The organism is Acinetobacter sp. YH12023, from assembly GCF_013420135.1.
Lineage (GTDB): Bacteria > Pseudomonadota > Gammaproteobacteria > Pseudomonadales > Moraxellaceae > Acinetobacter > Acinetobacter amyesii.
This window is the reverse complement of the sequence record NZ_VOYU01000016.1, coordinates 1-43324: the sequence shown is the minus strand read 5'-3', so window position 1 is coordinate 43324 and position 43324 is coordinate 1. Positions and strand designations below refer to the sequence as shown.

Annotated in this window: 45 protein-coding genes and 1 pseudogene; 30 read left to right on the top strand and 16 right to left on the bottom strand. The window is 37.4% G+C overall.

Features of this window, described 5'->3' with window-relative positions:
* Positions 1–11: 11 nt before the first annotated feature.
* The 8 genes from FTT92_RS15075 to FTT92_RS15040 all read left to right on the top strand — a co-directional run bounded on the left by FTT92_RS15075 (position 12) and on the right by FTT92_RS15040 (position 4797).
* Positions 12–365, top strand: a complete 354-nt coding sequence (locus FTT92_RS15075) for a carboxypeptidase regulatory-like domain-containing protein (protein ID WP_180172515.1) — start codon at positions 12–14, stop codon at positions 363–365.
* On the top strand, positions 362–748 hold the full coding sequence (locus FTT92_RS15070; protein ID WP_180172514.1) for a hypothetical protein: 387 nt from the start codon (positions 362–364) through the stop codon (positions 746–748). The genes FTT92_RS15075 and FTT92_RS15070 overlap by 4 nt, the downstream gene beginning before the upstream one ends.
* Positions 749–764: 16 nt before the next feature.
* Positions 765–2852 carry a hypothetical protein gene (locus FTT92_RS15065; RefSeq protein WP_180172513.1) on the top strand — a complete coding sequence of 696 codons (2088 nt, stop codon included), beginning with the start codon at positions 765–767 and terminating at the stop codon, positions 2850–2852.
* Positions 2845–3078: a hypothetical protein gene (locus tag FTT92_RS15060; RefSeq protein ID WP_180172512.1), complete on the top strand. Its 234-nt coding sequence runs from the start codon at positions 2845–2847 to the stop codon at positions 3076–3078. The genes FTT92_RS15065 and FTT92_RS15060 overlap by 8 nt, the downstream gene beginning before the upstream one ends.
* Before the next feature lie 59 nt (positions 3079–3137).
* Positions 3138–3524: a hypothetical protein gene (locus tag FTT92_RS15055; protein ID WP_078190808.1), complete on the top strand. Its 387-nt coding sequence runs from the start codon at positions 3138–3140 to the stop codon at positions 3522–3524.
* Between the two features lie 88 nt (positions 3525–3612).
* On the top strand, positions 3613–3789 hold the full coding sequence (locus FTT92_RS15050) for a hypothetical protein (protein ID WP_171263627.1): 177 nt from the start codon (positions 3613–3615) through the stop codon (positions 3787–3789).
* A gap of 202 nt (positions 3790–3991) precedes the next feature.
* A complete protein-coding gene (locus tag FTT92_RS15045) occupies positions 3992–4132 on the top strand; it encodes a hypothetical protein (protein ID WP_180115682.1) in 141 nt (46 codons plus the stop codon).
* Positions 4133–4212: 80 nt separating this feature from the next.
* Positions 4213–4797, top strand: a complete 585-nt coding sequence (locus tag FTT92_RS15040) for an N-acetylmuramidase family protein (RefSeq protein ID WP_180172511.1) — start codon at positions 4213–4215, stop codon at positions 4795–4797.
* Positions 4798–5084: 287 nt separating this feature from the next.
* Here FTT92_RS15040 and FTT92_RS15035 read toward each other — a convergent pair whose 3' ends face one another.
* Positions 5085–5318 carry a DUF2171 domain-containing protein gene (locus FTT92_RS15035; protein ID WP_180172510.1) on the bottom strand — a complete coding sequence of 78 codons (234 nt, stop codon included), beginning with the start codon at positions 5316–5318 and terminating at the stop codon, positions 5085–5087.
* 329 nt (positions 5319–5647) lie between these two features.
* Here FTT92_RS15035 and FTT92_RS15030 point away from each other — a divergent pair, with 329 nt between their 5' ends.
* The gene (locus FTT92_RS15030; RefSeq protein WP_180172509.1) at positions 5648–5845 is read left to right on the top strand and encodes a hypothetical protein; all 198 of its coding nucleotides are present in this window, start codon (positions 5648–5650) and stop codon (positions 5843–5845) included.
* Positions 5846–5908: 63 nt separating this feature from the next.
* Here the strand turns inward: FTT92_RS15030 and FTT92_RS15025 are convergent, their stop codons facing one another.
* Complete coding sequence (locus FTT92_RS15025; RefSeq protein WP_180009667.1) at positions 5909–6394, bottom strand: hypothetical protein; 486 nt, start codon at positions 6392–6394, stop codon at positions 5909–5911.
* On the bottom strand, positions 6363–7010 hold the full coding sequence (locus FTT92_RS15020) for a hypothetical protein (RefSeq protein WP_180009666.1): 648 nt from the start codon (positions 7008–7010) through the stop codon (positions 6363–6365). Before FTT92_RS15020 ends, FTT92_RS15025 begins: the two co-directional genes overlap by 32 nt.
* A gap of 356 nt (positions 7011–7366) precedes the next feature.
* Here FTT92_RS15020 and FTT92_RS15015 point away from each other — a divergent pair, with 356 nt between their 5' ends.
* Positions 7367–8026, top strand: a complete 660-nt coding sequence (locus FTT92_RS15015; protein WP_180172508.1) for a hypothetical protein — start codon at positions 7367–7369, stop codon at positions 8024–8026.
* 63 nt (positions 8027–8089) lie between these two features.
* Here the strand turns inward: FTT92_RS15015 and FTT92_RS15010 are convergent, their stop codons facing one another.
* The 3 genes from FTT92_RS15010 to FTT92_RS15000 all read right to left on the bottom strand — a co-directional run bounded on the left by FTT92_RS15010 (position 8090) and on the right by FTT92_RS15000 (position 10278).
* Complete coding sequence (locus tag FTT92_RS15010; RefSeq protein ID WP_180172507.1) at positions 8090–9025, bottom strand: hypothetical protein; 936 nt, start codon at positions 9023–9025, stop codon at positions 8090–8092.
* Between the two features lie 2 nt (positions 9026–9027).
* A complete protein-coding gene (locus tag FTT92_RS15005) occupies positions 9028–9705 on the bottom strand; it encodes a hypothetical protein (protein WP_180172506.1) in 678 nt (225 codons plus the stop codon).
* A 123-nt stretch (positions 9706–9828) separates the two neighbouring features.
* Positions 9829–10278, bottom strand: a complete 450-nt coding sequence (locus FTT92_RS15000) for an Arc family DNA-binding protein (RefSeq protein WP_180172505.1) — start codon at positions 10276–10278, stop codon at positions 9829–9831.
* 170 nt (positions 10279–10448) lie between these two features.
* Here FTT92_RS15000 and FTT92_RS14995 point away from each other — a divergent pair, with 170 nt between their 5' ends.
* Complete coding sequence (locus FTT92_RS14995; RefSeq protein ID WP_180172504.1) at positions 10449–11246, top strand: BRO family protein; 798 nt, start codon at positions 10449–10451, stop codon at positions 11244–11246.
* A 227-nt stretch (positions 11247–11473) separates the two neighbouring features.
* A complete protein-coding gene (locus FTT92_RS14990) occupies positions 11474–12634 on the top strand; it encodes an MFS transporter (protein WP_180172503.1) in 1161 nt (386 codons plus the stop codon).
* Positions 12635–12658: 24 nt separating this feature from the next.
* Here the strand turns inward: FTT92_RS14990 and FTT92_RS14985 are convergent, their stop codons facing one another.
* On the bottom strand, positions 12659–14041 hold the full coding sequence (locus FTT92_RS14985) for a sensor domain-containing diguanylate cyclase (protein WP_257231754.1): 1383 nt from the start codon (positions 14039–14041) through the stop codon (positions 12659–12661).
* 299 nt (positions 14042–14340) lie between these two features.
* On the opposite strand from FTT92_RS14985, the gene FTT92_RS14980 reads away from it, so the two are divergent.
* On the top strand, positions 14341–14823 hold the full coding sequence (locus tag FTT92_RS14980; protein WP_180172501.1) for a hypothetical protein: 483 nt from the start codon (positions 14341–14343) through the stop codon (positions 14821–14823).
* Between the two features lie 71 nt (positions 14824–14894).
* Here FTT92_RS14980 and accC read toward each other — a convergent pair whose 3' ends face one another.
* The 3 genes from accC to aroQ are packed head-to-tail and all read right to left on the bottom strand — an operon-like array spanning position 14895 to position 17161.
* Positions 14895–16256 carry an acetyl-CoA carboxylase biotin carboxylase subunit gene (gene accC / locus FTT92_RS14975; RefSeq protein WP_180005521.1) on the bottom strand — a complete coding sequence of 454 codons (1362 nt, stop codon included), beginning with the start codon at positions 16254–16256 and terminating at the stop codon, positions 14895–14897.
* 17 nt (positions 16257–16273) lie between these two features.
* Positions 16274–16690 (bottom strand): acetyl-CoA carboxylase biotin carboxyl carrier protein, encoded by a 417-nt coding sequence (accB, locus tag FTT92_RS14970; RefSeq protein WP_078190790.1) that lies wholly within the window; start codon positions 16688–16690, stop codon positions 16274–16276.
* A 15-nt stretch (positions 16691–16705) separates the two neighbouring features.
* The gene (gene aroQ / locus FTT92_RS14965; RefSeq protein ID WP_078190789.1) at positions 16706–17161 is read right to left on the bottom strand and encodes a type II 3-dehydroquinate dehydratase; all 456 of its coding nucleotides are present in this window, start codon (positions 17159–17161) and stop codon (positions 16706–16708) included.
* 1119 nt (positions 17162–18280) lie between these two features.
* On the opposite strand from aroQ, the gene FTT92_RS14960 reads away from it, so the two are divergent.
* The 7 genes and pseudogenes from FTT92_RS14960 to FTT92_RS14930 all read left to right on the top strand — a co-directional run bounded on the left by FTT92_RS14960 (position 18281) and on the right by FTT92_RS14930 (position 22885).
* The gene (locus FTT92_RS14960) at positions 18281–18649 is read left to right on the top strand and encodes a hypothetical protein (RefSeq protein ID WP_180172500.1); all 369 of its coding nucleotides are present in this window, start codon (positions 18281–18283) and stop codon (positions 18647–18649) included.
* Between the two features lie 3 nt (positions 18650–18652).
* Positions 18653–19045 carry a hypothetical protein gene (locus FTT92_RS14955; RefSeq protein WP_233944151.1) on the top strand — a complete coding sequence of 131 codons (393 nt, stop codon included), beginning with the start codon at positions 18653–18655 and terminating at the stop codon, positions 19043–19045.
* Positions 19046–19627: 582 nt separating this feature from the next.
* A complete protein-coding gene (locus FTT92_RS14950) occupies positions 19628–19888 on the top strand; it encodes a hypothetical protein (RefSeq protein WP_180023738.1) in 261 nt (86 codons plus the stop codon).
* A gap of 3 nt (positions 19889–19891) precedes the next feature.
* Positions 19892–20647 (top strand): zeta toxin, encoded by a 756-nt coding sequence (locus tag FTT92_RS14945; protein ID WP_180172499.1) that lies wholly within the window; start codon positions 19892–19894, stop codon positions 20645–20647.
* A 43-nt stretch (positions 20648–20690) separates the two neighbouring features.
* Complete coding sequence (locus FTT92_RS14940) at positions 20691–20936, top strand: hypothetical protein (protein ID WP_180170817.1); 246 nt, start codon at positions 20691–20693, stop codon at positions 20934–20936.
* Between the two features lie 327 nt (positions 20937–21263).
* Positions 21264–21946 (top strand): annotated as a pseudogene (locus FTT92_RS14935) (MBL fold metallo-hydrolase); the annotation flags it as partial.
* Between the two features lie 177 nt (positions 21947–22123).
* Positions 22124–22885, top strand: a complete 762-nt coding sequence (locus FTT92_RS14930) for an alpha/beta fold hydrolase (protein ID WP_180172498.1) — start codon at positions 22124–22126, stop codon at positions 22883–22885.
* Between the two features lie 43 nt (positions 22886–22928).
* Here FTT92_RS14930 and FTT92_RS14925 read toward each other — a convergent pair whose 3' ends face one another.
* The 6 genes from FTT92_RS14925 to tssH are packed head-to-tail and all read right to left on the bottom strand — an operon-like array spanning position 22929 to position 30571.
* Positions 22929–23885: a M15 family metallopeptidase gene (locus FTT92_RS14925; protein WP_078193371.1), complete on the bottom strand. Its 957-nt coding sequence runs from the start codon at positions 23883–23885 to the stop codon at positions 22929–22931.
* On the bottom strand, positions 23882–24553 hold the full coding sequence (locus tag FTT92_RS14920) for a hypothetical protein (protein ID WP_180172497.1): 672 nt from the start codon (positions 24551–24553) through the stop codon (positions 23882–23884). Before FTT92_RS14920 ends, FTT92_RS14925 begins: the two co-directional genes overlap by 4 nt.
* 12 nt (positions 24554–24565) lie before the next feature.
* Complete coding sequence (gene icmH / locus FTT92_RS14915) at positions 24566–25369, bottom strand: type IVB secretion system protein IcmH/DotU (RefSeq protein WP_078190778.1); 804 nt, start codon at positions 25367–25369, stop codon at positions 24566–24568.
* Positions 25370–25378: 9 nt separating this feature from the next.
* Positions 25379–26743: a type VI secretion system baseplate subunit TssK gene (gene tssK, locus FTT92_RS14910; protein WP_111885478.1), complete on the bottom strand. Its 1365-nt coding sequence runs from the start codon at positions 26741–26743 to the stop codon at positions 25379–25381.
* A 5-nt stretch (positions 26744–26748) separates the two neighbouring features.
* Positions 26749–27879, bottom strand: coding sequence for a type VI secretion system protein TssA (gene tssA / locus FTT92_RS14905; protein WP_180172496.1), 1131 nt, complete (start codon positions 27877–27879; stop codon positions 26749–26751).
* A 19-nt stretch (positions 27880–27898) separates the two neighbouring features.
* The gene (gene tssH / locus FTT92_RS14900) at positions 27899–30571 is read right to left on the bottom strand and encodes a type VI secretion system ATPase TssH (RefSeq protein ID WP_180172495.1); all 2673 of its coding nucleotides are present in this window, start codon (positions 30569–30571) and stop codon (positions 27899–27901) included.
* A gap of 373 nt (positions 30572–30944) precedes the next feature.
* Here tssH and FTT92_RS14895 point away from each other — a divergent pair, with 373 nt between their 5' ends.
* The 10 genes from FTT92_RS14895 to tagF form a co-directional block, all read left to right on the top strand.
* A complete protein-coding gene (locus tag FTT92_RS14895; protein ID WP_180172494.1) occupies positions 30945–31640 on the top strand; it encodes a hypothetical protein in 696 nt (231 codons plus the stop codon).
* 15 nt (positions 31641–31655) lie between these two features.
* Positions 31656–32159, top strand: coding sequence for a type VI secretion system contractile sheath small subunit (tssB, locus tag FTT92_RS14890; protein ID WP_078193364.1), 504 nt, complete (start codon positions 31656–31658; stop codon positions 32157–32159).
* Positions 32152–33636 carry a type VI secretion system contractile sheath large subunit gene (gene tssC / locus FTT92_RS14885; RefSeq protein ID WP_180172493.1) on the top strand — a complete coding sequence of 495 codons (1485 nt, stop codon included), beginning with the start codon at positions 32152–32154 and terminating at the stop codon, positions 33634–33636. Before tssB ends, tssC begins: the two co-directional genes overlap by 8 nt.
* 47 nt (positions 33637–33683) lie before the next feature.
* Positions 33684–34187 (top strand): type VI secretion system tube protein Hcp, encoded by a 504-nt coding sequence (locus FTT92_RS14880; RefSeq protein WP_078190771.1) that lies wholly within the window; start codon positions 33684–33686, stop codon positions 34185–34187.
* Positions 34188–34257: 70 nt separating this feature from the next.
* Positions 34258–34734 (top strand): type VI secretion system baseplate subunit TssE, encoded by a 477-nt coding sequence (tssE, locus tag FTT92_RS14875; protein WP_078190770.1) that lies wholly within the window; start codon positions 34258–34260, stop codon positions 34732–34734.
* A 15-nt stretch (positions 34735–34749) separates the two neighbouring features.
* Positions 34750–36558 carry a type VI secretion system baseplate subunit TssF gene (gene tssF, locus FTT92_RS14870; RefSeq protein WP_180172492.1) on the top strand — a complete coding sequence of 603 codons (1809 nt, stop codon included), beginning with the start codon at positions 34750–34752 and terminating at the stop codon, positions 36556–36558.
* Positions 36522–37514 (top strand): type VI secretion system baseplate subunit TssG, encoded by a 993-nt coding sequence (tssG, locus tag FTT92_RS14865; protein WP_078193361.1) that lies wholly within the window; start codon positions 36522–36524, stop codon positions 37512–37514. Before tssF ends, tssG begins: the two co-directional genes overlap by 37 nt.
* A 2-nt stretch (positions 37515–37516) precedes the next feature.
* Positions 37517–38962, top strand: coding sequence for a hypothetical protein (locus tag FTT92_RS14860; protein WP_180172491.1), 1446 nt, complete (start codon positions 37517–37519; stop codon positions 38960–38962).
* 28 nt (positions 38963–38990) lie between these two features.
* The gene (gene tssM / locus FTT92_RS14855) at positions 38991–42821 is read left to right on the top strand and encodes a type VI secretion system membrane subunit TssM (protein WP_180172490.1); all 3831 of its coding nucleotides are present in this window, start codon (positions 38991–38993) and stop codon (positions 42819–42821) included.
* A gap of 57 nt (positions 42822–42878) precedes the next feature.
* A partial coding sequence (tagF, locus tag FTT92_RS14850; RefSeq protein WP_180172489.1) for a type VI secretion system-associated protein TagF occupies positions 42879–43324 on the top strand: 446 nt, incomplete at its 3' end.

The window sequence follows — 43324 nt, the reverse complement described above, 5'->3', positions numbered from 1 at the left end:
GGAGGTAAGAATTGCTTAAGATTTTTAGAACTTTTTTTGGCGGTTATATTCCAAACCATCAAAAACTCAATAGCATGAACTACAGTATTCTAAAGCTGCAACGCCCTATTATTACAGTAGTAAATCCAAATCAAGGTTTAGGTCAAATCAAAGGTACAACAAAAAAAGTAGGGGCTAATTACTCAACTGTCACTGTTTGTGTATTTAAGCGATCCACAAGGGAATTGCTTTGGGAAACCAAATCAAAAACAGATGGTACATATGCTTTTAGAAATATAGCAGTCGGGCTCGAGTGTTTTGTTGTGGCTTTTGATCCTAACAATCAATACAACGCTGTTATTCAAGATAAGGTGATAGCAAAATGAGTAAAACATCAGTCAATGCTCGGCTTAGTATGATCCAGGCTTTTGCAAATTTTATGGATAGTGGTAGCCAGAGTGCTACCGTTATTTTTTATGAAGGTGTGCAGCCTGCAAATACATCAGTTGCAGCTGATTCAAACAATGCCTTAGTGACATTGGTTTTTCCTAAACCCTGCATTAAAGAAACCACGCCAACTTATGTTGAATTACACCCAACTGATATAGGATCAGTTATTAAGACTGGCACTGCAACTTGGGCGCGTATTTATAATGGTGCGGGTGAAGTGGCTGCGGATCTTGCAGTGGGTATTGACATATCGTTAGCTAATACAAATTTAGTGCTTGGCGGCACACTGTCCATCACTTCGATAAAACTCAGACCTTAATGAAAAAGGTGCTCATGTGGATTTTAAAAATAAGCTCGGCACCATTGATGCACACAATCTAAACTTAAACTTTAAATCTGATAACACTGACAGTCACAATATCATCCTGAATTTTGAGCACTTGGCCGATGGCTCAACCAATCTTAATTTTGGTGATGATGTTTCAGCTGAGGTTGATGCGGTATTAGATACTGATTTTGGCTTTGAAGTCACCGCAGTCTATGCGGATAGTGGTGCCAATACTGCATTCATAGACACAGTGCTTGATACTGAATTCGGTTTTGATGCTATTGCGGTATTTAGTGAAAATACTGATGTTGTTGGGCAGATTGATACAGCCTTAGATACTGGTTTTGACTTCGAAATAGATGCATTCTTTGTTGAAAATCTATGCACGGTCGATGCAATTCTTGACACTAATTTCATATTTGAAATCGAAGCATTATTCGATATTAATCATATTTTAGGAGTATCGTTAAGCCTGTGCTCTCAGTTTGAAAAAACAATAGCGTGTCTTTCTGTTATACCAATACCTTGGTCAAAACCAGTTTTAAGAGTCTCAAATGAGACTCTTTTTTATGAACAGAGTTTAGTTCTCTCCAACCAAGTGAGTGTTGAGTTTGAACAGGCCGGATCGCTGAATCGTGTTGTTAGGTCGCTGCATGAGCAAGCAACTGGTCTGAGCTCTGATGCTTACATGGTTTGGGAGGAGGGTGACAAGCGCTTTATTCATCAACGCTATGTACATCAAGACACGATCAAGCTACGTCACAATCGTGAATCAAAATGGCAAGAAATGATTCGCAGACGTAAGCAATTCACCTATTCACATGAAGTCGCAAAGCAATTTGAAAGGTGCTTTTCATTTGAATGGGACATAGGCCTAGAGATAGTCACCAAGTCTGAATTGCCTTGGGATAAAGCCAAATCCATTCATTATCGCAAGCATCCAGTTAAACCTTGGCCAAAGCCTGTATTACCTGAATACGTAGGTGATGGGAACCTTAACTTCATCTGTCTTTGTCATGACGTTGATCCTCACAATGTTGTTTTAAATTTTGGTGCGGATGACTGTATTCCTGCACTACCGAATAAAAACTGGTGGTATATCGTGAATAATTTAAGTGCAGAACGCTTAGATAATGGTGAACCGATTAAAGTCATTAACGGCACTTATAATTGTAGCCGTAGTACGTGGTGCTGGTCATATTCAATTACCGTGGCACATACGGAGAAAGAAAAACTACAGCCAATTGATGATCAGCCGGTAATTTTAAAGTTGATGATCAATAGCTTTGAACATCATGTTCTACTTGAGACTGAAACGGAAACTATTAAGTTTGCAAATAAGTCATATACCTATGATGGTCGAAGTATCACAGCACTCAATGCAGCGGATTACGCAGCTAAACGATCATTCATTCAAGACAATGAGCGAACGTCTGTACAGCTCGTCCAAGCAGAAATTGATCGAGCTCAATCCGGTACTGAATTGGACTGGAAGCTGATTGATGATGTTGGTTGGATCATTGCAACTGAGAGTTTGAGCTATGCGGAACTTGCGCCAATGGACGCAATCAAACAAGTGGTCGAAGCTGGTGGTGGTTTCATCTATAGCCAAAAATCAGGCAATACGCTTTCAATTTTACCGCGCTATAAAAAAGGCTATTGGGATGCGATGACTGTGGATGACTACGATATCTTGATTCCACAGAGCGTCGTGATTCAACAGACGATCGAACAAAACAAGGATTACATCGCCGACTACAATGCGATTAATGTTGTGAACAGTCGAAGTGGCAACAGTTTGACTGTGAAACAGCGCGATACTGCAGGTGATATTCCTCTTGAAGCTGTGACAGGACCAATGTTTGACGTGGTATCAGGGGCAAGCTTTGGCAAGATGGAACTGATCAATGCCAATATTCAAGAATTTCACACCTTGTCAGGTTTACCGGTCTCTCAAGAAATTGGTGAGATGTTGCCAGGTAAAACCGTGGCATTCCACGGACAGTGGTGGGGCGTTGTTGATTCTGTAAGTGGTTCATTTAGTCATGGCAAAGTGATTGAATCCATCAAAGTGGAGCGCATTCATCGTGAGTAATCCTTTATTTGAACTTCGCAAACTGCTGAATCCAACTCATTCAGAATTAATTGGAATAATTACTTCTGCAAGTCATCCTGAGTATCGTGTTCAAGTGGATGGAGGATCAGGACCAGTGCTTTGTACAAGCGGGACGGCCTACAACATAGGGCAACGTGTATTCATTTCAAATCAACAAATTTTACGACCAGCACCAAGTGGTCAACACAGTCAGATAGAAGTCTGAATCATTTAAACAATGGCACCGAAAGGTGCTTTTTTATGCCTAAAAATTAGGGGAATTTAATGGAGCCTGTCTCTACAAGTGGTTTCGCAGCTTTTTTAAAATTTTACGGTGCTGCAGTTGCCGTCACACTGGCCATCTGTTTGGTTGCAACGGTTGTCATTATGATGCGTTTACCGCGCTCACCACAGGAATGGGCTGTAGGCTTAATTTGCACTGTGGTTTCTAGTCTTACTGGAGGCGCATTTATTATTGTGAAATGGGGCTTACATGAATGGGTAACTGATATATGGGGAATGATCGCCCTAGGCGGTTTCTTCTTTATCTGTGGTTTACCCGGGTGGGCTATTGTGCGTTGGACTTTTAATTTTATTAACAAGCAAGAAGGTAAGACGATTATTGAAGTTGTGAAAGAGCTGAAAGATGCGAGAAATGATCTTAGAAAATAATCAAAAAATTTAAAAAGTAAAAAGCCCGTGATTCGCAGTCATGGGCTTTTTTGTTTCACACAAATTGATAAGAAATAAGTGAGAACCTATGAACAAGTTTACCAAAGGTAAATTTAAAATTCATCCAAAAGAGGGCATGGAAATGGAAGGTTATTTGTCAGGCTGGTTGCGATTTTGTGTTGGGGTGGCAATCCTTTTAATTGCAGCAAGTCCATTTATCTATTCGTTGTCATATTTTTTTAATGTACTAGGTGTTGGGCGATGATGAATATTTTTAAAAAGAGATGGCAGGTGGTGATCTGGATCATTAACTTTTTCAAATAATACCGACCGAATATATGGTCGGGTTTTTTATTGTCTGTGCGCCATAAGGCGCTTTTTTTCTACCCAAAGAAAACCCCGATGAGGCAAACATCGGGGTTTTGTTTTTCCCCAATCCACAGAGCGAGGAAAGAGGAAAAGGATGTATGCCTGAAAGTATAACAGTGATTATTAAATTTGTAGAGGCAATCATGGATAAATATGGTTTCTGGAAAGTAACACTCATCATCATATTAATGATACTGGCATGGAAATCCCCTGAATTGGTATCAGCAATCAAAGCTTAAGCCGATCCAATACAAGGTCGGTTTTTTTATTGTCAGTGTATGCGCCATAAGGCGCTATTTTTATGCCTAAGGAAAGTGAAATGAGTAAAAAATTAACAACAGCACAAATTGAAAACCAAGCAAAGTTGCTAGGGGTAGAAACTGCAGCATTACGGGCTGTGATAGAAGTTGAATGTAAAGGATCAGGCTTTAATGCCGACAATACACCAGTGATTCTATTTGAACGTCATGTGATGCGGCAGCGCTTGATTGCCAATGGTCAAGCAAAGACAGTGGATCTTATGATGGTTAAGCGTCCGGATCTATGCAGTAAAAGTACAGGTGGCTATGGTTTGTATTCAGCCCAACATGGTCGCTTAAATGCTGCTGCGCAATATCATCGGGCTTCAGCCTTAGAGTCGGCGAGTTGGGGAATTGGGCAGGTCATGGGCTATCACTGGAAGGCTTTAGGATATTCATCTCTACAAGCATTTATAAATGCGATGTATAAAGATGAAGCCTCGCAACTTGATGCTATGTGTCGATACATTCAAGTGAATGGCCTGGTAAATGCATTAAAAAATAAAGATTGGAAAGCCTTTGCGCGTGGCTATAACGGTATTGCATATGCCAACAATAGTTATGACGTGAAGTTAGCTAACGCGTATAAAAAAGCCCTCAATTGAGGGCTTTACTATTATTAATTGAATGAATCATTTTCATAAATTTACACAGTAACTTCCGTGCTTTGTTAGTGTAGAGCTTTAACACATATATAGGCCTAAGTATGAAAGCGTTAGCAATTATAAGCGTGGTACTAGTAATGGGGCTGGTAGGTTGCCAGCAAAAAGACAGTAATGAAAATGAAGAGACGACAACACCTCATACATTAGATAAAGACTAAAATGCTCCAATGATTATTACAGCAGATATAAAAAACCCTCACTAAGAGGGTTTTTTTAGGATTGGGGTTTTAAGCTTCAACCCAAGTATCTTTAACTTCTTGAGAGTCTTTAGTCAGTACAATTTTCTTGTCTGTAATTTCACCAACCCATGAAACTGGAATTAAGTGGTGGTGGCCGTCACCATGTTTAGTCAGTTTAATTTGATCTGAACCTTGCAAGTGGTCTACTTCACCAACTTTAGTCCCACATGAAGCAATTACATCCGCATGGCTCTTAATATTTTCAACATTAACAGTAGTCATTAGAATATTTTCCTATTTCAATGTGAGTGAGCATTCAGCCTATCGTAAATAGACGCTGATATCAGGGTTTGAAATAGAAGGGATACAAAGGGCTTTATGTTCTTACGTACTTGGCCAGATAAATTACATTGTATTATTTAGAAATAAGTTTTGATTTGAGCGTTTTACGACCTATTCATAGTGTTTTTGGATACTTTTTATCTCTTGGAAATACGAAAACTTGCAAAAATTTTCTTAATTTGCAATCCTTTCGGCCAAGGGTGTCTAGTTAAATTAAGGCAGGTATTTGTTGTAGTCGGGCCGCTATAACGCGGATAACGAGTGCCTGTATGTTTAATTTAAAGATTTTTAACAAAGTCTCTACGGAAGTATTGACTATAAAAAATGATCTCCAGCTTAATTCAGAGCTGCAACTTATTAATAAATATAAATCTTCTGATTCTGATATGTATAAACAAGCGATTGTTTTAATATTAAAAGATCGTGGATATTCAAATTTAGAAATTGGCCAATTATTAGCAAGATAAATTTATTTTTAATCAGCCTTGGAAAAAGAGTGCCATATGGCACTCTTTTGATTTAAGTATAAATTAACCTTTATTGCATTTTGGATCTTGACCTAATGCACGAAGTTTATCCTGCTCTAAACGTTTTTTTAATACATTTTGATTGGCATTGTCTGTCAGAAGACTGCCACGTATTGTATAGATTGTAAGCTTAGAAGAAGTTGAATCTATCGGCGTAATTGTAGTCTTAAAAATATAAGTCCCATATGGCGGTCTGCCATAAAAAGTCCCGATATTATTTTCACGATCTAGGTTAGCTTCAACTTTCAAATAATCATTATAAGTCCTGTATTCCACGCATTTTCCATATGCCTGCTTTAAGTTTGCATAAGATTGTACATAGTCCAAAGGAACTTCTACTGAACCACCACCATTGATTGATTTTGTTACCAATTCAGTTTCTGAGGTTGGTAGCATCATTCGTACACAGCCTTGGAGCAATAACAGTGAAGTTAGTAGCCCTAAGCCAGTAGCTGTTTTAATAAACTTTGACTTTTTTAAGGTTTGCATGTTCAACACCCTCAACAATACGTTTTGTAATAACAATAGATTCTGGCTCAGTCGCTTTAAATCGAGAATCAACTTCATATTCAGCAATGAAAACTAGAGGTTTAGTATTTGGGTTACGATCTACGCCAATAACATAATCTTTATTTTCTTCTAAAGTCACGTTTTTGATTTCAGTAAAGTAACTATGATTTCCAATACCACTCACGAAAACAATATCGTGTTGACCAACAGGTAGTTTGAGTTTCACCTGCGAATGATCAAATCTTGTTTGTGTGGTTGATGGGCTGAGTAGTGAGTTTTCTACAAATTTCACACGTTGCTGGTCAAAAGTGTAAACCGTGTAAGGGTACGCACTTAAAGAACCTGATCCTTGGAAAAACTCATAAGGAATTGTTTTGATCGTGGCATATTTTTGGCCCGAGCTCACGAGTTGGTTGGCATAAGCTTCTCGCTTTTCTGAAATAGGTGCATTTGCAGCAGTATTTAGGTAGCGTGCTTCCTTTGGAATATGTAGCGGTAACATAGAAACAGACTTTTTATTATCAGCAGTTTCTACAACTTGACACCCAGTTAATAGACCAAATAAGCCTAAAAGTAAAAGTGGTTTAATATGCATTATTGATCCAAATTTAATCATAATTTTTGGTAAGCATAATTTACTTAAAATATATTTCGACTGAAATACATTAGGGAATAATTAAATCTAATGGATTAAATTATAATCAATATAATTGTCCAATTTTATCTTTTCTTCTTCGGGCATTTCTTCCCATTTCCGCCCGGCAGGCAATCACAGGCCTGGCCATCTCCGTCGCGGTCTAAACATTTCCAGCCGGTTTGCTCAATCAATCTAGTTAGAATGTTGTAAAAAGCCCAGTTTGGTTGACAAATCCTAGTTTGAGTCTTAAAAGTTGGTTGACAAAACTTTAAAATAGTCCTAAATCAAACATTTATTTAATAAATAACATAGTCATGGAAATATTATTAAAAATTTGTGGGGTATTGGCTGTTCTCGTTGTGCCAATTATATTGGCATTTTTGAATAATAGATTAGCTCACCTAAAGCACTCCAAAGAAAGTAAGGTTGAAGCGTTAAAGCTGGCAGATGAATTTGAATCCTCAGAATTAGAAAAGCGTTCAACTTTGTATAAGGATAGGCTAGCTAAGTCTCTTTTTAACAATGAAGCTCTTACATATAGTGAGGCTAAATTCTTTACCAAGTATGAAAATGCAGATTTGTGGGTAGGTGAATACGTAAAAGTAAGGAATAGGTTGAAACGTGAAAGAGATGAAGACGGGACTTTAATAGAGTTTAAAACTAGGGCTAAATGGTACACGATTGTGCTAGCACTTTTAGGGTATATCGCTTTTGCTTTTGTAGGATTGATCCCTTTTTATAAAGCCCAGAAGTATATAGATTGGATAATAGGCTACTACGATAAAGGAATGCTCTTAAGTGTTTTTATTATTGTTGCATTGCATGCTATTTGTTTGGCTGTTGCATTTTTATGCCTTAAGTATGTTGAGAGGTGTGCTGATGCAAGTATATTTATGAATGACTTTAATAAATACGCTTTTAGGGTTGAGAATATTGAAGAACAGGATATTGGTGAAATAGATAAGGTTGCATAGATTATAATTCCAATACTTCCTAAACTAGTAGAAGAAAGCGCCTAATGGCACTTTTTTCTCCAATTATTGTTGATTCAATTGATATTGATTCTTTCGCAATTCAATGATTTGTTCATCCAATGCTTTTAAATTTTTGTTTATTTTCTCATTTAATTCTGTATTTTCTTTCTTTAAAGTATCATTTTCTTTTTGAATTTTAACTAATTTATCATTAATTTTTTTATAAGATTCGGAATCAGATTTGTTAAACAGTAAAAACATTAGACCCGCTGATAGTAGGATACAACTTACAGTTGTTATAAATTCAGCGGTTTTATAAATAATAGTATCTTTATTCTTATTTAGAAAAAGAAAAAATAAAGATATAAAACCAATAATACACAACCAAAAAGACAGCATAAAAATAATAGATTGCATTACATTTTCTGCTTTTGTGAAAATATTAACATTCACTGAAACAAATGTAAAAAAAGCAGCGAATAAAGCAATAGTTCCTAGAACTGAATTGCGAGTTTCTTTTAATTCATCTTTAGTTTCAACTTTATGGTCATCAATATTTTTTAATGCCTTATCTAAAGAACTATTAAGTGCTTCGAGTGCTGTGCTTTGTTTTGCGAGCAAGGCCTTTTCAATTCCATCAGCCTTATTTTCGAGAATTAACTCTAAATTTTTTAATATTTCGAATTCATTGCTTTGAAAACCAAAATGTATTTTGGGGTCTTTTGGTGAATTAGCTGTAGATGATTTTGTACTATTTTTAATCGTCTCAGTTGATAAAGAGCCTTGCACACTAACATTAGAAATAGTTTGATGTATAGAAGGTTGTCCAATCGTTTTGGTAGATTTAATTTCATTATTCAACTTTTCAACAGGTTGGCTTGAAAAAGTGATTGTTTCATTAGGGCCTATTGATGTAATTGAAGACTTAGAAGATGGATAGATAACTTCTCCATCTTCTAATTTTTTAGTTCGATTTTTTTTTATTTCTTTATCAGACATTATTATTCACTAATTAATTTAATATAATTTTGAATATTTTTATTAGGAATACTTTGAACAAAGGTATTCAAATCACTAAGTGTAATAATGTTGATGTCATCAGGTAAAGTGTTGAAATCTTGAGTAATCAAGATGATATTATCTTCATTTCCTGTATTGAAGTTTTTTTGTTTAGCAACTTCTATTTGATAAACATCATTATATGTTACCTCCTTAATTTCGGTTTTAAGAACAAAACGAATCAAAGGTTCGCACAAGTTGGTTTCATCAAATTTTAAAAATTTCTCTCTAATTATTGAATCTGGATTCGGATGCTTAACTATATGTCTTGTTACGTAGCCAATACGGTTTATTTCAACATTTTCATGTTGAAAAAGCTCCATAGTTGTTTTTAATATATCGTTGAATACCTGTACTGAATCTTGATGACCGTATTTGAAATTAATATCACATCTAGCACCGGATATAGTTAAGTTGAAGGTTTGGTCTGATGAAGAAATTTGGCATCGCGGAATTTCTGCTGGTACATCATTCGGTATTGGAAATATAAAAGTTTTTAGATCTAAATTATTGTTTTTGAAAACTGATTTTCTTTTTAAATCAACTGAAAACTCATCAAATTTAAGGTTAACTGGTGGATTTGCAAAAAAGAAGGCAAATTGCAGATCTGATGGTGTCATTTTTTGTTCCATACTTTAAAGACTTTTACAAACTAGTAGTAAGAAAAGAGAATGTGATACTTTAACTAGATTTGGTATTGAATTTCAATCTTAATAAAGACCAAAATACTAAGTTTTATAAATTTATTTATCGTTAGCTACATAGTGATCTTCCACCACGAGCCAACCTAAACCTTTCTTACCATTATCAACAATGTTTAGATGATTATTGCCTTGAGCGACAATTACATCTTTAGTTAGAAATTGAAGAGCGTTCCAGATGGATGAACGGCTTAAAGTTTCAAGTGCAAGCTCAATATCAACCTTCAAATCACTCAGTGATTGGGTGTAGTCCAAATCTAGTGTATTCAGTAGTTTCCCGTAAATCACACGCTTCTTCCCATCATGCAATGGAATAATTCTTAAATCAGCTTGGGAATTGGTGTTACTTGCTGATCCTTCAAAACTTTCTTCAAGTCTCGCCACAATATCCGCATTCATAGAGCGATTCAGCTCTTTAGCCGATTCAGCAATTTTATCTTTTAACTCTTGGGACATACGCATTTTGTATTCCACACCAAGATTTCTTCCCATTTTACAAACTCTAGAGTTAAGCAATTTTTAAAATAATAGTATCCCCAGCAGGGATTGACAAGAGTATGTTATAAGAATAAATTAATTATATCCCCAGCAGGGGTATAAAAACGCCCCGAACAATCTTGGCGGAAAGCGGGGCGAGTTACCAATCTTTTGAGAAAATTGATATGAATAGTTTAACATTTAATGCAATACAATTTCATCCCGTACCGCAAAAGGACAATCAAATTTGGATAACTTCATCTGAATTAGCTTTTGCATTAGGTTATAAACATGGGGATTCTGTCACACGAATTTATAATCGTAAGTCGGATGAATTTACTTCCGATATGACAAAGGTTATTGATAATCCCCAGACGGTCAATTTGACCGTACGGGTTTTTTCTTTACGTGGTTGTCATTTGATCGCTATGTTTTCCAAAACACCAGTCGCTAAAGAATTCCGCAAATGGGTACTCGATGTATTGGACAAAGAATCACTGCAACAGCAAATCGACACTCGCGTAAAAATCAATGCAGAGCAGCAAGCGGAACTAAAGGAGATTGTAGACCGACGTGCCCAAGGTGAACGTAGACTTCATGCAGAAATGTGGTCGCGTCATAACAAACACTTTCGCATCACACGTTATAGCGATCTGCTGGCCATTCATTTCCAAGATGCAGTGAATTACCTAGAAACTCTAGAAGTTAAGTCAAAAGGCAGTATTTATATAGATGAAAAACAATCTCTAGAAATGCTCTGCGTACATGCTCGATTTTTTCAGGCATGGTGGAACACACATAGCCCAGCATTGGCCAAACTAAACCCATTACTGGTGAGTATGCTCAACGACAATATGTTCTCTATGAGCAGTGCTATTTCAGACGTGAGTAAAAAATGCGGATTCAAAATGCCACATTATGATTACGACCACATGTTTGAACTTCAGACACTACCGCATGCAAGATACAGATTGCTCAAGTGAAAAAATAGACCGCCTTCGGGCGGTTTTTCTTTTATGCGAAAAACAGTGATAAAATAGTGAAAATTAATGAGTTTTTAAAGCAGTCTACAAAAAATCAAAAAAAATATTTTTTTGCAATTTGTAGACTGATTTGTAGACTGTTGAGCTACAAATACAGCCAAATGACTGCAATCTTATACAACCATTAAAATTTTTAAGTGTTTGAAAATACAAGTGAATACAACTAAATGCAATCAATTCCAATCCAAACAAAACTAGGTGGATTCTACTTTTTCTATTATTCAATAGTGGGTACATTCATGCCGTATTGGAGTTTGTATCTAGAGGATCAAGGGTTTAATTATCAAGAAATAGGTATTTTATCTTCGATTGCAATTGTCACACGTTTTTTTGCACCGTTTATTTGGGGTTGGATTGCAGATAAATCCGGCAAGCGCATGCTTTTAGTTCGAATCGCAACATGGATGGAAGCCTGTATTTGGTTTCTGATTTTTATAATTCCCAACAGTTTTCAATCTGTTGCATTACTCATGTTGGTTTTTAGTTTCTTTCAAAATGCTATATTGGCTCAGTTTGAAGGAGTAACTTTATTTTGGTTAGCTGAGCGGCGTGCAGAACTTTATGGAAAAGTCAGAAAATGGGGATCAGTTGGCTTCATTGTTGGGGTATTTGGAATTGGGGCTTTGCTAGAAATAATACCTGTTTCAATGCTGCCTATCATGTTGTTATGCATTGCATTTCTCGCATTTATTTGGTCATTTACGATTAAAGAGCCCGCTACTGCACCATCTTCACAGAAAAAACTTGAACCACTTTGGCCTATCTTAAAACGACCAGTTGTAGCGAGTTTTTTTATCATTGAATTTTTTCTGCTCTTTTCGCATGCACCGTTTTATAGTTTTTATAGCAATTACCTTATGCAGGCTGATTTTTCGACGAGCCAAATCGGTTTTTTATGGTCTGTCGGAGTCATTGCGGAAATCATTATGTTTGCCTATGCCAATGTCTTTTTTAATCGATATTCTTGGCGTAACTTAGTGCTCATTTGTTTGGGGCTAACAGGGATGCGATGGTTGATTGTAGGCTTATATCCGACGGTGTTTATCACTCAATTTGCTGCGCAAACGATTCATGCCTTTAGTTTTGGATTATTCCACTTAATCGCTATGCGAATCATTTTTCAAAATTTTACCGCAAGTCAACAAGGGCGTGGTCAAGCGCTATACAGTACCATGTGGGGCTTAGGTGTTGCGAGTGGCAGTATTTTAGCAGGTCGATATTGGGACATGCTTTCGGGACCCGTTATTTTTATGATCGCAGGACTGGCGGTTATACCTGCCATGTTTTTGGTCGTGGGCTTGCCTAAAACGAACCAAAAGCCAACTTAAAACAATTCAGTATTTTGATAATTCTCAATTGACTAAAATCACTTGATTACGGCCGAGTTCTTTAGCTTGATATAATGCCTGATCGGCTTGATTAATCATACTTTGCAAACTTGGAGCATTGGGCAAAGACTGATGAATCAGACCAATACTCACCGTAATATAAATCGTATTTTGTTCATCAATGATGATAGGTGTAGTTTCAACGACTTTTCGGATGCGTTCAGCAATACCTTGAGCTTCAGGTGCTGCAATGTTCGTGAGTAATATACTAAACTCCTCACCACCAATACGTGCAAATAAATCAGTTTCACGTAAATTTTTACGCACAATACTTGAAAATTCTTGTAAAACTTGGTCACCGACATAATGCCCATATTGATCATTTAATTTTTTAAAATGATCAATATCCATCATGATAATGGAAAAGTTAAGCTGAATTTGGTTTTGTAGGTAAAGTTCACCTTGCTCGAAAAAATATCGACGATTCATCGCATGAGTCAAACTATCATGATTTGCAAGGTATAAAACCTCTTTATAAAGTTCGTGTCGATTTCGGCTAATAATACAAAGAATCAACGGCGATAGAATCAGCATGGCTAGGCCAATACGGACCGAAATTGCTGTCGATAAATAGGCTAGCGAAGAATCGTGTAAGTAGAACGCATTTAAATTGTAATAGGTCGCTAAAATTACCACGGCATTAATTAGGGATAAGGTAAATAAGCGATAGGTTAATGCTGCCCAAATTAGAGCCGCTAAAGGGTAGAGAATTGCCCCTGGACCTGTAGAAACGGCTGTTAAAAAGACGCAGAAGATAACTGCAATAGCCGGAAATATTTTATGGATCTGTAAGCTTTGATGGCGTCGATTTTTGAAATAAAGTTTAAGATCGGCCAGTTTAGGAAAAGACAGAATAAGCGGTAATATAATCAGCGCATTTAATATTTCGGTAATCCACCACATACCAAAATCAATCGACAATCGATCGGTCGACATAAACGTGTTGGGGATATAAGGCACGGTGAAAATAGCAAAAAGAGCACCTGCAAGGCATCCACCGCAGGCGATGATGACAATCATGGTCAGAAAGGTGAAACCTTTATTATAGTTTTGATAGTTCACCTGAAAATATCGCATAAAAAATAGCGATACAATGCTGTTGGTTAAATTTGAAAAAGTGAGAAATAAAGTGAGTTGGAAATAATTGCCCGTCACTAAATCTGCGAGCATATAACCGGTAAATGCACCTAACCATCCTCCCAGATTACTCAGTTTAGGGAACCTTAAGAATAATGCTAACAATACTGCATTCGCAGGCCAAAAAATCGCTAAATAGCTTAATGGGCGGGTGAAAATACCGATTAAGCAGCAGCAAAGAATAACTGCAGCGACTATTACAAAAGCCATGCTGTGGGGTGCATTAAGCGGAGCAAGACTATTCGAATGCAGTTTCATTAGCTTATGTAAGCCTAGGTTAAATATGGGAGAATTTGTTTTTTTCGTATATTAAACGATAAAAAAGATTTTATATTATTTTATTGTAAATAGTGTGATTTGTTTGGCATTTAGCTGATTTTTAGTTTCGTTAACGAAGATTGATTTTCTGGATAAAGAGGAAAAATGATTGTTATGAAAATGTGATAAACCGCAGATTTGTAAAAAAATGTGTTACTTTAAGAGCATGATTTATATGACTGATTAAATGTATGAAAATAGCATATCTTACAGTTTTACTCATGTTGAGTTCATCGTTGGTGATGGCGGCAGATAATAAGAATACAACTCAAAATTCAGAGGCTAAAAATCAAGTTGAAGCGGTGAATAGCTTTAGGGTGACAACACGTTCTGAATTGGTCGGCTTATGGGGTATGGAAATTCAGACCAATAAAAAGTGCGTTGAATATTATAATTTTAAGAGCAATAATGATGTTGTGATCAAAAGCGGTGAAGAGTGGTCATCTGGAGTATATGACTATCAACCTGCGCAAGATCCGAATGTGCAAATTCCAGCACTGATTTTACAAGTGAAATATGACAATAATCAGATGGATTGTTCGGGCAATATTCAAGATCAAACCGGCGAAATTTCACAGTACTTTGTAAAGTGGAAAAGTCCATCTGTTATTAATTTCTGTGCCAATGATCAGGGTCAACAGTGTTTTGCGACATTGCGTCGAGTTTTACCTTAAGTATGACTATAGATCTTTCTTATGAAAATAAAAAAACCACTCATTTGAGTGGTTTTTTTGACACTGAAGATTTATTTCTCTTCATGTCCTTCGACTTTCTTTAATAGATGCTTTTCAAGATAGTGAATATCCATTGCTTGTTCGCAGAAATTTTTATCTTGAAGAATCAAATCTTTATGTAGCGGAATATTGGTTTTCACGCCAGTTAAGATAATCTCTTCCAGAGCTTGTTTCATGCGCGCAATAGAGGTTTCACGATCTTTACCATGCGCAATGAGTTTTGCAATCATTGAATCATAGTATGGTGGGATGCTATATCCTTGATAGATATGAGAATCTAGTCGGATACCTGCGCCACCCGGTGCATAGAAATGATCGATTTTGCCCGGTGAAGGCATAAATGTAGATGGATCTTCCGCATTAATACGACATTCAATCGCATGACCTTTAAGTTGAATATCTTCTTGTTGAAGATCCAAACCTAAGCCAGCAGCAATGCGTAATTGTTGCTCGATAATATCCACACCAGTTACTTGCTCAGTAACAGGATGTTCTACTTGTACACGAGTATTCATTTCAATAAAGAAGAATTCACCTTCTTCAAATAAGAACTCGAATGTACCAGCACCACGGTATTGCATCAATTTACAAGCATTTACACATGCTTCAAGAATATGCGCACGTGCTTCTTCAGGTAAACCTGGTGCAGGCGCTTCTTCAAGCACTTTTTGATGGCGACGTTGCAATGAACAGTCACGATCATAAAGGTGAATCGCATGGCCATTACCATCTGCAAGAACTTGCACTTCGACATGGCGTGGCTTTTGAAGGAAACGTTCCATATAAACGGTGTCGTCACCAAACCACATTTCCGCATCACGTTGAGCAGCTTGTACAGATTCGAGTAGCGTGTCTACACGTTCAACGATACGCATACCACGACCACCACCACCTGAGGCAGCTTTTACAATCAATGGAAAGCCAATTTCTTTGGCTTCTGCCAATGCATTGTGAATCGTTACAGCATGGTCACAACCCGGAACAGTCGGTACGCCGGCTTTTTTCATCGCAATAATGGCAGAAACTTTGTTCCCCATTAAGCGAATGTGTTCAGGACGCGGGCCGATAAAGATAAAACCTGAGTTTTCTACAATTTCAGCAAACTCAGCATTTTCAGATAAGAAACCATAACCTGGATGGATGGCATCTGCACCGGTGATTTCAGCCGCTGTAATAATGGCAGGGATATTAAGATAACTTTCGCTGCTGGCACCTGGTCCAATACACACTGCTTCGTCACAGAAACGTAAGTGCATTAGGTCTTTGTCGGCATCGGAATAAATCCCTACGGTTTTAATTCCTAAAGTTTTGCAAGCGCGGGTGATGCGGAGCGCAATCTCACCACGGTTTGCAATTAAAACTTTTTGCAACATTGTGATTCCCCGTGGTCTTAAGCGCGATAGCGGAATAATGGTTGACCGAATTGGATCACTTCGCCATTTTTAACCAAAATTTCTTCAATTACACCGCTTTGAGTTGCTTCAATTGGGTTCATGATTTTCATTGCTTCGATGATACCGAGTGTTTCACCAGCAGATACAGTTTGACCAACTTTCACAAATGGTGCTTCACCTGGATTTGGCGCAGCATAGAACACACCAACCATAGGAGACGGCTCAACAGCACCACGTGGTGAACGAGGTGCAGCAGGTGCAGCGGCAGGAGCAGCCATAGCAGGCGCGGCGGCAGCAACTACTGGATTGCGACGAGTTAGAGCAATCGATTGATCGCCTTCTTTAACTTCAATCGCCTGTAAGTCAGATTCAATCATCAAATCGATGAGTTTCTTGATTTTACGGATATCCATGAACAGTATTCCTAATTAAGATTGAGAAGTTGGTTGAATTTTTTCGATGGCGAAGTCTAGTGCTGCGGCATAACCTTTTGCACCTAAACCACAAATAACGCCAACGGCTTTATCAGATAGATAGGAGTGATGTCTAAATGCTTCGCGAGCGTGGACATTTGATAGATGTACTTCGATAAACGGAATGGCTACACCTAGAAGGGCATCACGCACAGCAACCGAAGTATGTGTTAGGGCTGCTGGGTTAATAATGATAAATTGAACGCCTTCTTGTTGCGCTTGATGAATTCGGTCGACGACAGCGCCTTCCCAATTACTTTGGAAAGTGTCGAGAGAAATGGAAGCGTTTTGAGCCTGTGAAATCAGTTTTTGGTTGATATCTTCAAGTGTCAGATAGCCATAAACTTCGGGTTCACGTTTTCCCAGTAAGTTGAGATTCGGTCCATGAATGACCAAAATGGTCGAGCTCATTCAGCCTGCTCCAATAAAAAGTTGCAAATTTACTTTGCAAGATACCTGCAAAGTTTGCTCATTATGGCATAAAATTCCACATTTTTTTTATAATTTCTTTGAATTGACGTGAAAAGCATGTGCCGAGAATGTGCTATATAATGCGAACTTTGCAGAGAATTGGCAATGTTAAAAAATTACATTTTTATCATTATATTGTCGGACATCATTTTAAACCCAATTGGCTAAAACTGTTGATATCTTTTGTGTAAACTTGCTTTATCGTGGTGCATTCGTGTAGCAATAACCAGTACAAATGATTTGAAAGGTGAGATGGCTTGTACATTTGTCTTATAGATCGTCAGTTGAACAGCCTACGCATGCATAGTCGTAAAGATGGTATTTATACAGCGACTTAAAAAATTCTAAGGTTTAACTTATTTCACGCGTAAAGGAATCTAAATTGTTCTCAGTTTTCAATCGAGTTATTTGAAAGAATAAAGCAGCTTTGTGTGCTAAGTATATAAAAATTAAAAGATAGTTACTTTTTTTATGGTTTATAAAGCATATTTCTAGGCCAATGAAATGTTTTTCATAGGTGATAGGGCTCAAGCTAGATATTTTGTTTGCCTTAGCGAATTAAATATTCTGTGGGAGCATTTCCTTATAAGTAGGCAGCTTTAGATATGATGAACATTTATTGCCTAGCTAAGTCATACTTTATAGACCTATATATAAGCGTATTAACCATCTTGTGTATTTTCTAGTCAATGTTTTGAATGTATGAAACGTGCAAGGCATTGACGATTTCTTTCATAAATCATGTAAGTTTGGAAAATCGGGTATTTGTCCAAATTTGTACAGGTATTGGCAAAAGTTAAATCTGTGGTGGTAAAGAAGCTTGCTGTTTGCATGCTGATTCTATTTTTTATTAGTCTATTACTGTGTTTTAGCGGTATATGTGTTGAATAAGTTTCCTTTCTTCTTGTTTATACTTTTAAGTGGAATCTACCGCATTGAGTCTTTTTCTATAAATGAATTGATAAAACAAGGCTCGAATGCTTTCCCGCGGAAAAAATTTATCTATATAAGTGTAATTCACGGTAGAATGCCCGAAACCTATATGGCCTGAGAACAAACATGGCAAAACATACGCAAAATTCATCACCTTTGGCAGAATTGATTGCAGAACAAAAGCTTTTATGTGAAGAAGTGGGTTCCGCATATGTAGAAGTGCAGGGCGATGATGTAGTTGCGGTGGCTGTTCATACCTTAAATAAAGATCCAATTGTTGGTATTCGTAAGCCTGCAGAAGGTGATGAAAATGTCAGTTGGTATATTTATGGCGGTGAGCTTGAAGGCGCAGATAACTTTGAAACAATGACTGTGCGTAAACTGCAGGATGTCGTGCCTGAAGTGCTACCGTATTTAGCTTTGGATGTAGGCTATCGTTTTATGATAGATGCTGATGATTATGAAGATGTTTGGAAAGAAGGTGATGAGGCTTAATTTATGCATTCTCCATTGATGTATAAACTTTATGTCTTTATTTTCTCTGTGTTTACTGCTTCTGTAATACATGCAAATGTGAATGAAACGGTTACGCCACAACTGACTCAAGCTGAATATAATGCTCAGATACAAGCATATACTGAGCAAATTAATTCAACCAAAGCCATTTTAGATGACCCTGCATCTACTGCAACGGGTCAGCAGCAAACTCAAGCGTTTTGTTTAAGATTGAATGCATATCGACAGATTTTAGAAATATCTCAGCAAAACTCAGCTCTTGAAATGGCCAATCTAATGCGAGTGGCTTCACAGCATTATTTACAACAACAGCAACAGAGTATGCAGTCATCTGGCTTAAACGAAAGTGCATTTTGTTCGAGTCCTACAAAATAAATTGAGACGTAAATTGTTTCTTCTATTTTTAAAACTCTAGCCTCGCTTTCTTTCATTTTGTTCTATTTTCATAATTCGAAATGGTCTAATATTTCAAAATTATTACAGCATTATTCACTATAGGTGCAGTTTCTAATAATATTAGAAATTGAAAATGCAGATTGTCAGGAAATGATATGAAATATGCTTAAAATGATAAGTCCATCACATTATTATGATCAAGTTAGAACGATTTATATGCAACAAACATCCCTGGTCCTGTTGCATAGGTCAGTACTAATACATCAACTTGTTGATGTCGTTCTCTTTTGGCCACTGAATAAGTGGCTATTTTTTTGTGAAAAATTAAATGCTTAATTGGGTGATAAATCTAATTTGGATAAAATTTAAATTTTTCATGATGTGGCATCCCCATACATTGACTCATATGTGCAGTTTGGTTCGAGGAATACAATCAAATGATTAAATCACTTTGTATTTTATCATTTCACTCTCGGTATGACTGATGGATAAATAGACAAATATTGCAAGTATGATAAGATAATTGAACACATTATTTTTGATGTTTGAGGAGTTGTTTACATGACAGCTTATACTTCAGTAATGAAAGCAAGCCAATATGAGGACGATATGATCCCGAGCCTTGCTATCAATGCATTTCGCCATGCTTTTGAACAAGCAAGTGCGTCATCCACTGTGGTTTATGTAAAAGGTTTACAACTGGTTCAACGTCTGCAAAATGGTCAAGAAGTACAATTAAAAGATGTATCAGCCGATTTTGTACAAGTGGATGATCTACCAAAAATCTTAAAACGTAAAAAGAAAACAGAGGAAATTGTTTAATACATGCCTCCACAACCTCGCATTAGAATGTTCGCGGGTCCAAATGGTTCAGGTAAAAGCACAGTTAAAGAATATTTATTGCCCCATCATATTGGGGCATATTTAAATGCGGATGAACTCGAAGCTCAACTGAAACATTCACACCGGCTCAATTTGTTGGATTATCATCCCGCTTTAAAATCCGAAGCACTAATTGACTTTCTATATACGAAAAAGCGTCCCGTTGATGGAGAATTTATTCCGCTATTAGCACGTAAACCTCAGATATTAGATCCGTGGAAAATTGAGTTTCATCTAGATCAGATTGACTCATATCTTTGTGCAAGAATTATCGATTATATCCGTTTGCAGTTTTTAGAACTAAAAATTAGTTTTACCTTTGAAACGGTGATGTCCCATATTTCAAAGGTGGAGTTTCTACGCGAAGCAAAAAGAAAAGGCTTTAGAACCTATCTATATTATGTTTCCACTATTGATCCTGTTATCAATATTTCACGTGTTCAGTACCGGGTGAAAATGGGTGGACATGGTGTTCCAGAACAAAAAATTCGCGAACGTTATTATAGAAGTATGGATTTGTTAATGCAGGCGGTAGAAGCAACGGATCGAAGTTATTTATTTGATAACTCTGCCGATGGACAGCATGCTTCTTTCATTGCGGAAATTGAACAAGCTGAAATTTTAAAGATGAATTCAGGTATTCAGCGTTTACCGTGGTGGTTTGTAGATAAGGTGCTTAAAGAGTTTGAGCCAAATTAATATCAACTAAACGTAATAAAAAACAAAATAACAGGATGAACCTATGCAAAATAACGACTATGAATTACAACAACATTCAAACTCATCTCCATTAGATCAAACTCATCTTGATCAAGCCATTGAGCAGCAAGCTGAACAAGAACAGCAAAAAAATAGTACATCATCTGATCCTTTATCTTCTCTAGATTTGACTGACTTAGCTGAAATTGGTTCGAATATTATAGAATTGGGTTCAGATGCTTTAACGTGGGTGAGCGATGCACTCAGCGATATCAGTATTGATCTATAAATTATCTATTATTTCAATTAACTTCATAATAAACAGCCTTTATTGAAAAATCTCCGAGGATATATTTCGTGATTTTTCAAGTTTATCAATTAATTCTAAATAAATTAAACACTCTTGAAACGTAAAATTTTTCAATCAGGAAAGGCATGTCAGAATGAATATTTAGACTGGCGAGCTTGCATCTTTTTTTTAATAATATGTTATAAAAACATATATTGTTTTATGGCTGATAAATATGCATCCATTTCTAACCGCTTTTATTGGCGAGAACTTTATGGGTCTGGCGGCAGTTGGCTACTTCAATAAAATAGCCTAAGTATATAATAGGTTTTAGAAATGCATGTGCACGCAGATCACTTAACCGCATCTCAATATTTAAAACAGTTTTTTGGTGGCAAAATTACAATGATCTATAAGATTAAGATTGTGCAGTAAAAATTTAGCGCCATTTATAATTTTGATGTGAAATATTTTAATTCACATCAGTCTTTTGATTATTTATTTGCAGATCATGAGGTATTTAAAATCGGTGAGCTAAATGCGTATAACATTCCAACGCCTGGACATACACCTGCTTGTCTGAGCTATGTGGTTGGTGATGATGCTGTTTTTGTCGGTGATACCTTATTTATGCCTGATTATGGCACAGCACGCTGTGATTTTCCCAAGGGCAGTGCGGCAGTATTATTCGACTCTGTACAAAAGATTTATCAGTTAGCACCTGAAATGCGCGTGTTTTTATGTCATGACTATTACCAGAAAACCGGTCAAAATACTGCTGCGAAAGCAGTGTGCATGCGCAAAAACAGCAGAATATTCATATCCACGTTGGTACGAAAAAAGAAGATTTTGTCACAATGCGAACTCAGCGTGACGCAAATTTGGCTATGCCCAAACTGATTTTACCTGCCATACAAATTAATATGGATGCAGGTAAATTTCCAAAACCAGAAGGGAATGGTATCCGCTATTTAAAAATTCCTTTTAATTACTTTAAATCTGCAAATTAAAGACAAAGAACCTTTAGGTCGAATGCGGTTGGCTATTTCATTTTATAAAATAGCCTAAGCAATTTAAATATTTGCTACCTACAAATAGCCTAAGTAAGACTAATAATTTTTTAACTGTCATTTGATTTCATTCATTCAACTAGGCATCATAATATCAACATAGCAAAGTATTCAAAAATGATCCTAAATTACGAATATCATCAAAAATTAGAAGGCGAAACACACCCACTTGTCTTTATTCACGGTTTATTTGGAAGCCTCAGTAACTTAGGGATGCTTGCCAGAGCTTTTCAAAATTCATATTCTGTCATTCAGCTTGATTTACGAAACCATGGTAAATCACCTCAAAGTACAGAAATGAATTATCGTGAGATGGCAAACGATGTACTCAAAACATTAGATGCGATTGGCATCGATAAGTTTTCAGTGATTGGCCATTCCATGGGTGGCAAGGTCGCAATGCAATTGGCTTTAATTTCAGAGCGGGTAGAGCAACTTGTTGTATTGGATATCGCGCCCTTTGCATATCAAGAACGTCATCATGATGAAATATTTAAAGCTTTGATCGCTGTACAAAATGCGCAAATTCAATCTAGACAACAAGCGGTTGAAATTATGCGTGAGTATATTCATTCAGATATGGTGATACAGTTTCTACTCAAATCGTTTAGTAAAGGACAATGGTTGTTTAATGTAGATGCGTTGTATAAACAGTATGACCAAATTATTGGTTGGGAAAATATCGGAAATATTTGGCAACAGCCTGCATTGTACCTCAAAGGTGGACAGTCACCTTATATTTCAAAAGCAGAACATATCAATGCGATAGAACAACAATTTCCACATGCGAAAATTGTAGAAATAGAAGGTGCAGGCCATTGGTTACATGCAGAAAAAACAACTGAAGTTATAGAGCAAATACAAAATTTTTTAAATTAATACGGTGTGCCTTCAATTATATTTTGAAGGCACAACATCGAAATTACTCAATCGAAATGTTATTGGCTTGAAGCTGACCTTCAGAGGTCAGTAGTGCCGCCATCTCTGCAGTTTTTTTCAGGCCTGGCATACGATATTCTGTATGACCATAATCTTGAATAGATTTCCAGCGTCCGCCCCATGTTAAACCAACAGACTCAGCGGCTTGACCATAAAGTTGATAACCACGCATAGCCCAAGGGTCTCGTTCAGTAATGACCACTTTGCCATTGCGTTTAAAGGCGACATCGGCTGCTAAACCAAACTGATGATAACTTTGGAAACCACGGGCACGAGTGGTATTTTTATTGGTGGCTAAATTATTTTGACGTTCTGGACTACGATAACCTTCAAGCAAAACCATTTCATAACCATGCTGTTCACGCATAATTTTAAATACCATTAATAAGCGCTGCTTATAACGAGGGTTCATTTTATGCCATTTACGATCTGCTGAAGGCACATCTGTAGAATATGAATGCGTATGTATATCTTGAACTTCTGGATTGAAACTTGAGGCCATAACAGATGGCTGCTCAATCATTGCTGCTTCTTCAGCGATCGCTTCTTGAACAAGATATTCTTCAACTTCAGGAGGTGCATCTAAAACCTGTCCATCGAGCATAGCGTAAATTTGTGGATCGACTTTACGTAAATAATCCGCTTCTACTTTACTTGCAGTAATCGGGCGAGTAAAAGCAAATAATAAAATACTGGCAAAAAGTAAAAAGCCTGCAAATAAAATCCACCATTGTTGTAAATGCCAGTGTGATTGAATCTGTTGTGGTGCTGCTGCATAGTTCAGTTCATAAGCAAAATTTTTGGCGTGCTGAATTCTTTTTTTACTTTGTGGAATGATTTGAAAGAAAAAATCCTGAACTTTAACTCTGAGTTCATAAGAAAAACAAAGCACTGTCACCAGTGCTAAGACAAAGAAACAGCTAACCAAAAAGATGATCATGGGGAAACTGTAGCGCTCACAGTCGCATTAGCAGTGTTTGTTGCAGCAACCACTTTCGGACGTTTAGTTTCAGAAATTTGCGTTCCACCCATCGGTTCTTCAAAGTGTTCTTCTTCTTTTGCTGCTTTCGTAGAAGGCTCTGTAGGTTTGGTCACCTTAGCTGTTGTTGGCGCAGCTTTTGGTTTTGCTAATGTAGCTGGAATATGTTGTTTAACGGTTGTTGTGGCAGCTACAACAGGGCGCTGCTGTTGGGTACTTTCAAAAGGTGAACGGTTATTCGGTACAGCTTGAACAGGCTGAGTCACTTTTGCTGTATTACCATGATTGAAAGCGGTAGCTAAATCATTCGAATATAAACCATTATCCGGATCTTTTTCTTCAGTTGCATGAACGGTTTGCGGTGCTTTTTCAGCTGAAGCTTGCTCATTTTCACTTTGACCAGGTGCAGTGGTTACCTCAGTTTCAGCTTTATTTTCAGTTGGGGCAGAAGTAGTCATTTCTGTATTTGCAGGCTGATCGTCAGAACTTAGATAAAAATATCCCAGGCCAGCAACAATAATGACCGCTGCACCAACAAGAAAGCCAATCGCAGCATGAGCTAAAGGCGGTAAATTATTCTTTTGAGTCGACTGTAAAATTCTAACGTTATTCGATTTTTCGTTTGCCATGGTGTCTAAGTCTTATGGTAAATGAATGGTGATATAAGCCTGTTCCGATGGTGCAGTTATGACATTTTGATATTGTGATAACGCCTGATTATTTTGACTGGATAACATATATTTCAGTCCACCAAATGCTAATACAGCAAACAATGCCCAAAAGATAATGATCCAAAAAAATGGTAATTCACGGTGAATAATGTTTTTAATTTGATCCGGCAGTGCCGCGAAAGGCGAAAACGCCTTTTTACCTTTCATATAATCAATTTCATCACCGACACGTGCAACGAGTGAATTGAGCATTTCAATCGATTCAAGTCGGTATTTACCATGAAAACCAAGGAGCATGCAGTAATGATAAACTTCAAGTGCTGCTAAGCGATCTTTATTCTTAGAACGAATTTGCTCTAAATTTTCAAAAAAACGATAACCTGCTAGCTGTGAACCAAAAAGACTTAATTGCAGTGGATTCATCATCCAATTGTTTTGTAAATCAAAAAAACGTGCATCTTGTTGGGTGACAATGGTTTCATCTAATAAAGCGCAATAGGCATATTTTGCGTCCGTGATATCTTCATTGCTGAATTGAAGCTTACGGGCTTGGCTTTCAAATCGGTTTAATAGATCCATAATTTTTGTCCTGAAACTTTCAGGGCTGGATGGAACATATTGATTTTTGAGTAAGAATACGATGTAAAAACCATCATGCAGTAGATCAACTAAATTGGTTGAACTGTTGATTTTCGGTTCAGCACTTGGTTTTGAAGAGCCTAATCCAATTTGACCGTCGTCAAAAAGTGAAGGGGCATTATTTGAAATATTCATGATTGCTCCTTAACCATTCATCACTGCAATAAGTTCAATCGAGATATCTTGGAAGCCAGCTGGTATGTAAACGCAGATCGATTCAGAATCAAGCATACGCTGATACAAATCATTATTTGGCTCAATTTCAAAATAACTCACACCTGAACGAACTGGAATTGCTGTTGGCACTTGCATCATATGTTGCAATGGAACAGCAGGTAATGCTGCCATGACACGCTGTTCAACATCAACGGTATTACCGACTTTAAAGCGCAGTGGTACATAAGAAATAATGTCATGTGTAGGCATCACACTACTTGAAACAGCTAAATACAGGCGCGAATCGCGAGTAATTTTGTCACTTTCAAGACTGCCCACCCAGTAGGATTGACGGGTTTCTTTCAAGTTAATACTGATATATCGATTTGAAATAATCGTATCGAGCAACTCACGTAAAATCACATCTAATTGAGCAAAACTTTCTTGCAAATTATGATGTTGATACTGTGGGAGTTGATCTACTTCATAAGCTGTAGAGAAGGTGAGTAAAGAACCTGTCAGACGCAATAATTCAAAATACAAACGTTCAGGATGAATCAGTGGATATTGCAATAAATGATTTAAGGTCGCATGTGCAGTATTCAGCGCATTAACCAACCAAAATGAAACGATATCACCAGAACGGAATTCAATTAACTTTTGTTCGTTTTCACGATTATTCGATTGAATAGTTTTAATTTTAGCTTTGATAATATTGAGCGTTCGTTTAAGCCCAGTAATCAGTGAATCACACGAACTAATATGTAATATTGGTGGGATAAATTGATAATCTAAAACAAAATTACCTGAACTTTGGCGCTTAATTCGGCCTATAGGCATGTAAAGAAAACCATCAAGATTGTGCTGTGGTTCTTGGCCTAATTCAAAGATTTTAAACTCTGCACGGCGGCGTAATAAAGTGATTTCAGCAGCCGTCGCATCTGTAAACAAATCATGAGTTTCAGTCAAATGTGAATGATAGCGACTCGATTGGGTATTTTCTTCAAAATTGACGTTTCGTTTATTCGGTTGAACAATCGGTAATGCTAAATAAATTTGCATTTCACCGCGTAAATTTAATGAATCAAGTAGTACAGGCTCAGGTAATAAGTCTTGTGCAGGTGCTTGATAAATCTCACCATCTTGCCAAATCATTTCGACTTTATTCAAAGCTAATGTGTTGGTACTGAGTTGCGATTCATCAAAAATTAAACTTTGAATACCATAAGCGAACGGTATTGTTGCGCGAACCGTATGGTTTAAACGCTGTTCATGATAAGCATCTTGTAATTGAAAGTGTTGCGGGCGTAAAAATAATCCTTCACCCCATAAAATTTTTTCTGCTTTAAACATTGTTTTTACCAGTCGCTATTCGATTCATTACTTTGTTGCTGAACACCTAACATTTCTTGTACAGCTTCAAGAGGGTTTTCATCCTTAATCACATGAGTTAACCATTCATGCAGTGGCATTTGTGACCATTTAATGGTTTTTTGCAGCATATAACTGACAGGGCTATGCGGCTCATTCACTTGGAAATAGTCCGCAATATCTTGCAAGACTTTCATGGCTTGTTCACGGTTTTCAAGATGATTTTGCACTTGAGGTTTAAATTGCTGTGTATGCTGTTGTTGTATTATTTGCATATCATTCTGCACGGAAGTTACAGTGGAAAGTGTTTGGCTTTCAATTGGAGAATTTGATTGAACCTGTTCAGCGCTCGATGAATTGATAAAAGCATCTGCTTTATAGATTTTTTTTAAGCTCAAGTGAATCATTTCGATTTGAGAGTCAATGCCAGCAAAGCTTGGCGCATCTAAACCCATCAAATCATCAAGAGTCGTTTTTAAGTTTTCCCAATGGTTTAAAATATCTAAAAACTGTTGGTAATACTGGTATTGAATTGATTTTGACGTATTGAACAAGGCATGTTCAAACTTTTCCATACCATTAAAAGACTCTTCTTGATCATCATCTTCATGGTTGGATTTACGTCTTTGGTTTTGAACATGAAGTAGTCGATCATAGTCGGATAGGGAATAAGCTACCGCGCCATGAACGATTGAAACTGATTTAATTAATGTTGGGATTTGATTAATTATCCCTTGTAATAAACCTAGACGTTGATCAAGGTCATCATCTTCAATTTCAGGATGAAGTTGTAGCCAAAAGTCTTGCAAACTTTTTTGTGTAAGTTCAATCCCTTTGGCAATCCCTTCGAAACCATGAATGTGAGTCCACGCTTCAAGCAACCAACCATATAAGCGAATATCTTTTGTATGTTCGCGAAGTAGATCTGACGATTTTTGGTGAACAAAGCCCCAATCTGCCTGTTTTGGTTCTGCGATCCAGTCGCCTTGATCCAAGAGCGGGTCATCTTGTGTTTTAGCTTTTTTAATTGCATGAAAATCATTTGAAAATGAAAAATCACTACCGCAAGGTAAATCATCCGTAATCGGTTGCAATAAAGCGTCGAGCTCTAAACTCATATTCTACATCGTTCCTAACTTATGCTTCTAAGGTTTTAGTCTTTTTGCTGCTGCGTTTTTTCGCAGGTTTACTTTTAGGATCTAAAACATAAATAATTTCATCGTCTTTGACATCGATTTCAATGACTGATGGAATCTTTTGTTCACTCATCGCCATCAACAATTCAGTGGCTAAAGCAGGTAAGACCGTCGCATTTAAAATGTTGTCGACATTACGCGCACCACTATCGACCTCAGTACAGCGACTTAATAATAATTCGACTAAATCATCGGTATAGCGTGTTTGCGTACCATATTGTTTTTCAATACGCGCGGTGATTTTGCCTAATTTATGCTGAATAATGCGTACGAGCAGATCATCGTGCAATGGGAAATACGGCACGATACGCATACGACCTAAAAATGCCGGCTTAAATTGTTTATATAAAGCTGGTTTTAATACATCTAGAAGTTCTTCTGCTGACGGCCATTCTTCTACTGGCTGATTTAAACAAGCCTGCATAATGGCACTTGAACCTGCATTTGAAGTCAATAAGATCGTGGTATTTTTAAAGTCAATGACACGACCTTCACCATCTTCCAAAGTACCTTTATCGAATACTTGGTAGAATAGCTCTTGAACATCGCTGTGTGCTTTTTCAATCTCATCGAGCAAAACCACACTATATGGATTTCGGCGAACTGCTTCTGTCAGTACGCCACCTTGGCCATAACCGACATAACCTGGAGGAGCACCTTTTAAAGACGAGACGGTATGTGCTTCTTGATACTCAGACATGTTAATGGTGATTAAATGAGACTCACCACCATATAACTCGTTTGCTAACGCAAGTGCAGTTTCGGTTTTACCCACACCACTTGGGCCAACCAGCATGAAAACGCCTTGAGGTTTATTTGGATCTTCCAATTTTGCCTTGGAGGTTTTAATGCCTTGTACCAGTTGATGCAGTGCATAATCTTGACCCATCACACGTTGTTCTAACTGTGCTTCAAGCTTCAAAATTTGCTGAATTTCATCATTCACCATTTTACCAACAGGGATGCCGGTCCAGTCTGAAATGATTTCATTAATAATTTGAGCATTTACACGTTCAAAAACCAGCGGCGTTTGACCTTGTAAAGTTGCCAGTTGGTTACGAATATTGCTTAAAGTTTCAATATTTTCTGGTTTTTGCTCGGACTCTTGTTCAAGCGTTTTAATCTGTTGAATGATTTCGAGTTCTTTTTTCCACTGCGTTTCTGTTGACTGAATCTCTTGTTCAAGCGCGGATATTTGTGTTTTTACACTTTCAATGCGTTCGTGGTGAATCGGAATATTCTTATGTTCATTTTCAAGAATCGCCAATTCAAGCTTCAAATTATGTAATTGAGCTTGAAGTTGATCCAATTTTACAGGTTGTGCATTTTGCGTTAACGCAACACGCGCAGAAGCTGTATCTAAGACACTAATCGCTTTATCAGGCAATTGACGGCCAGTGATATAACGGTGCGAAGCATGGACTGCAGTAACGATAGCTTCATCGTCAATTTGTAAATTGAAATGTTTTGCCATCACGGGAATCATGGCACGCAGCATATCGATTGCGACTTCTTCAGTCGGTTCTTCAACCTGAATTACTTGGAAGCGTCGGCTTAATGCGGCATCTTTTTCAAAATACTGCTTATATTCAGCCCATGTGGTTGCGGCAATGGTTCTTAACTCACCACGTGCAAGCGCCGGTTTTAACAGGTTTGCTGCATCATTTTGACCTGCTTGACCACCCGCACCAATCAACGTGTGTGCTTCATCAATAAATAAAATGATCGGATGTACAGAGGCTTGAACTTCATGAATGACTTGTTTTAAGCGATTTTCGAATTCACCTTTAACACTGGCACCCGCTTGTAGTAAGCCCATATCTAAAGTATGAATGCTGACATTTTTTAAAGCATCTGGAACTTGGTTGGTTGCAATTTTTAATGCAAGACCTTCAACAACGGCCGTTTTACCAACACCAGGCTCACCCGTTAAAATCGGATTGTTTTGACGACGACGCATCAAAATATCGAGCATTAAGCGGATTTCAAACTCACGACCAATCACAGGATCAATGCCACCATTTTTAGCTTTTTCAGTAAGATTAATGGTGTATTGGTCTAGAGCTGGTGTTTTAACTGGCGTAGTTGCATTCGTTTGTGCTGCTGATTTTTCATCTGGTGATGCAGTTGCAAAATCTTCATTTTCAATGCTCTTTAGGCAAAGATCTAAAAATTTATGTTTAATCGTATCGATAGGTAATAAATCGAAAAGAGAAGAAGCTCTTGCTGCAATTTGGTATAAATCTGGCGCGGTAAGGAGCGCAACAAGTAAATGACCACTACGAATTTGTGGATCTTGTTCAGCAGATGCTAATAACCAAGCTTGTTCAAGTAAGCGCACAATGGATTGGGCAAAAATAGGAGTGCGCGTATTTCCTTTTGGAAGTTGAGCAATACTTTCTTTGAGGTCATCTGCCAAACCATCTGCAGAAACTTTGTATTTTTCTAAGAGTATTTGAAGGTCATTTTTATTGTTATAGGTTAATAATTCGAGTAAAAAATGTTCAATTTCGATTTCATAATTTTGCTGTGAAATACATGTATTGGCTGACTTTTCGAGTGAAATGCGGGCGTGAGGTGAAAGTTTAGTAATTAAAACTTTTAAATTATTCATAAATAACTCATCAAATTTAGAATCCACAGTACGAAATTTTACAAGTTTGACTGTGATCTCTTTTTTCTTGCTATAAAAATAAAAACTTTAAAATCAACACCTTATATATTATTAGTGTCTTGCTTTAGGCGATATAATACAGACTAAATAAAAAAAGGAAAAAGATTTTTTTATAAAATGAAACAAAAAAAAACAAATAGTCGACAAACTTTAGAGTATTTGGCACATTTTTGTATTGACTCTATGTGCTTATTTTTTGTTAAATCTGCAGCATATTTTTAATTTTGATAAATGAAGAGAAAACCCACGGGAAAATAAGTGGTGATTTCTCCACATAAATTAAGTTTTAGCACGTAGAAATACAGAGGCAATTTTGAATAAATTTAGTGTTTTATTACCTATAATTTTAGCAGCCAGTTTAACACAAACCGTTTTTGCAAAAGATAAAGTGGCATCTGTGAAAAAATCCTGTTTAAAGGATTATCCGCTGGCAGTAGGTGATACGGATCCAGAGATTATTGGTTTTTATAATCAATTATGTGACAAAAAAAATAAGAAAAATGAGAACTTAAAAAATGAAATCTTTGTAGATATTGCCAAAAAATATCAAGCCAATGGTTACAATTTAAAAGCATTGCAAGCAGTCAATCTGCTGCGAGAAAAGAACTATCAGTCGCCTGAACTTACTGATGTCACTTTTTTAGCAGGTATCGCTATTTCTTATAATGCGCTGAATCATATGCGGAGTAATGAAAATCGTACTCTAGATGAACAGACCTATTCTCCTGCCAAAGTGTTGTCGGATAATATTCGTTATATTCAGCCGACGATTGATAAATCTACGTCTGCTGCAGCAGATGTTCGTGAAAAAAGCGCTGAATCTACGAGCAATGTGAAATCTAAACAGACGATATCTACTAAAAAACGAACCAATACAGCGTCTACCAAGCCTAAACAAACGACTACAGCAGCAAGTAAAAAGAAAACCACCACGACAGCAAAACCGCAGACTACAGCGAAAAAACCTGCTACTGGTGGTTCACCTTTCGATACATTGAAGAATAAATAACAAGGAAAAGCACTCATGGCAAAACGTGAAAGTGTACAGAAAAAACTTCAACGAATTCGTCCTCCTCGTGTTCAATTGACTTACGATGTTGAAGTTGGCGACGGTAAAGAAATTAAAGAATTACCATTCGTTGTTGGGGTGTTAGGTGATTTCTCTGCGGCATCTGAAGTAGAGAAAACCAAACTAAAAGACAAGAAATTCATTAATGTTGATTTAGATAATATTGATGAAGTAATGGAGTCTTTAGCGCCACGTGCTAATTTTCAAGTTGAAAATACCTTGACTGAAGACGGTGGAAAAATGTCGGTAGATCTTACATTTAAGAGCATGGCCGATTTCACTCCAGAGCAAGTTGTACAACAGGTTGATCCATTACAAAAGTTAGTTGCTGCGCGTGAGCGTCTGTCTGACTTGCGTAATAAAATTTCAAATAATGAACGCTTAGAAGATTTATTGGATGAAGTGTTACATAACACTGATCAAATTCGTAAGTTGAGTGTGGAGGCAGAAAATGAGTAATTATAATACTGCAACTGCTGCAAACCTTAAAGCAACTGAAGAATATTCGCTTTTAGATTCAATTGTCGAACAAAGTCGTATTGCGCGTACAGATCAAGAACATGATCGTGCAAAAAGTCTGATCGGTGAGCTTGCCAAAGAAGTCATGGCAGGTACCATCACCGTTTCGGACAATATGACTTTATCAATTGATAAGCGTATTGCTGAAATTGATGCGTTGATTTCATCTCAGTTAAGTAAAATCATGCACCATGCTGAATTTCAAAAAATTGAATCGACATGGCGCGGTTTGTATTATTTCTGCCAAGAAACGCCTTCAAACTCTCTAACAAAAATTCGTATGTTAAATACGACGAAAAAAGAATTGATTAAAGATTTCCAAGGTGCGACCGATTTTGACCAAAGCACATTGTTCAAAAAAATCTATGAAGAAGAATATGGATCATTCGGTGGTGCACCTTATGCAACACTGATTGGTGATTTTGAGTTTGACCGTACTCCATCTGATATGTATTTGCTTGAGCAAATTTCACATGTCGCTGCGGCTGCACATGCACCGTTTATTTCGGCTGCTAGCCCGAATATGTTGGGACTAGAGTCTTTTACTGATATTGATCGTCCGCGTGATGTATCTAAAATCTTTGAAACAGCAGAATATGTACAATGGCGTTCATTCCGTGAAAGTGACGATGCACGTTATGTTGCGTTGACAATGCCACGTGTATTGGGTCGTTTGCCATATGATCCAAAAGAAGGCATTGCCACTGAAGGATTTAACTTCGTTGAAGAAGTTTCAGGTGAAAATCATAATGAATATTTATGGATGAACGCGGCTTATGCCTTTGGTACGCGTTTAACCAATGCATTTGATATGCATGGTTGGTGTGCTGCGATTCGTGGTGTAGAAGGTGGTGGTTTAGTTGAAGGCTTGCCTGTCCATACGTTCAAAACCAATGATGGCGAAGTGGTCTTTAAATGCCCAACTGAAATTGCCATTACTGACCGTCGTGAAAAAGAACTGAGTGATCTTGGTTTTATTCCGTTGGTACACTGCAAAAATACGGATTATGCAGCATTTTTTGGTGCGCAATCGACGCAAAAACCTAAAAAATATGATAGCGATACAGCAAATGCCAACTCTGCATTGTCTAGCCAGATCCAATACATCATGGCAGTTTCACGTATTGCACATTATTTAAAAGCAATGATGCGTGACAAAGTGGGTAGTTTTGCATCAGCGGGTAATGTTGAGACCTTCTTAAATGAATGGTTATCGCAATATGTATTACTCGATGATGGTGCATCTCAAGAAGCTAAAGCTCAGTATCCATTGCGTGAAGCTTCTGTAAAAGTTGTAGAAAATCCAGCTTTGCCTGGTCACTACAAATCTGTGGTTTTCTTAAGACCACATTTCCAGTTGGATGAGTTGTCTGTTTCATTACGACTTGTGACCGAGTTACCTCAGTCCTCAAATTAATTTGGGTCAACACTATAATAACTTTAAATAAATAGGTATTCAGAACAATGAAAGATATATACATTCAATTTCGTGGTAAGTACAAAGTAGACGGCGAATCTCGTGATGCAGAGCACAAGAGTTGGTTAGAAGTAAACTCTTGGACGCATAACATCCGTCAACCTAAATCTGCGACTTCTTCCAGTGTGGGTGGTCACACTGCAGAACGTGTAGAACATTCTGATATGGTGTTTGTTAAAGATTTAGACGCGACAAGCCCTAAACTTTGGGAAGCATGTTCAGCAGGTTATACATTTGATGAAGTTCAAATTGATTTCTACCGTGCGAATGGCGACAAACGTATTAAATATCTTCAAATCAAACTGAAACATGTGTTGGTTTCTAGCGTGACTCCAACTGTAAATGATGAAGGTGTTCCACACGAATCATTTGGTTTGAAATATGCTGCAGTAGAGTGGACATATAACCAACAAGATATTAACGGTACTGCGAAAGGTGCTGTTACTAAGAAGTGGTCATTATCTAACAACACTGCTTCATACGCAGCGTAATAGATGGATTCAGATAGAGGCTAACTTGGGTAGCCTCTATTTTCATTTTTTTAAATATTTATAAGAAGATATGAATCTCGATCAGCTTTATCCTTATGGTTTTAGAACGACATTATTTGACCGCTTATTACCAGCAGATGCTCAGCAGACTCAAGGTCTGTCTTTGCAAGAACTTCGTGAATCTGTTGCTTCCGATTTAGAGGATCTCCTCAATAGTCGGGTGGCAAAGTTAGATGAACTGATTGATGACTTTCCATTAGCAAAAAAGTCTATTTTGCAGTTTGGCATTATCGATTTTGTGGGCTTATCGACAGCAAATCCATCGGATCGTGACAAAATTTGTCAGTCAATTGAACAATCGATTGCTGCACATGAACCGCGTTTAAAGCAGATTCGAGTCGAAATGCTCATGGATGGCCATAATATGGGGGCACTATGTTTAAGTATTCAGGCATATTTAAATATTCATCCTTTATACGAACCAGTTATTTTTGATGCCTTATTAAAACCAACAACACAACAATATGTTATTTCTCCAAGAGCTTAATGAAGTGGGTTATCTGTGATTGAAGAGCTGTTACCGTATTACGAAAAACAACTACAGGAATTTGGACAACAGTCCCGTGAGTTTGCCAGTAAATACCCCAAAATCGCCCAGCGTTTGTCTTTAAACCAAGAACAAATAGATGACCCGCATATTGAGCGTTTAATTCAAGCCTTTTCTTTAATTTCTGCACGGATTGATAAAAAACTTGCAGATAGTTATGACGTTTTTACCCGATCAATTTTTGAGGTGATGTTTCCTCAATATTTAAAACCATTTCCTGCATGTTCTGTGGTGAGCTTCGAAGATATAAATAAAATTAAGCAATTAACAGATCGACACGTTATTCCAAAGGCGACCAGTCTAAAAGCCAAAAGTACGCGCGGTGTTCAATGTGAATATCAGACGGTACAAGAAGTCACATTATTACCGATTCAATTAAAACAGCTCAATTTCAAAACTCATCCATCGGCACATATGCATTTAAATCAAAATGCCACATTGAGCTTTGGATTTGAAATTTTTTCGAATAAGCACGCTTTACTCAAAAATGAAACTTTGCCGATCTTTTTAGACGCTATTTCTAATTTTCCTTTGCAGGTTTTGGATAGTATTTTTAAATCCACTACAAGTTTTTCGATTCGTGTAGGGCAGCACATTTTTGATATTGCCAATCCATTTGAAATTATGGGCTTTGATGAAGTTCAAAGTGTTCTACCTATCGATCAACATACGCATCATGCATATCGTTTATTGATGGAATATTTTTGTGTTCCTGAAAAATTCAATTTTTTAAATCTAAATCTAGATTTCATTAAGTTTTTAAGTTTAGAACATAGTGAATTTGATGTTCAAATGCACTTTAAACTCAATTTAAATGATCAAGCAGCGATTCGAAATTATTCTGAATTAAATGCTGCAAATTTTAAATTGTTTGCTACACCAATTGTTAATCTTTTCAATAAACAAGCAGAGCCGCAAAAGATTAATCATAAGCGAATGGAATATCCATTGGTGACAGATGCACACCATCCTGAATATTTTCAAGCCTATAGCATTTTAAAAATGAATATGGTGCGTGAAAAAAGTAACCAAGATGAAGTGTATTATCCGGTACTGCCTTTTTTTGCAATGAGTCATTATCATCAGGATAAAGTCCAGTTTTTTTATAGTTTAAATCCGCAGCAGATGAAGAATAAACATCAGGAATTAAACTATTCAATCATATCTCGTGCTTTAGACCCACATAGCACTCAGTCCGATTTTATTAGTACTGAACTACTATGTAGTAATCGTGAGTTACCTTACGAAAGTTATAATAAAGATCAAAATGCATTAACTCTGAATGATAGTAATTTGGCACGTCGTGCTCTGATGCTCAAACGACCGTCGTTACCGTATTATTTTGAGCAAAATAAACAAGAACAGTGGCGGGTCATTTCACATTTATCTTTGAATAATATGTCTTTAATGAAAGGCGATGCGGTCTCTCATATTAAAGAACTTTTGGAATTGTATAATTTACCTAAATCAAAAGAAAACCAAATTATTATCGACTCCATAAAAAATATTCAGTTTTCTACCACACAGAAACTTGTAGATAGTAAACCGTTTCCATTATTTGTCAGAGGTTTAAAAGTACAGCTCGATATCGATGCGGATATATTTAGAGGGCATAGCCTGTATATATTTAGTCAATTGCTAGCCCATATCTTTAATTTAAAAGTCAATATGAACAGCTTTGTCGATGTCTCGGTTTTTGATGCAAATAGTCAACAGGAGTTATACCAATGCGTGCAGAACGTTGGTGGCAAGAAAGCTCTGTAATTGACGGACTTTTCCAAGAACCGAAAGCCTACGAGTTTGTTCAAGCTACTCGTTTGTTAAGACATGCACCTTATGGAGCAGCTCAAGTCCATTGGGCCAATGACTTTGAGTTTAATAGTTCACTTAATTTGAACTTCCCGAACACTGAAATTGAAAGTTTAGAGTTCAACGATGAGAAAGTTGAACTGACAAATTTAATGGTGGGTTTAACGGGTATTCAAGGTGCATTACCTTATAGCTATACCAATAAGATTAAGCTCAGCGGGCGACATCAGCGACACGAAACACAAAAGTTTTTAGGGCTGTTTAATCATAAATTAACAGCACATTATGTTGATGCCAGTTTAAATTATCATTTACCTATTCGTTATGAAATCGAGCAGGATAATCACTATCTTGATATTTTACATGCATTAAATGGTTATATCCGTAGCCAGCATGATCAGCCAGATTTAGATGATTATTTTGCTGAATTCTCAGGTTTAATGCAGGGGCAAAACAATACAGCTTATGCATTAAAAACCATGCTGAATTGTATCTTTAAGCAGAAATTTGATATTCGAGAATTTATCCCTGAAACTTTTGTATTTGAAGAAGATCAGAGAACATGTTTAGGTGGATCTCAGCCGAGCTTATTGGGGCTGAATACTTTTTGTGGTGAGAAGATTCAACAGATTGACGAAAAAATTGAAATCGTGATTGGACCTTTAAATCATGAAGATTATTTAACATTTTTACCGAATCAGGCACGCAGCCTAAAATTAAAACAAATGATTCAAACTTGGTGCAGTCCAACATTAATGGTGGATGTGCGCTTAATTTTACAAAAAGAAGAAATAAAACCGGTGTGTTTAAATTCTTTGAGCGGAATTGGTTTAGCTCAGGGAGCATTTTTACAGCCGAATAAACAGGTCGATAATACAGAAACCTGTTATGCCTTAATGGGGAATTCATAATAATGCTGAAATTAATAATTGGAACCTTTAGTACGCTTTTTGTTTTGTGTACTGCTTTCGTGATTTTTTACTGGCGAGATACAGGCTATGACCCGACGGCTTTGGATCTGGTCACCTATTTTTTACTTCTTCCTTTAGCTTTATGTGCAATTATTTTGTCGCCTTATTTTATTTATAAGGGCGTTCAACATCAAAAAGAAAAAAAAATTGAAGCTGAAAAACGTGCAGAAGAACAAGCTGAGCAACAACAACTTGAGGCCATTGAACAAGCAAAACCGAAGCCTGTCGATGTACAGCAATTTCGTTTAAATGTTTATTCTTCATCGGCTTGGCATAGTTTTGGTGAAAATGAACAAATCATCCAAGAAATTCAGCAATTCAAAAGTCCTGAACTCGATGATAAGTTATTTAATGCATACGGTTTGCCTGTTCTTTCATTTCGAATCAAAGATTTAGATGAACTCACTAATGAAGAAGCAGATGATGAATATAGTGCCATCACCATGCGTGAAAAACGAATCCAGTCACTTATTCAGCAACAACTAGAGCAACACGTTGAAAGTCTATTTTTAATTGCTGAGCATCTGAAGCAATCAGCACTCTTTTATGATAGTGAATTGGCATATCAGTACCGTATGCATCCGGGTTGGGTGGATCCAGATTATACGCAAGATGAACATCCAGAACATTTGGCGAACAATGCACAGCAAGTTTCACGTTTAAATCGTTTAAATGTCCATATTTTGCTTGCTGATAATTTGATTCATCAATGGAATGATGATTATGCTCAAATTATTCAGCAGTATCTATCTGACGGATTTTCGATCATTCCCGAACAAATTCATATCGAGCCACATTTTATCGGCACTCAAGTCGCTTATTCAGAATGGTTAAGCATTTTAGAGATGATTTCAAAACAAAAGTTTGAAGTCAGTTTGATTCTCAATGCTGACTCTGAAATCGACCAAGAATGGATTGATGAAAAGATGTGGTTACAAGAAAAATACATTGCTGCAGAGTTTGCATCGAGTTGGTGTTTGGCTGCTTCAGACGTTCAAGTTCGAGGTTTAACTCCAAATAAAGTGCTACAAGTGGTGGCACATGAGCCTGAGTTGAAACGTAATTTAGAGCTTAAAGCACTGAATAATTTAGATCAGTATGATCAAGAACAACCCTTTTTATTGATGTTAGATGATGCAACGGATATGAAAGTGGTGAAAAAATTACAGTATAAATTTAATGAAACCGCGATTGAAACCTATCATTTTTTATATACAAAACAGAATCTTGGAAATACCCAGCAATTGGCAAAAATTTTTGGATTCATGTTGGGTATGCACTTGCCAGAAGAGTTAACTGCCATGATTTATAGCACAGACCAAGAATCGACATTTGCTTTTATTCAAGCATTTTCAGTAGAAGATGAACTTGAACAAGAAACTGTTTAATTAGAATTAAGACGAAATTGAGAACATTGTGAACACACTATTTTATACGATCCTCGGTTATGTTTGGCAGTACGTCACCAATCCTAAAGCGATGGTGGCTTTGTCATTTTTTGTGGCCATTGTGGCTATGCATAATTCGATTCCACAAAAGACTTTTTACATTGTGGTTGCTGTTTATATTCTCGGATTAATTCTGTGGGGTATTTATGAATTAGTGCAGCATTATCGTCATAAACAGCAAGGCGAAGAGCTGGCTGAGGCGATTGCCAAAGATAATGAAGCTGAATACGGCAAACAAAAGAATAAAGAAGAACTTGCGCTGATCAATCAGCAAATGAAAGACTCGATTCAACTTATCCGTAAATCAAAACTTGGTGACAAAAAGGGAAATGCAGCGCTATATGAATTACCTTGGTACATGGTAATTGGTAACCCAGCAGCGGGTAAAAGTTCAGCGATTTATAATTCTGGCCTTAGATTTCCATTTGAAGAAACCCATCAGAAAATGGTGTCGGCAGGTCTAAGTGGTACTCGTAACTGTGATTGGTTTTTCTCTACAGATGGTGTGTTACTCGATACCGCAGGTCGATATTCAGTTTATGCCGAAGACCATTCAGAATGGTTAGGTTTCTTAAATATTCTCAAGAAAAACCGTTCTAAAGCACCAATTAACGGTTTAATCGTGATTGTTTCTGTGGCGGAGCTTGTTAGTCAAAGTCCTGAAAAATCAATCAAATTAGCCAAAAACTTACGCGCACGTATACAGGATTTGACGGAACGTTTAGAAATTTTTGCGCCAGTGTATATCGTTTTTTCAAAAATGGATTTGATTGCCGGCTTTACTGAATTTTTTGATTGTTATGATAAGGATGAATTTGATCAAGTTTGGGGTGCAACACTGCCTTATGATCCAGACTCATCTGAGCATGCCGTTGAGATGTTCGAAAAGCATTATTCAATTTTATACGATGGTTTGAAGAGCGTCAGTACTACGCACTTGAGTCGTCGTCATTCGCAAAATATTTCTCCAAGTGTAATGACATTTCCACTTGAGTTTAAAAGTTTAAAGCCAGTGTTAAAAACTTTTATTGGTACGTTGTTTCAAGACAATCCTTATCAGTTTAAACCGGTATTCCGTGGGTTCTATTTCACCAGTGCGTTACAAGAAGGTGTGATTGAAAGTCCAATGACCGAGCAAATCGCTGAAGACTTTCATTTGGTGAAAAGTACGGATAGTGAGTTTGGCATTCCTACGAATTCTGTTTCGCAAGACCATGGTTATTTCTTAAAAGGACTCTTTTCAACCGTCATTTTAAAAGATAAAAATCTAGTTAAACAACATATCAATCCTGCACGTAAACGTCAGCGCTTTATGGCATTTATTGGTGCATTGTTATTGGTTGCTGTGGTGCTTGGGTTATGGGTTTGGTCGTATCGTAATAACCAACAACTCGTGGCGGAAGTTCAAGCTGACTTAGACAAAGTTGTGCAAATGGAAAGCCGTAGCGGAAGTGAGCTTTCGACTCAATTGGATGCATTGCTGATATTACAAGGGCATTTACAGCAGCTCGATCACTTTGATGAAGATCGTCCTTTGAAATATAGCTTTGGTTTATACCAAGGGAATAAAATTCGTGAAAAACTCAAAGTTGAGTATTTACGTGGTATTCAACAAATTGTATTAGCACCATCTCAGCAAAATATGGCGCAGTACTTACAACGCGTTAAAGCCAATGAAGCGACGTTGAAAGAAAATCACGTCAATGTGCAAATCACTCAAGCGGTGAAATCAAATCAGCCCTATTTAGAACCATCGGATACTAACCCTCAGGATGCATATAATGCACTGAAGGCGTATTTGATGATGAGCAATCATAAATATATGGAATCGAGCCATTTGAGTGACCAAGTTACTCGTTTCTGGCGTTCATGGTTAGATTCAAATCGCGGTCAAATGCCACGTGGGGAAATGATTCAAAAAGCTGAACAAGTTTTATCTTATGCGATGACTTTAGCTGCTGATCCTGCGTTCCCGCAAATGGAATCTGATACTTTATTGGTTGATCAAACACGTCAATTATTAACAGCTGTTACCATGGGTATTCCTGCACGTGACCGCGTTTATAATGAAATTAAAATGCGTGGTTCGGTACGTTTCCCAGCAGTAACTGTGAAGCAAATTTTAGGTGAAACAGGCCAAAACAGCATGTTAGGTAGTTATGCCTTGCCGGGTATTTTTACTTACCAAGCATGGAATGATTATGTAAAGGATGCGATTAACCAAGCTGCGAATAATCCGACAGATACCCAAGACTGGGTACTCAATACCAATCGTTCTGATGATCTAACGTTTAGTGGTAGTCCAGATCAGATCAGTAAACAGTTAACCGAACTTTATAAGCAGGAATATATCGCTGAATGGCGTAAATTCTTAAATGCTGTGCATTATGGCAAAGGCGCAGATGTCGCTCAGCAGTCACGTTTTATTGATATTTTAGGTGAACCTGAAAACTCGCCAATTCGTAAAGTGGTCGACCGTATTGCCAAAGAAACCAGCTGGGATAATCCAATTGTTCAAGCAGAACTGGCTGCACCTCAGAAAGGTTTTATTGCGTGGTTTAAACGTAAAGTCCTCAGCCGTGATGATGCGCAACAAGCTCAGCAAGTTGCTTCTAAAGCCGGTCAAGGTGTTATTGCAAAAGAGTTTGATGTGTTCTATCAATTGGTTCGTAAGCGTGATGATCAGCAAAACAAATCTATTTTAGATGAATACATGCTGTCTTTGAGTCAAGTACGTAGTAAGTTCAATGATTTGAAGAGTGGCGGTGACATGGGGCCTGCAAGCATGACATTGGTGAAACAAACCATCAATGATCAAAGCTCTGTCTTTAATAGCACGCAAAAATTTGTGGATGAAAAAATGTCTGTGGGGCTGAATGAATTAGACCAGCAGTTGATTCAAAAGCTCTTTATGCAGCCGGTGACCCAGTCATTTGAAGTATTACTGATCCCAGCTCAAAACGAAATTAATAAGTTATGGGCAATGCAAGCGTATCAACCATTTACAACCAATCTTGCACCTAAATATCCATTTAATAGCAATGCTACTTTACAAGCGACCAGTAATGAAATTAGCCAAATTTTTGGTGAAAACGGAAGTATCGCTCGCTTTGTAAAAGAATATTTAGATCCATTGGTGATTCGTCGAGGCTATACCTTAACCACGAAAACATGGAAAGATTTGGGCATTGGTTTAAATCCACAATTTGTAGCGAACTTCCAACGCTATGTTGCGCCAAGTAATGGCGTTGCTACAGGGGAATTGAGTCAAGCAGCACCTGCGGCAACCAATCAATCGAACTTCCAGTTCTTCCCATTAGAAAACACACAGTTACTTTCATATACCATTGATATTGATGGTCAGCGTATGGTGTATGAAAACGGTGTTCAGCAATGGGTGAACTTCGTTTGGCCAAATAAAGGGGCAATTCCGGGTGCACGTATTACTGCAATTGACTTGGAAGGTCAAACGCATACGATTTTTGATGAGCCGGGTGAATATGGTATTAACCGATTGATTGAAGGCGCTCAGCGTACACAAAATGGTAATTCATTTGAAATGGTGTGGCGTAGCAAACAAAATCCAAAAGTGTTTGTTAAAGTAAATTTCCGTTTAATTAGTGGTAACGCATCTGGCCCAACTACAGGTTCAGGCTATTCAGGTATGACTCTTGTTGATCAAGTGGTGACGAATAAAGGTGTTCGTGTCGTCGCAGCGCAAACGATGCCTGCAGGACAAGCGCCTGTAGCGCCAGCGACTTCACCGATGAGTGTTGTACAAGGAACAGCAACACCATGATGATGAATTTAAAAATGAGAGCGGTGGCATTCGTGCAAAAGAACAAGGAGTGTGACGATGTATGAAGTGAGAACGACACCGCTGTATTATGGGAAATGTCCAGCTCGTGGTGACTTCTTAAAGAGCCGTGAACAATATTCACTGATTCAGTTAATCGATCAGTGGATCACGGAGGCGCTTGAGTTCGCTATGCGTTCAGACAATTTTAATGCAGCGTATAACTCACTGCCTTCATTAGATTTCTTTATTGCCAGTCCAAAAGATAAGCGTTTTTTGGTTGCCAATTTGATTAGCAGTGAAGACAGTTCAAAGCGTCAATTTCCAATGGTGCTCGCTCATCTGCTAGAAATCGATGATCCTTTCGATAATATTTTGAACGCATCTGGCCCAACTACAGGTTCAGGCTATTCAGGTATGACTCTTGTTGATCAAGTGGTGACGAATAAAGGTGTTCGTGTCGTCGCAGCGCAAACGATGCCTGCAGGACAAGCGCCTGTAGCGCC

Bases quoted from the DNA above. Each gene is read 5' to 3' on its own strand.
- FTT92_RS15070 (WP_180172514.1), top strand. From the start codon at position 362: ATGAGTAAAACATCAGTCAATGCTCGGCTTAGTATGATCCAGGCTTTT.
- FTT92_RS15055 (WP_078190808.1), top strand. From the start codon at position 3,138: ATGGAGCCTGTCTCTACAAGTGGTTTCGCAGCTTTTTTAAAATTTTAC.
- FTT92_RS15050 (WP_171263627.1), top strand. From the start codon at position 3,613: ATGAACAAGTTTACCAAAGGTAAATTTAAAATTCATCCAAAAGAGGGC.
- FTT92_RS15045 (WP_180115682.1), top strand. From the start codon at position 3,992: ATGCCTGAAAGTATAACAGTGATTATTAAATTTGTAGAGGCAATCATG.
- FTT92_RS15040 (WP_180172511.1), top strand. From the start codon at position 4,213: ATGAGTAAAAAATTAACAACAGCACAAATTGAAAACCAAGCAAAGTTG.
- FTT92_RS15035 (WP_180172510.1), bottom strand. From the start codon at position 5,318: ATGACTACTGTTAATGTTGAAAATATTAAGAGCCATGCGGATGTAATT.
- FTT92_RS15030 (WP_180172509.1), top strand. From the start codon at position 5,648: ATGTTTAATTTAAAGATTTTTAACAAAGTCTCTACGGAAGTATTGACT.
- FTT92_RS15025 (WP_180009667.1), bottom strand. From the start codon at position 6,394: ATGCAAACCTTAAAAAAGTCAAAGTTTATTAAAACAGCTACTGGCTTA.
- FTT92_RS15020 (WP_180009666.1), bottom strand. From the start codon at position 7,010: ATGCATATTAAACCACTTTTACTTTTAGGCTTATTTGGTCTATTAACT.
- FTT92_RS15015 (WP_180172508.1), top strand. From the start codon at position 7,367: ATGGAAATATTATTAAAAATTTGTGGGGTATTGGCTGTTCTCGTTGTG.
- FTT92_RS15010 (WP_180172507.1), bottom strand. From the start codon at position 9,025: ATGTCTGATAAAGAAATAAAAAAAAATCGAACTAAAAAATTAGAAGAT.
- FTT92_RS15005 (WP_180172506.1), bottom strand. From the start codon at position 9,705: ATGACACCATCAGATCTGCAATTTGCCTTCTTTTTTGCAAATCCACCA.
- FTT92_RS15000 (WP_180172505.1), bottom strand. From the start codon at position 10,278: ATGGGAAGAAATCTTGGTGTGGAATACAAAATGCGTATGTCCCAAGAG.
- FTT92_RS14995 (WP_180172504.1), top strand. From the start codon at position 10,449: ATGAATAGTTTAACATTTAATGCAATACAATTTCATCCCGTACCGCAA.
- FTT92_RS14990 (WP_180172503.1), top strand. From the start codon at position 11,474: ATGCAATCAATTCCAATCCAAACAAAACTAGGTGGATTCTACTTTTTC.
- FTT92_RS14985 (WP_257231754.1), bottom strand. From the start codon at position 14,041: ATGGCTTTTGTAATAGTCGCTGCAGTTATTCTTTGCTGCTGCTTAATC.
- FTT92_RS14980 (WP_180172501.1), top strand. From the start codon at position 14,341: ATGAAAATAGCATATCTTACAGTTTTACTCATGTTGAGTTCATCGTTG.
- accC (WP_180005521.1), bottom strand. From the start codon at position 16,256: ATGTTGCAAAAAGTTTTAATTGCAAACCGTGGTGAGATTGCGCTCCGC.
- accB (WP_078190790.1), bottom strand. From the start codon at position 16,690: ATGGATATCCGTAAAATCAAGAAACTCATCGATTTGATGATTGAATCT.
- aroQ (WP_078190789.1), bottom strand. From the start codon at position 17,161: ATGAGCTCGACCATTTTGGTCATTCATGGACCGAATCTCAACTTACTG.
- FTT92_RS14960 (WP_180172500.1), top strand. From the start codon at position 18,281: ATGGCAAAACATACGCAAAATTCATCACCTTTGGCAGAATTGATTGCA.
- FTT92_RS14955 (WP_233944151.1), top strand. From the start codon at position 18,653: ATGCATTCTCCATTGATGTATAAACTTTATGTCTTTATTTTCTCTGTG.
- FTT92_RS14950 (WP_180023738.1), top strand. From the start codon at position 19,628: ATGACAGCTTATACTTCAGTAATGAAAGCAAGCCAATATGAGGACGAT.
- FTT92_RS14945 (WP_180172499.1), top strand. From the start codon at position 19,892: ATGCCTCCACAACCTCGCATTAGAATGTTCGCGGGTCCAAATGGTTCA.
- FTT92_RS14940 (WP_180170817.1), top strand. From the start codon at position 20,691: ATGCAAAATAACGACTATGAATTACAACAACATTCAAACTCATCTCCA.
- FTT92_RS14930 (WP_180172498.1), top strand. From the start codon at position 22,124: ATGATCCTAAATTACGAATATCATCAAAAATTAGAAGGCGAAACACAC.
- FTT92_RS14925 (WP_078193371.1), bottom strand. From the start codon at position 23,885: ATGATCATCTTTTTGGTTAGCTGTTTCTTTGTCTTAGCACTGGTGACA.
- FTT92_RS14920 (WP_180172497.1), bottom strand. From the start codon at position 24,553: ATGGCAAACGAAAAATCGAATAACGTTAGAATTTTACAGTCGACTCAA.
- icmH (WP_078190778.1), bottom strand. From the start codon at position 25,369: ATGAATATTTCAAATAATGCCCCTTCACTTTTTGACGACGGTCAAATT.
- tssK (WP_111885478.1), bottom strand. From the start codon at position 26,743: ATGTTTAAAGCAGAAAAAATTTTATGGGGTGAAGGATTATTTTTACGC.
- tssA (WP_180172496.1), bottom strand. From the start codon at position 27,879: ATGAGTTTAGAGCTCGACGCTTTATTGCAACCGATTACGGATGATTTA.
- tssH (WP_180172495.1), bottom strand. From the start codon at position 30,571: ATGAATAATTTAAAAGTTTTAATTACTAAACTTTCACCTCACGCCCGC.
- tssB (WP_078193364.1), top strand. From the start codon at position 31,656: ATGGCAAAACGTGAAAGTGTACAGAAAAAACTTCAACGAATTCGTCCT.
- tssC (WP_180172493.1), top strand. From the start codon at position 32,152: ATGAGTAATTATAATACTGCAACTGCTGCAAACCTTAAAGCAACTGAA.
- FTT92_RS14880 (WP_078190771.1), top strand. From the start codon at position 33,684: ATGAAAGATATATACATTCAATTTCGTGGTAAGTACAAAGTAGACGGC.
- tssE (WP_078190770.1), top strand. From the start codon at position 34,258: ATGAATCTCGATCAGCTTTATCCTTATGGTTTTAGAACGACATTATTT.
- tssG (WP_078193361.1), top strand. From the start codon at position 36,522: ATGCGTGCAGAACGTTGGTGGCAAGAAAGCTCTGTAATTGACGGACTT.
- FTT92_RS14860 (WP_180172491.1), top strand. From the start codon at position 37,517: ATGCTGAAATTAATAATTGGAACCTTTAGTACGCTTTTTGTTTTGTGT.